The organism is Roseibaca sp. Y0-43, assembly GCF_020667835.1.
Classification (GTDB): Bacteria; Pseudomonadota; Alphaproteobacteria; order Rhodobacterales; family Rhodobacteraceae; genus Roseinatronobacter.
The window spans coordinates 113,749-156,109 of the sequence record NZ_JAFMPR010000007.1; the positions used below are offsets into that span (position 1 = coordinate 113,749).

41 protein-coding genes (1 of these 41 cut by a window edge) are annotated in these 42,361 nt (G+C 62.3%); 32 read left to right on the forward strand and 9 right to left on the reverse strand.

Features of this window, described 5'->3' with window-relative positions; all coding sequences use genetic code 11:
- The 5 genes in view from J1C52_RS10670 to J1C52_RS10690 are tightly spaced (at most 56 nt apart) and all read right to left on the reverse strand, a layout consistent with a single transcriptional unit that may run on beyond the window.
- Positions 1 to 929, reverse strand: partial view of a hypothetical protein gene (locus J1C52_RS10670; RefSeq protein ID WP_227427924.1) — the 5' portion only. 205 nt of this gene lie to the left of the window's left edge; only the first 929 of its 1,134 coding nucleotides appear in the window; the start codon lies at positions 927 to 929; the stop codon falls past the left edge of the window.
- 37 nt (positions 930 to 966) lie between these two features.
- Positions 967 to 2,766: a translation elongation factor 4 gene (lepA, locus tag J1C52_RS10675; protein ID WP_227427925.1), complete on the reverse strand. Its 1,800-nt coding sequence runs from the start codon at positions 2,764 to 2,766 to the stop codon at positions 967 to 969.
- 56 nt (positions 2,767 to 2,822) lie between these two features.
- Positions 2,823 to 3,671: an urea carboxylase-associated family protein gene (locus J1C52_RS10680; RefSeq protein WP_227427926.1), complete on the reverse strand. Its 849-nt coding sequence runs from the start codon at positions 3,669 to 3,671 to the stop codon at positions 2,823 to 2,825.
- Entirely contained in the window at positions 3,668 to 3,871 is a 204-nt protein-coding gene (locus J1C52_RS10685) for a hypothetical protein (protein WP_227427927.1), read from the reverse strand. The genes J1C52_RS10680 and J1C52_RS10685 overlap by 4 nt, the downstream gene beginning before the upstream one ends.
- A 52-nt stretch (positions 3,872 to 3,923) precedes the next feature.
- Positions 3,924 to 4,745, reverse strand: coding sequence for an ABC transporter permease (locus J1C52_RS10690; protein ID WP_227427928.1), 822 nt, complete (start codon positions 4,743 to 4,745; stop codon positions 3,924 to 3,926).
- Positions 4,746 to 4,847: 102 nt separating this feature from the next.
- Between J1C52_RS10690 and cysQ the strand changes: the two genes are divergently transcribed.
- The 6 genes from cysQ (at position 4,848) to J1C52_RS10720 (ending at position 12,058) form a co-directional block, all read left to right on the forward strand.
- Positions 4,848 to 5,651: a 3'(2'),5'-bisphosphate nucleotidase CysQ gene (gene cysQ / locus J1C52_RS10695; protein ID WP_227427929.1), complete on the forward strand. Its 804-nt coding sequence runs from the start codon at positions 4,848 to 4,850 to the stop codon at positions 5,649 to 5,651.
- Between the two features lie 122 nt (positions 5,652 to 5,773).
- Positions 5,774 to 6,667: a UTP--glucose-1-phosphate uridylyltransferase gene (locus J1C52_RS10700; RefSeq protein WP_227427930.1), complete on the forward strand. Its 894-nt coding sequence runs from the start codon at positions 5,774 to 5,776 to the stop codon at positions 6,665 to 6,667.
- 122 nt (positions 6,668 to 6,789) lie between these two features.
- Positions 6,790 to 7,818, forward strand: coding sequence for a glycosyltransferase family 2 protein (locus tag J1C52_RS10705; RefSeq protein WP_227427931.1), 1,029 nt, complete (start codon positions 6,790 to 6,792; stop codon positions 7,816 to 7,818).
- A 146-nt stretch (positions 7,819 to 7,964) separates the two neighbouring features.
- Complete coding sequence (locus tag J1C52_RS10710; RefSeq protein WP_227427968.1) at positions 7,965 to 8,951, forward strand: glycosyltransferase family 2 protein; 987 nt, start codon at positions 7,965 to 7,967, stop codon at positions 8,949 to 8,951.
- Complete coding sequence (locus tag J1C52_RS10715) at positions 8,948 to 10,627, forward strand: beta-1,6-N-acetylglucosaminyltransferase (protein ID WP_227427932.1); 1,680 nt, start codon at positions 8,948 to 8,950, stop codon at positions 10,625 to 10,627. The genes J1C52_RS10710 and J1C52_RS10715 overlap by 4 nt, the downstream gene beginning before the upstream one ends.
- A gap of 9 nt (positions 10,628 to 10,636) precedes the next feature.
- Positions 10,637 to 12,058 (forward strand): nodulation protein NodH, encoded by a 1,422-nt coding sequence (locus J1C52_RS10720; RefSeq protein ID WP_227427933.1) that lies wholly within the window; start codon positions 10,637 to 10,639, stop codon positions 12,056 to 12,058.
- A 100-nt stretch (positions 12,059 to 12,158) separates the two neighbouring features.
- On the opposite strand, the gene J1C52_RS10725 is transcribed toward J1C52_RS10720, so the two are convergent.
- Positions 12,159 to 13,106, reverse strand: a complete 948-nt coding sequence (locus J1C52_RS10725) for a nucleoside hydrolase (RefSeq protein ID WP_370633259.1) — start codon at positions 13,104 to 13,106, stop codon at positions 12,159 to 12,161.
- Between the two features lie 132 nt (positions 13,107 to 13,238).
- Between J1C52_RS10725 and J1C52_RS10730 the strand changes: the two genes are divergently transcribed.
- From J1C52_RS10730 to J1C52_RS10830, 21 genes are all read left to right on the forward strand, one after another.
- On the forward strand, positions 13,239 to 13,727 hold the full coding sequence (locus tag J1C52_RS10730; RefSeq protein ID WP_227427935.1) for a lysozyme inhibitor LprI family protein: 489 nt from the start codon (positions 13,239 to 13,241) through the stop codon (positions 13,725 to 13,727).
- A gap of 242 nt (positions 13,728 to 13,969) precedes the next feature.
- On the forward strand, positions 13,970 to 14,335 hold the full coding sequence (locus J1C52_RS10735; protein ID WP_227427936.1) for an NADH-quinone oxidoreductase subunit A: 366 nt from the start codon (positions 13,970 to 13,972) through the stop codon (positions 14,333 to 14,335).
- Positions 14,326 to 14,859 (forward strand): NuoB/complex I 20 kDa subunit family protein, encoded by a 534-nt coding sequence (locus J1C52_RS10740; RefSeq protein WP_176699388.1) that lies wholly within the window; start codon positions 14,326 to 14,328, stop codon positions 14,857 to 14,859. Before J1C52_RS10735 ends, J1C52_RS10740 begins: the two co-directional genes overlap by 10 nt.
- 9 nt (positions 14,860 to 14,868) lie before the next feature.
- On the forward strand, positions 14,869 to 15,477 hold the full coding sequence (locus J1C52_RS10745; RefSeq protein ID WP_227427937.1) for an NADH-quinone oxidoreductase subunit C: 609 nt from the start codon (positions 14,869 to 14,871) through the stop codon (positions 15,475 to 15,477).
- Positions 15,474 to 16,694 carry an NADH-quinone oxidoreductase subunit D gene (locus tag J1C52_RS10750; RefSeq protein WP_370633260.1) on the forward strand — a complete coding sequence of 407 codons (1,221 nt, stop codon included), beginning with the start codon at positions 15,474 to 15,476 and terminating at the stop codon, positions 16,692 to 16,694. The genes J1C52_RS10745 and J1C52_RS10750 overlap by 4 nt, the downstream gene beginning before the upstream one ends.
- The gene (locus J1C52_RS10755; protein WP_227427938.1) at positions 16,694 to 17,830 is read left to right on the forward strand and encodes an NADH-quinone oxidoreductase subunit E; all 1,137 of its coding nucleotides are present in this window, start codon (positions 16,694 to 16,696) and stop codon (positions 17,828 to 17,830) included. Before J1C52_RS10750 ends, J1C52_RS10755 begins: the two co-directional genes overlap by 1 nt.
- Positions 17,831 to 17,853: 23 nt before the next feature.
- Entirely contained in the window at positions 17,854 to 18,075 is a 222-nt protein-coding gene (locus J1C52_RS10760) for a DUF5337 domain-containing protein (protein WP_227427939.1), read from the forward strand.
- 22 nt (positions 18,076 to 18,097) lie between these two features.
- Complete coding sequence (gene nuoF / locus J1C52_RS10765; protein ID WP_227427940.1) at positions 18,098 to 19,387, forward strand: NADH-quinone oxidoreductase subunit NuoF; 1,290 nt, start codon at positions 18,098 to 18,100, stop codon at positions 19,385 to 19,387.
- A 4-nt stretch (positions 19,388 to 19,391) separates the two neighbouring features.
- Positions 19,392 to 19,829 (forward strand): DUF5333 family protein, encoded by a 438-nt coding sequence (locus tag J1C52_RS10770; RefSeq protein WP_227427941.1) that lies wholly within the window; start codon positions 19,392 to 19,394, stop codon positions 19,827 to 19,829.
- A 3-nt stretch (positions 19,830 to 19,832) separates the two neighbouring features.
- Positions 19,833 to 21,851, forward strand: coding sequence for an NADH-quinone oxidoreductase subunit NuoG (gene nuoG / locus J1C52_RS10775; RefSeq protein ID WP_227427942.1), 2,019 nt, complete (start codon positions 19,833 to 19,835; stop codon positions 21,849 to 21,851).
- A 3-nt stretch (positions 21,852 to 21,854) separates the two neighbouring features.
- Positions 21,855 to 22,277 carry a hypothetical protein gene (locus J1C52_RS10780; RefSeq protein ID WP_227427943.1) on the forward strand — a complete coding sequence of 141 codons (423 nt, stop codon included), beginning with the start codon at positions 21,855 to 21,857 and terminating at the stop codon, positions 22,275 to 22,277.
- Positions 22,278 to 22,292: 15 nt separating this feature from the next.
- Positions 22,293 to 23,330, forward strand: coding sequence for an NADH-quinone oxidoreductase subunit NuoH (nuoH, locus tag J1C52_RS10785; RefSeq protein ID WP_227427944.1), 1,038 nt, complete (start codon positions 22,293 to 22,295; stop codon positions 23,328 to 23,330).
- Between the two features lie 2 nt (positions 23,331 to 23,332).
- Complete coding sequence (gene nuoI, locus J1C52_RS10790; protein WP_227427945.1) at positions 23,333 to 23,824, forward strand: NADH-quinone oxidoreductase subunit NuoI; 492 nt, start codon at positions 23,333 to 23,335, stop codon at positions 23,822 to 23,824.
- A 31-nt stretch (positions 23,825 to 23,855) separates the two neighbouring features.
- On the forward strand, positions 23,856 to 24,473 hold the full coding sequence (locus J1C52_RS10795) for an NADH-quinone oxidoreductase subunit J (RefSeq protein ID WP_227427946.1): 618 nt from the start codon (positions 23,856 to 23,858) through the stop codon (positions 24,471 to 24,473).
- A 65-nt stretch (positions 24,474 to 24,538) separates the two neighbouring features.
- On the forward strand, positions 24,539 to 24,844 hold the full coding sequence (nuoK, locus tag J1C52_RS10800) for an NADH-quinone oxidoreductase subunit NuoK (RefSeq protein ID WP_071796935.1): 306 nt from the start codon (positions 24,539 to 24,541) through the stop codon (positions 24,842 to 24,844).
- Positions 24,845 to 24,848: 4 nt separating this feature from the next.
- Positions 24,849 to 26,813: an NADH-quinone oxidoreductase subunit L gene (gene nuoL / locus J1C52_RS10805; protein WP_227427947.1), complete on the forward strand. Its 1,965-nt coding sequence runs from the start codon at positions 24,849 to 24,851 to the stop codon at positions 26,811 to 26,813.
- Positions 26,813 to 28,354, forward strand: a complete 1,542-nt coding sequence (locus tag J1C52_RS10810; RefSeq protein WP_227427948.1) for an NADH-quinone oxidoreductase subunit M — start codon at positions 26,813 to 26,815, stop codon at positions 28,352 to 28,354. Before nuoL ends, J1C52_RS10810 begins: the two co-directional genes overlap by 1 nt.
- An 11-nt stretch (positions 28,355 to 28,365) precedes the next feature.
- On the forward strand, positions 28,366 to 29,805 hold the full coding sequence (gene nuoN / locus J1C52_RS10815; protein ID WP_227427949.1) for an NADH-quinone oxidoreductase subunit NuoN: 1,440 nt from the start codon (positions 28,366 to 28,368) through the stop codon (positions 29,803 to 29,805).
- Positions 29,795 to 30,523 (forward strand): biotin--[acetyl-CoA-carboxylase] ligase, encoded by a 729-nt coding sequence (locus J1C52_RS10820; RefSeq protein WP_227427950.1) that lies wholly within the window; start codon positions 29,795 to 29,797, stop codon positions 30,521 to 30,523. The genes nuoN and J1C52_RS10820 overlap by 11 nt, the downstream gene beginning before the upstream one ends.
- 15 nt (positions 30,524 to 30,538) lie before the next feature.
- The gene (locus J1C52_RS10825) at positions 30,539 to 31,327 is read left to right on the forward strand and encodes a type III pantothenate kinase (protein WP_227427951.1); all 789 of its coding nucleotides are present in this window, start codon (positions 30,539 to 30,541) and stop codon (positions 31,325 to 31,327) included.
- Positions 31,324 to 32,994, forward strand: coding sequence for a ribonuclease J (locus J1C52_RS10830; RefSeq protein WP_227427952.1), 1,671 nt, complete (start codon positions 31,324 to 31,326; stop codon positions 32,992 to 32,994). The genes J1C52_RS10825 and J1C52_RS10830 overlap by 4 nt, the downstream gene beginning before the upstream one ends.
- A 119-nt stretch (positions 32,995 to 33,113) precedes the next feature.
- Here J1C52_RS10830 and J1C52_RS10835 read toward each other — a convergent pair whose 3' ends face one another.
- From J1C52_RS10835 to J1C52_RS10845, 3 genes are all read right to left on the reverse strand, one after another.
- On the reverse strand, positions 33,114 to 35,078 hold the full coding sequence (locus J1C52_RS10835) for a capsular polysaccharide biosynthesis protein (RefSeq protein WP_227427953.1): 1,965 nt from the start codon (positions 35,076 to 35,078) through the stop codon (positions 33,114 to 33,116).
- 5 nt (positions 35,079 to 35,083) lie between these two features.
- Entirely contained in the window at positions 35,084 to 36,220 is a 1,137-nt protein-coding gene (locus tag J1C52_RS10840) for a polysaccharide biosynthesis/export family protein (RefSeq protein WP_227427954.1), read from the reverse strand.
- Between the two features lie 93 nt (positions 36,221 to 36,313).
- Positions 36,314 to 37,603 (reverse strand): capsule biosynthesis protein, encoded by a 1,290-nt coding sequence (locus J1C52_RS10845; RefSeq protein WP_227427955.1) that lies wholly within the window; start codon positions 37,601 to 37,603, stop codon positions 36,314 to 36,316.
- A gap of 173 nt (positions 37,604 to 37,776) precedes the next feature.
- On the opposite strand from J1C52_RS10845, the gene J1C52_RS10850 reads away from it, so the two are divergent.
- From J1C52_RS10850 to scpB, 5 genes are all read left to right on the forward strand, one after another.
- Complete coding sequence (locus J1C52_RS10850) at positions 37,777 to 38,373, forward strand: riboflavin synthase (RefSeq protein WP_227427956.1); 597 nt, start codon at positions 37,777 to 37,779, stop codon at positions 38,371 to 38,373.
- A 195-nt stretch (positions 38,374 to 38,568) separates the two neighbouring features.
- Positions 38,569 to 39,057, forward strand: coding sequence for a TadE/TadG family type IV pilus assembly protein (locus J1C52_RS10855; RefSeq protein WP_227427957.1), 489 nt, complete (start codon positions 38,569 to 38,571; stop codon positions 39,055 to 39,057).
- Entirely contained in the window at positions 39,054 to 40,733 is a 1,680-nt protein-coding gene (locus tag J1C52_RS10860) for a pilus assembly protein TadG-related protein (RefSeq protein WP_227427958.1), read from the forward strand. The genes J1C52_RS10855 and J1C52_RS10860 overlap by 4 nt, the downstream gene beginning before the upstream one ends.
- A 57-nt stretch (positions 40,734 to 40,790) precedes the next feature.
- Positions 40,791 to 41,564, forward strand: coding sequence for a segregation and condensation protein A (locus J1C52_RS10865; RefSeq protein ID WP_227427959.1), 774 nt, complete (start codon positions 40,791 to 40,793; stop codon positions 41,562 to 41,564).
- A complete protein-coding gene (scpB, locus tag J1C52_RS10870) occupies positions 41,561 to 42,205 on the forward strand; it encodes an SMC-Scp complex subunit ScpB (protein ID WP_227427960.1) in 645 nt (214 codons plus the stop codon). Before J1C52_RS10865 ends, scpB begins: the two co-directional genes overlap by 4 nt.
- The last annotated feature ends 156 nt before the right edge of the window (positions 42,206 to 42,361 follow it).

A 42,361-nucleotide genomic window follows, 5' to 3' on the forward strand; every position in this document is an offset into this window, starting at 1 on the left:
TCGATGAACACAGAAACTTCGGGATATTTAAGAGACAGGAATTGTGCGATGTCCAAAGAGCGCATTACGGTTTTATGTGAGGGTCGCTTTCCCTTTCCATCAAGCCAACCTTCTTGGATTTCTGAAATTCCTTTAATGCGCGCTTGAAGTTCTTGACCTTTTGGAGTGATAGTTGCGCTCGATAGCGCATTGTTTCTGATAGTCCTTCGGATCGTTGACGAGTTGTCAACTTCCGCAAAAATATCGAAATAAACTACTGATCCCATGTGATATTTTGGATCGCTTCTTAGTATTGCCCAGTCAATCTCATAATTGAAGGCGCCGAAAGAGCTTGTGATGCGCACGCTAGATGGGTTTTCAGAGATCCCAGAAACGAAGCCATGCCCACGTAAAGCCTTATTCTCTCTGCGAAGGGACGCATCAATTATTTTTTGAATACTCTTTTCTGAAATCCTAAAGGATTTTTCTCCACTAGCTGATGACTTTGGAAAAACATCGATATATTCACCAGGTTTTATGGTCCGTGAAATAGTTTTTAGACTCGCAAGTGAACTCTCAGGGAGTGGTGAGATATGAGTATTTTGGTTTGCAGCTACGAGTGCCGCTGAAAGTTTCTCTTGAGCTTCCGCAAAAACATAATCAAAGGAGGTATTACCAAAAAGATCGGGGTCTACCGGCTTCCGCGGTAACGAGACTACTTTACTCTTGGTAGTAATTACACCGCGTAGTCCAAGTTCAAAAAGCCTATTAAAGTTTTTTGGCAGATTCTGTTTATCGGGATTTTCTTCCTTCCATATTTCTTTAGCAATCTTCAAGAGAAGATCTTGGTATTTGTGGACAGCAGGAAGGGCATCGACTGGAATGAATTCCAAATCGAATCTTGCACCTTTAAAGCACATCTTAACAAAGTCTTGTGTATCTTCTCCCATTGCGTTTTCCACCGTAAATCATTCTTATCAAATTTGTTCACCCATCCATCTTCAACGCGCTTATAAACGCCTGCTGCGGAATCTCCACCTTCCCGAACTGGCGCATCTTCTTCTTACCCGCTTTCTGCTTCTCCAGCAGCTTTTTCTTGCGGGTCACGTCGCCGCCGTAGCATTTCGCCGTCACGTCCTTGCGCAGCGCCGCCAGCGTTTCGCGGGCAATCACCTTGCCGCCAATCGCCGCCTGGATCGGGATTTTGAACATGTGGCGGGGGATCAGCTCTTTCAGCTTTTCGCACATCGCGCGGCCGCGCATCTCTGCCCGGTCGCGGTGGACCATCATCGACAGCGCATCGACCGGTTCGTCATTCACAAGGATCTGCATCTTCACCAGCTTGTCCTCTCGGTAGCCGGTGATTTCATAATCGAAAGACGCATAGCCCTTGGTGATGGATTTCAGACGGTCGTAGAAATCGAACACCACCTCGTTCAGCGGCAGGTCATAGACGACCATCGCGCGGCTGCCCGCATAGGTCAGTTCCATCTGGATACCGCGGCGGTCCTGACACAGTTTCAGCACATCGCCCAAGTAATCATCGGGCACAAGGATCGTGGCCTTGATGCGCGGCTCTTCCACATGGTCGACATAGGTCAGGTCGGGCAGGTCGGCGGGGTTGTGCAGTTCGATCACCTCGCCATCCTTCATATGCACATGGTAGACGACCGAGGGCGCGGTGGTGATCAGGTCGATGCCGTATTCGCGCTCCAGCCGGTCGCGGACGACTTCGAGGTGCAAGAGTCCGAGGAACCCGCAGCGGAACCCGAAGCCAAGCGCGGCGGAGCTTTCCATCTCGTAGGTAAAGGACGCGTCGTTCAGCGCCAGTTTCTCGATCGCGCTGCGCAGGTCTTCGAATTCGGCGGAATCGACCGGGAACAGGCCACAGAACACCACGGGCACAGAGGGTTTGAACCCCGGCAGCGCCTTGGCGCAGGGTTTCTTGTCATGCGTGATGGTGTCGCCCACCTTGGTGTCGCGGACCTGCTTGATCGAGGCGGTGAAAACCCCGATCTCGCCCGGTCCAAGTTCGGCCACATCGACCATGGCGGGTTTCAGCACCGCCAGCTTGTCGATGCCGTATTTCGCGCCCGTCTGCATCATGCGGATGTTGTCGCCCTTGCGGATGACGCCGTCCATGACGCGGATCAGCACGACGACGCCCAGGTAAGCGTCATACCAGCTATCCACCAGCATCGCCTTCAGCGGCGCGTCGCGGTCGCCCTTGGGGGCGGGCAGGCGTTTGACGATGGCTTCCAGCACGTCGGGAATGCCAAGTCCGGATTTGGCGGAAATCAGGACCGAGTCGGAGGCGTCCAGCCCGATCACATCCTCGATCTGTTCCTTGACCCGGTCGGGTTCGGCGGCGGGCAGGTCGATCTTGTTCAGGACCGGCACGATTTCATGGTCGGCCTCTATCGCGGTATAGACATTGGCCAGCGTCTGCGCTTCCACCCCTTGGGACGCGTCCACCACCAGCAGCGACCCTTCGACCGCTTGCATGGAGCGCGAGACTTCATAGGCGAAGTCCACATGCCCCGGCGTGTCGATCAGGTTCAGGACGTAATGCTCCCCATCCTGCGCGACATAGTCGATGCGCACGGTATTGGCCTTGATCGTGATGCCGCGCTCGCGCTCGATATCCATCGCGTCGAGCATCTGCTCTTTCATGTCACGGTCGGCAACCGTGCCGGTGGACTGGATAAGCCGGTCCGCCAGGGTGGATTTTCCGTGGTCGATATGCGCCACGATCGAGAAGTTCCGGATATGGGAAAGCTGTGTCATGTTCGCTGATATGTCGCGCTTTGCGGCCCCGGTCAATATGGCTTCGCGGGGTTGGGTTACGTGGTGGCGTGGCGGCGGGAATAGCCATTGTAGCTTGGCGAATACCAGCCATCTAACGTGCCCGCGCGCGGGGCGAAGACCGTCACCTCCAGCGGGTGGCATGTCGCGGTGTCAGAGCTGTGTTCCGCCCCGCAATCGCCGCCGGGGCAGGCCGATAGCACGCCCATCAGGTCGATCTCGGCAAAGAACTCTATATGGTCGCCTGCCCGCGCTGGCGTCGCCTTCATGAAATACTGCCCGGTGTCGCGGGTAAAGCCCGTGCACATGAAGACATTCATCACGTCATGGACATGCGGCTCTGCCTCTGCCAGCGGCAGGCCGGTTTCCTCGGCCAAAGCGCGGGTCAGGTTGGAATGGCAGGTGTGGTGATATTCCGCCCCGTGCAGCAGGTGGTTCGTATAGGGGTCGCAGCGTGTGCCGATCACGTCATGCACCCGCCCGCCATATTCGTCCACGCCATACCATGCCAGCGTATCATGGGTGATCGTGGCCATGGGGCGCAGATAGGGCAGGCAGGACCATAGCCGGTCGCCCGTGCTGACATGGCTGCCATGCAGCGCGCGGGTTTTGCCGGAAAAGAACCGCTCTGACAGGTTGCGCGCGGCAAACAGGTTCAGATCGCCCACTTGCGGGCCATCGGGGCAACTGATGCGACAGAAACTGCCCGCGCCCACATGAAAGGCGCGCGCCTCGCGTGGGGGGATGGTCACACGGGCAACAGGCTGCGCGCTGTCCCGCGCCTTTGCATAGAGGGCGAGGTCAGGCCGGGGCAGGGTGTCGTTCGGGTAGCAAATAACCGGGGCCACCGCGCGGCGGGTGTCGGCGTCTTGGGGCGGTTTGGTCATTTCTGCGCTCCGGCAAGGCAGTGTTTCGGGCTGCGCCCACGCGGTAGGGCCAGTTCAGCCCCGCAGGCCGCACAAACATGCAGCACGCGCCCATCCGCCAAGGCGCGCCGATCCTCGCGCCAGCGGCACCCGCGCCGCTGCCATGGGCGCAGGATCAGGATCGCGGCAAAAACGATGACAAGGCCGAGGATCAGAAACATATGCTGAAACTGGCGCGACTGACGCGGAATTTCAAGCCAAGCGCGGGCGGCTTTACTGTCGCGCCGCCCAAGACAACGAGGCGCGGTTGCGGGTATAGAACTCGCCCAACATGCCGACCACGATCACGCACAGGCTGAAGATGACCGGGTAATAGGCCCATGTATGCATGGGGTTGTAGTTGATGAAGGCAAAGCCGCGCGCCTGGTCGATGGCGTGAAACAGCGGGTTCCACAGGAAATACGGCAGCACGCTGGAGGGCAGGGTGTTGGCAAGGAAAAACTTGCCCGACGCCACCATGTTCATGCGCGAAATCAGCGTTGTCATCAGCTTTGCGACCGACGGGAACCAGGGGCGAATGGCATACATCACGATCCCGATAGCCAGACCCGACAGCCAGACCGACAACAGCATGGCGAAAGCGCCGAAGGGGCGGTCGATGACAACGGGTGTCCAGATCGTGTGATACAGAAACAGGATCACCGCGACCGACAGGGTCTGGATGTAAAGCTCTGCAAGCGCCGCGCCGCCGATGGCGACGATGGGGTTCATGGGGCGGTGCTTCATCATGGCCGAATTCGGCCCGTCTGCCGTGGCCACCGCCGAAAGCGTCTTGATATGCGCCATGAACAGCACGACCCCGCTCATCAGGTAGATCAGCGTGTCGCCACGGATCGCAGCCCCGCGCGCACCGGCAAAGACGAAGATCAGCAGGAACACACCGACCAGCAGCATGGTCTGGGCAATGTTCAGCAACAGCCCGATAATCGCATTGCCGTGGCTTTTGCGGACGTTTCGGACAGCCTGCGTGAAAATCAGCTCCAGCGTGTGCCAAAGCCGCCATGCGAAGGATTGCGATGAGGTGGGGCTGAACATGAAGCCGCTTTCCGATTGTCGCCTGTAGTCGCGGTAACTATACACGCAATCTAGACGAAAACGGGGCAATCGACAATCTTGCCCATAATTTCAGGAGCTTTCATGCTGGATCCCATCGCCCGCGTCGCCCTTTTCCGCCGTCTGGCCCTGCAAGCCGGGGATGCGATTATGGGGGTCTATGACAGCGCCGATATGGGTGTGGAAAGCAAGGATGACGACAGCCCCGTCACCCGCGCCGACCGCTTGGCCGATGACATCATCAGCGCGGGCCTGCGGGCCGAATGCCCCGACATCACCCTTGTGACAGAGGAGCAGGCCGCAACCCATGCCGAGAGTGCGGCGACCTTCCTGATCGTGGACCCGCTGGATGGCACCAAGGAATTCATCAAGCGGCGCGGCGATTTCACCGTCAATATTGCGCTGGTGCAAGATGGCGTGCCGGTGGCGGGCATTGTCTATGCCCCCGCCAAGGGGCGCATGTTCTACACCGATGCCGATGGCGCCAGCTTGGAAGAGATCGGCCCCTTCGACCCCGCGCGTGCGGGCGAGACGCGCAAGCTGCATCTTAGCACCCCCGATGCGGAGAAGCTGATCGTGGTGGCGTCCAAATCCCACCGCGATGCCGCGACGGATGACTATATCAACCGCTATGGCGTGGGTGACATGCGCAGCGCGGGGTCTTCGCTGAAATTCTGCCTTGTCGCAGCGGGCGAGGCCGATTTCTACCCCCGGCTTGGCCGCACCATGGAATGGGACACGGCGGCGGGCGATGCGGTCTTGCGCGGCGCGGGTGGCGAGGTGCTGCGCTTCGACGATCACACCCCCTTGCGCTATGGCAAGCCGGGCTACGAGAATCCCTTCTTCATTGCCCGCAACCCTGCCGTGTCCTTGGTTCAACCGGAATAAGGCGGCGGGCGTTAACGAATTCGTTAACTTTTCCCTTTCTGCCCCGATTCTGACCGTAAAGCTGCCGCATTCCAACGGCTTTCTGGCGCCATGTTAACTTGGCATCCAGAATGGAGCATGGAATGAATCGCAAGGTCACGAAAGCCGTCTTTCCCGTCGCAGGCATGGGCACCCGCTTCCTGCCCGCAACCAAGTCGGTCCCGAAAGAGATCATGACGCTGGTCGACCGCCCGCTGATCCAATACGCGATCGACGAGGCACGCGCGGCGGGCATCACCGAGTTCATCTTCGTGACCTCGCGCGGCAAGGGCGCACTGGAGGATTATTTCGACCGCGCGCCGGAACTGGAAGCGTCGCTAAAAGCCAAGGGCAAGACCGCGCTTCTGGAAACGCTGGAAGCTACCAACATGGATAGCGGCGCGATTGCCTATGTCCGCCAGCATCAGGCGCTGGGCCTTGGCCACGCGGTGTGGTGCGCGCGTCACCTGATCGGGAATGAGCCCTTCGCGGTCCTGCTGCCCGATGACGTGATCGCGGCAGAAAAGCCCTGTCTGCAACAGATGGTTGAAGCCTATCAGGAAACCGGCGGCAACATGATCGCGGCGATGGAAGTCGCGCCGCATATGGCATCGAGCTATGGCATCATGGACGTGCCGCCCGCGATTGGCCGCACCCTGCCGATGCACGGCATGGTCGAAAAGCCCGCGCCGGGCACGCAGCCCTCGAACCTGGCCGCCATCGGTCGCTACATCCTGTCGCCCGACGTGATGAAGCACCTGGGCGAGATCAAGCCGGGCGCAGGTGGCGAAATCCAGCTCACCGACGCTATCGCCCGCGAGATTGCCGAGAAGCGCAATGTCTTCGGCTACCGCTTCGACGGTCAGCGCTTCGACTGCGGGTCCAAGGCCGGTTTCCTGCAAGCGACCGTGGCCTTCGGTCTGGCCCGCGAAGAGCTGCATGACGAGCTGGATGAATTCCTTGTTGACCTGATGGCGCAGCGTCAGGCGGCTGAATAAGCTCAAGATGCAACCCACAAGATGAAGGGCGCCAGCTAGGCGCCCTTTTTCGGTTTGGCGCTTACGGCTTGCGCTTTGGGTGGCTTCGCGCTTCTGTGGGTCAGGCTTGGCAAAGGGCGCGCATGTATTCCGAACTGCCCCCATCTCGGGACCGTTGGTATCGCTTCCGCATGGATTGGAAGCGCCGCCGCCTGCGAGCCCGCGCCATCGCAAAGGCGCGCGAGTTGCGCTGTCTGAAGCGCGGGCGCTGGGGCAGGGGGGCGGTGCTTTTGTTTTGCACCATCCGCAACGAGGCCGACCGCATCGACTGGTTCCTGAAGCATTACCGCGCTTTGGGGGTCGATCATTTCTGTTTTGTGGACAATGGCAGCGATGACGGCACATTAGACACGCTTTTAGCCCAGCCCGATGCCTCTGTCTGGGCGACCAAAGCCAGCTACCGCGCCTCGCGCTTCGGGCTGGACTGGCTGAACTGGCTGATGCTGGCCCATGCGCGCGGGCATTGGTGCGTGGTGGCCGATGCCGACGAGTTGCTGATCTATCCGCATTGGCAGACCCGCTCCTTGCGCGCCCTGACCGACTGGCTGGATGCCGAAGGCCAGCCCATCCTGCCCGCGATGATGCTGGAGCTTTACCCAAAGGGCCGGCTCGACCAAGCGCCGCTAGCGCGCGGGCAAGACCCGCTTTCGGTGCTGGAATGGTTCGACCCCGGCAATTACACGATCACACGCAAACCGCTGCTGGATTGCCTGCTGATCCAAGGCGGCCCGCGCGCCCGCGCGTTTTTCGCCGACCAGCCCAACCGCGCGCCCACGCTGACAAAGCTGCCCTTGGTGAAATGGAGCTTTCATAACGCATGGGTCAACTCGACCCATTCCATCCTGCCGCGTGACCTGAACGCGGTCTATGCGCGCGGCGCGGGCGAGCAGATTTCGGGCGCGCTTCTGCACACCAAGTTCATGCCCCAGATCGTCGAACGTGCGCCGGTCGAAAAAGCCCGCGCCCAGCATTTCGGCAATGCGCCCGTCTTCGATGCCTATTACGATGCCGTGGCCCAAGCGCCGGACCTGTGGTGCGCGCAGTCCGCGCGTTTCACCGGGTGGGAGCAACTGGAGGAGTTGGGCCTCATATCGCGCGGTGGCTGGGCCTGATTGCATTTGTTTACGCAACAATAACCCATCCGGGGCAAGATTGTTGCAATTGTCCCATCGGTCGGGCATGACTGGATCAAGGTCGCCACAGTCGGCCGGCCAAGGGTTGCGAGTGGGCGTTCATGGGGCTGAAAACACAGTTGAAATTGCGCGCCCGGCGGCAAGTGAAACTGATGCGTGCCCTGCGCAAAAGCCTGGAATTGCGCGCGCGCGTCAACCGCACTGACCGTATCCGCCCGGACGATATTCTGTGCTTTACAACGCTGCGTAATGAATATGTGCGCCTGCCCTATTTCCTCGATTACTACCGCAACATGGGCATCGGACATTTCCTGATGGTCGATAACGGCTCGGATGACGGGACGACCGAATATCTGGAAGCGCAGCGCGATGTCTCGCTCTGGACCACGCAAGGCAGCTACAAGGCCGCGTCCTTCGGGGTGGATTGGCTGAACCACCTGCAATGGCGCTATGGGCACGGGCATTGGATATTGGTCGCCGATGTGGATGAATTCCTGCTCTACCCCTATGCCGACACGCGCCCCATCCAGGCGCTGACCGACTGGCTGGAAAGCCAGGGGCGCAAATCCTTCTCGGCCATGCTTTTGGACATGTATCCGAAAGGGCCGATCGCCGCGCAGCCTTACCGCGAGGGGCAAAACCCCTTCGAGATCGCGCGCTGGTTCGATGCCGCGAATTACTCGATCAAGCGCAACCCGCTGATGGGCAATCTGTGGATACAGGGCGGCGTTCGGCAACGCCTGTTCATGGCCGACAGCCCCGAACAGGCGCCCGCGCTGAACAAGGTGCCGCTGGTGCATTGGTCGCGCAAATACGCCTATGTCAGTTCCAGCCACATGGCGTTGCCGCGCGGGTTGAACCGGGTCTATGACGACACCGGCGGCGAGCAGGCCTCTGGCGTGTTGCTGCACGCGAAATTCCTCGACACGATCATGGCCAAGGCGGGCGAGGAATTGACCCGTGGCGAGCATTACGCTGACAGCCGTGAATACCGCGCCTATGACCTGACGCTGCGCGAGGGTCAAAACCTGTGGTGCGAACACTCGACAGAGTTCATAAACTGGCGGCAGTTGGAAATTCTGGGCCTGATGTCGAAAGGGGATTGGGCATGAGCGCGGCCTCTCCCACGCTTGGTGTTGTCATGCTGGCGCATACCGCGCTGGACCGCGCGGGGCAGGTCGCGCGCTTTTGGCTGGATGCGGGCTGCGCGGTGGCGCTGCATATCGACAGCGCGGTGCCGCAGGCGAAACTGGCCGCCTTGCAGGCCCAGATTGGCGACCACCCGCTGTTGCGCATGGTGCCGCGCCATCGCTGCGACTGGGGGTCTTGGGACATTGTCGCGGCCAGCCAATCGGCGGCGGAACTGTTGCTGCGCGATTTTGGCAGTATCGGGCATGTCCTGCTGACTTCCGGGTCGTGCCTGCCGCTGCGCCCGGCCCATGCCTTGGTGGACTACCTGCGTGCCAATGAGGGCACCGATTTCATCGAATCCGTGGCCGTCGATCATGCCGACTGGATCACGGGCGGGCTGTCGCGCGAGCGTTTCACGCTCTATTTTCCGTTTTCATGGCGCAAGCGGCGCTGGCTGTTCGACCGAACCGTCGATCTGCAACGCCGCTTCGGGATAGAGCGCGAAATCCCCCGCCCGCTAGAGCCGCATATGGGGTCGCAATGGTGGTGCCTGTCGCGCGACACGCTGGATGCAATCCTGACGCACCCCAAGCGCAAACGCTACGAGCGGTATTTCAAGGGCTGCTGGATTCCCGATGAAAGCTATTTCCAGACCCTTGCGCGGCTGCATGGGCGGCGCATTGAAAGCCATTCGCTGACGCTGGTGAAATTCGACCGCAACGGGCGGCCCAACCTGTTCTACGACGACCATCTGCAACTCTTGCGCCGGTCTGACCGCTTTCTGGCGCGCAAGATCTGGCCGCAGGCCGACAAGCTTTACAGCTTTTTCCTGTCCGACCAGCAAGCCAGACTGGCCCCGGTCACGCCCGAACCCGCCAAAATCGACCGCTATTTCGAATTGGCCGAACACCAGCGCACCGAAGGGCGCGCGGGCCTTTACATGCAATCGCGTTTTCCCAGCGACGACAGCGGCCAAGCGCCCACGGCGGGGCCGTATTCGGTTTTCTCCGGGTTTGACCAATTGTTTCGGGGCTTCGACTATTGGTTGGGACAGGTCACGGGCACGCGCGCGCATGGCCATCTGTACGCGCCAGAGCGCGTGGGGTTCCATGGCGGCGCGCAGGTCTGGCATGGTGCGATTTCCGACAGCGCGCGCCTGCGCGACTACAACCCGCGCATGTTCCTGACGAACCTGCTTTGGGCCACGCGGGGCGAACGGCAATGCTTTTCGATCACCGCGCGCGACCATGTGCCGACGGACCTGTTGTGGTTCATGGCCAAGGACCGTAACGCGCAGATCTCGCTGATTAGTGGGTGTTTCCTGCTGCCGCTGTTTCGTGGCGATTACCGCCCCGATGACCTGCTGGCCCATGTCGCCTGGCTGCAAAAGCGCGAACAGCACATGCTCTCAGTGCTGCAATCGCGCTGGGTGCAGGCCGATATCCGTATCTGGAGCCTCGCGGAATTCCTCGACGCGCCAGAGCGCAACCTGTCCGAGGTCGTGTCGAAAATCGCCCCCGAATCCTCGATTGCCAATTACGGCCTGCCCGAGATGCAATCGCTCGACGGGCTGGAGGACTTCTTGCGCGAGCTGCGCAACAAAGGCTTGCCCCCGGTCCTGTTGCGTGATTTCGACGGGCGCGCAGGTGCGAGATAGAGGCGCGAGATGACGCAGACAGGTCCATTCGATTATTTCGTCGTGCTTGCGGAAATGCGCACCGGCTCGAACCTGATCGAAGCCAACCTGAACGAATTCGACGGCATCACCTGCGAGGGCGAGGTGTTCAACCCCGCCTTCATCTCGCACCAGGGCAAGGAAGAGCTTTACGGCGTCACGCTGGCCGAACGCGACCGCAACCCGATGGCGCTTCTCTGGGCCATTCGCGGCCAGCCCGGCCTGACCGGGTTTCGCTTTTTCCACGACCATGACGCGCGCGTGCTGCCCACCTTCATGCAAGACCCGCGCTGCGCCAAGATCATCCTGACGCGCAACCCGCTGGACAGCTATGTGTCGCTGAAGATCGCGCAGGCCACGCAGCAATGGAAGCTGGGCGATGTGAAAACCAGGCGCTCGGCGCAGGTGGCCTTTGACCCGGTCGAGTTCGAGGACCATGTCACCCGCCTGCAAAGCTTTCAGGCGCGAATCCTGAACATGCTGCAAACCAGCGGGCAAACGGCATTCTACATCGCCTATGAAGATGCCAATGACGTGGCTGTTCTGAACGGCATGGCCGCGTGGCTGGGCATTGACGCCCGGATAGAAGCCCCCTCGCGCAAGCTGAAGCGCCAGAACCCCGAACCGCTGGAGCAGAAGCTGACCAACCCGGACGCGGTGCGCGAGGGGCTGGCGCGGCTGGACCGCTTCAACCTGTGGCGCACGCCGAATTTCGAGCCAAGGCGCGGGCCGATGCTATGGGGCTTGCGCGCTTGCGCGACCCAGCCGCTTGCCTACCTGCCCATGCCCGGCGCGCCCGATTTGGGCGTGCTGGACTGGCTGGGGCAGGTGGATGGCGCGGGTGCCCAAGGCTTGCTGGGTGATTTCACCACGCAAGGCTGGCGCGACTGGCAGCGCGCGCATCCGCGCCGCGCGGTCTTTACCGCGCTGCACCATCCGCTTGCCCGCGCGCATGAGGTCTATCTGCGGCAGGTCGTGCACGGCCAACGCGCCAATGTGCGCGCCTTCCTTGCCCGCGTGCATGGGGTGCATCTGCCCGAGAAAGACGCGATGGAAAGCTATGACATGGCGTTGCACCGCGCGGGCTTTCTGGCGTTCCTGCGGTTTGCCGCCGCCAATCTGAACGGGCAGACGGCGATGACCGTCATGCCGGCCTGGGCCAGCCAGACCCGCCTGATCGAAGGGTTGGCGGGCCAAGCGCCCTTGCACCACCTGTTGCGCGCGGAACGGCTGGCGCAAGACCTGCCGGGGATTGGCCGCGCGCTGGGGCTGGATTTGCCGGAATTCAACCCGGTATCGGAACCGCGCCGCTTCACGCTGGGGGCGATCTACGACGCAGAGATCGAAGCCGCAGGGCGCGCGGCCTATGGGCTGGATTACGACGCGCTGGGCTTCGAGGATTGGCAGCCCTGACGCTTTTTTGCGCATGACAGCAGGGGGCTTTGCCCCCGCCCGGCCCCGTGCCGGGGCCGGACTCCCCCAGGATATTTTTGCAAGGATGAAGGGGCAGGGGTCAGAGGCGGGACAGCCGCTCTGTCAGAAGGGCGAAGAACCCGTCGGCATCGACATCGCCGATGAAGGTTGCATTGGGCGCGCGGCCAGAGACGCGCCACCAGTCGGCCACCGTCATGCCAAGGGTCAGCTCCGAGGTGGTTTCGATCTCGACATTGATATGGCGGCCTGAGAAGAGGTCCGGCGCGACCAGGTAGGCGATCGTGCAGGGGTCGTGCAGTGGCGCGCCGGCGGAGCCGTATTTTTCCTTGTCGAAACGCTCGAAGAAATCGGTCCAACTGGCGACGGCGGGGCCGACGCGGCCCGGAAGCGCGCGAAACGCCGCAACGCGCGGGGCCGTCACCAGCGCTTTATGGGTGACATCGAGCGGCATGACCACCAGATCGACCCCCGCGCCGAAGACGATCTTGGCGGCTTCGGGGTCGACATAGATGTTGAATTCGGCGGCGGGCGTGATGTTGCCCACCTCGAAATACGCCCCGCCCATGAGCACGATCTGCCCGATGCGCGGGATGATGTCGGGCGCGCGTTCCATTGCCGTGGCGATATTCGTCAGCGGCCCGATAGGCACCAGCGTGACCGTGCCCGCGGGTTCGCGGCGCAGCGTGTCGATCAGGAAATCGACCGCATGGCCCTTGGCCAAGGGCATGGCGGGGGCGGGCAGGTCGACACCGTCGAGGCCGGTCTTGCCGTGGACATGTTCGGCGGTGACGAGCTTGCGCTCCATCGGCGCGTCGCATCCGGCATAGACGGGCAGATCGGCCCGCCTCGCCAATTCGCAGACCTTGCGCGCGTTCACATGCGTGAGCGCCAGCGGCACGTTGCCCGCGACGCAGGTAATGCCCAGCACCTCCAGTTCGGGAGAGGCGAGCGCGAGCAGAATCGCCACCGCATCGTCCTGTCCGGGGTCGGTATCTATGATGATCTTGCGTGCCAAATCAGCCTCCATCCAGTTGCGCGTAGGGTGCGCCGCGCCCTGCCGGGGTGCAAGCCCCGTTTTTTCCCGCGCAGGGCCGGAAAACAGGTGTTCCGCGCCGGGCATCGTGGCAGATTGCCAAGGGTGTTGCCGATTGGAGTGGCCATGTTGCGTTTCCTTCTTCCCCTGTCCCTGTTTGTCACGCCTGTGCTGGCGCAAGACATGTCTTTTCAAATCGGGCCGACCGAGGATTGCTTGGCGCAAAGCGGGCATGGGGCTGACAAACACGTTTGTATCGGACGGGCAGCGGCTGCGTGCATGGAGCAGGCTAGCGGGGCCAGTGACGACGAAATGTCCTTCTGTCTTCTGCAAGAGTTTGGCTGGTGGGACCAACAAATCAACGACGTCACGATGGACTTGAGGCGGGCGATGGGACAGCCAAACGACGAGTTGCCCGCAGATTTGGCCAATCAGGCCAGCACCGCGCGCGACCTGTATGAGCTTTGGGTATTCTACCGCAAAGCACGATGCGATCATGAGGCATCCTTTGGGCAAGTGGGTGCGGGAGCAGGCCCGGATTATCTGCAATGCCTGCTGCAAGAGACGGCGGAACAGGCGCTTTACCTTGGTGCGCTCTACTCTGGCGAGGGGTGATGCCTGCCATGGTGTCGCTGCTGCTTGTGCAGCAAAAACCTTTTGCGCGCGCGGCAAGTCATTCAAATTGTTGAATGTTAGCTGTATGCAAAGGTATTCAATCCTGCGTTTTTCCGGCGGGATCGGGCCTAGTTCGGTTGACCAGCCCCGGTTTGCAGAGTAGATGACACAAAGCCAGTGACAGCCATTCCAAGGCTGCTAAAGTTCGGTGCAGCAAGTTCTGCCTGCGAAAGGAGCCAAAGGTGCAAGACCTCCTCGCGTCCTACCTGCCGATCGTGATCTTCTTGGCCATTGCCGTGGCGCTGGGGCTTGTGCTTCTGCTGTCGGCCATCGTGATCGCGGTGCGCAACCCAGACCCGGAAAAAGTGTCGGCCTATGAATGCGGCTTCAACGCCTTCGACGATGCGCGCATGAAATTCGACGTGCGGTTTTACCTTGTGTCGATCCTGTTCATCATTTTCGACCTTGAGATCGCGTTCCTGTTCCCATGGGCAGTAGCCTTTGGGGATATGTCGATGACGGCGTTCTGGTCGATGATGGTGTTCCTTGCGGTGCTGACCGTGGGCTTTGCCTATGAATGGAAGAAAGGGGCACTGGAATGGGAGTGATGACCGGGGCCAACACGGCAGGTGCCGACCGCGAGGTCGCCACGCAATCGCTGAACCGCGAATTGCAGGACAAGGGCTTCCTGCTGACCTCGACCGAGGACATCATCAACTGGGCGCGCAATGGCAGCTTGCACTGGATGACCTTCGGGCTTGCCTGCTGCGCGGTCGAGATGATGCACACGTCCATGCCGCGCTACGATCTGGAACGCTTCGGGACCGCGCCGCGCGCCAGCCCGCGCCAGTCGGACCTGATGATCGTGGCGGGCACGCTGACCAACAAGATGGCGCCCGCCTTGCGCAAGGTCTACGACCAGATGCCAGAGCCGCGCTACGTGATTTCGATGGGAAGCTGCGCCAATGGCGGCGGCTATTACCATTACAGCTATTCCGTGGTGCGGGGCTGCGACCGCGTGGTTCCGGTGGATATCTATGTCCCCGGCTGCCCGCCCACCGCAGAGGCGCTGCTCTATGGCATCCTGCAACTGCAACGCAAGATTCGCCGGACCGGCACGCTGGTTCGCTAAGGGGGTGCCATGACAGCCGCTTTGCAAGAAATCGCCGCCCTGATCGACGCGCGCATGTCCGATGCGGTGGTGGGTCACGACATCGCCTTCGGCGAGTTGACCGTCACCACCACACTGGCGCATCTGCCGGTTCTCGTGCGCTGGCTGCAAACGGATGAAGCGATGCGCTTCTCCACGCTGGTGGACATCACGGCGGTGGATTACCCCGGTCGCGCGGATCGGTTCGAGGTCGTTTATCATTTCCTGTCGATGTATCGGAACCACCGCATCCGGGTAAAGCTGATGGCGGGCGAGGATGACATCGTGCCGTCCATCACCGGCATTCACCCCTCGGCCAACTGGTTCGAGCGGGAAGTATTCGACATGTTCGGCATCCTGTTCTCGGGCCATCCGGATTTGCGCCGCATCCTGACCGATTACGGCTTCCGCGGGCACCCTTTGCGCAAGGATTTCCCGACCACCGGCTACACCGAAGTCCGCTATGACGAGACGTTGAAGCGCGTGGTTTATGAGCCGGTGTCGCTGGTGCAGGAATACCGCCAGTTTGATTTCATGTCGCCATGGGAAGGGGCGGAATACGTCCTGCCGGGTGACGAGAAGACGGAGGCTGCGAAATGATGGATGGCTCCTACACGCCGGACACGCTGACGCAAGAGCAGCGCATCCGCAATTTCAACATCAACTTCGGCCCGCAACACCCTGCCGCGCATGGTGTTTTGCGGCTGGTGCTAGAGTTGGACGGCGAGATCGTCGAACGTTGCGATCCGCATATCGGCCTGCTGCATCGTGGCACCGAGAAGCTGATGGAAAGCCGCACCTATCTGCAAAACCTGCCCTATTTCGACCGTCTCGATTACGTCGCGCCGATGAACCAGGAACATGCCTGGTGCTTGGCGATTGAAAAGCTGACGGGCGTGGAAGTGCCGCGTCGCGCGTCGCTTATCCGGGTGCTTTATTCCGAAATCGGGCGCGTGCTGAACCACCTGCTGAACGTGACCACGCAGGCCATGGATGTGGGTGCGCTGACGCCGCCGCTTTGGGGCTTCGAAGAGCGCGAGAAGCTGATGATCTTCTACGAGCGCGCTTGCGGTGCGCGCCTGCACGCGGCCTATTTCCGCCCCGGCGGTGTGCATCAAGACCTGCCGCCCGCGCTGATCGACGATATCGAGGAATGGGCGCACGCCTTTCCCAAGGTGCTGGACGACATCGACACGCTGCTGACGGAAAACCGCATCTTCAAGGTGCGCAACGCCGATATCGGCATCATCACGGAGCAGGAAATCCTCGACTGGGGCTATTCCGGCGTCATGGTGCGCGGCTCTGGGCTGGCATGGGATCTGCGCCGCGCGCAACCCTATGAATGCTATGACGAATTCGACTTCAAGATCCCGGTCGGCAAGAATGGCGATTGCTATGATCGCTACCTGTGCCGGATGCAGGAGATGCGCGAATCGACCTCGATCATCCTGCAAGCCATTGAAAAGCTTCGCGCGCCCGAAGGGCAGGGCGATGTGCTGGCACGCGGCAAGATCACCCCGCCGTCGCGGGCGGATATGAAAACCTCGATGGAAAGCCTTATCCACCATTTCAAGCTTTACACCGAGGGGTTCCACGTGCCCGCGGGCGAGGTCTATGCCGCCGTGGAAGCGCCGAAGGGCGAGTTTGGCGTCTATCTGGTGGCCGATGGCACCAACAAGCCCTACCGCGCGAAATTGCGCGCGCCTGGCTACCTGCACCTGCAAAGCATGGACCATGTGGCCAAGGGCCACCAACTGGCCGACGTGGCCGCCATTATCGGCACCATGGATGTCGTGTTCGGAGAGATTGACCGCTAATGCTACGCCGCCTTCACCCGGAACAGCCCGACAGCTTCGCCTTCACCCCCGCCAACCAGGCATGGGCGGAGGCGCAGATCGCCAAATACCCGGCAGGCCGTCAGGCCAGCGCCATCATCCCGCTTCTGTGGCGCGCGCAGGAACAGCATGGCTGGCTGACCCGCGCGGCGATCGAGCATGTCGCGGGCATGTTGGACATGGCCTATATCCGGGCGCTGGAAGTGGCGACATTCTACTTCATGTTCCAGCTGCAACCCGTTGGGTCTGTTGCACATTTCCAGATTTGCGGCACCACGCCCTGCATGCTGTGCGGGTCCGAGGAACTGGTGAAGGTCTGCAAGGAAAAAATCGCCAAGCAGCCGCATAAACTGTCCGCCGATGGCAAGTTTTCCTGGGAAGAGGTCGAATGCCTTGGCGCGTGCTCGAACGCGCCCATGGCCCAGATCGGCAAGGATTACTACGAGGATCTGGACGCCGAAAGCTTTGCCAAATTGATCGACGATATGGCGGCGGGCAAGGTGCCGACCCCCGGCTCGCAAAAAGGGCGGTTTGCATCCGAACCCTTGGGCGGGGCGACGACGCTCAAGGACTATACCGGGCAGACGCAGAACGGCTCTGTCGCCTTGGCCACCAGAATCGGCGACACGCTCAAGCGCATTGACGGCACCGAAGTGCCGCTGGTCGCCCCGTGGCGCGACCACCCGCGCGCCGATGGGCAGCCGATGGGCGGCGAAGTGGCCGAGATGACCAAGCCCGCCAACCCGAAAGCCGCGCCCAAGGCCAAGGGCGACAGCGCCAGCTTGCGCGCCAAGGAAGAGGTCGGCAACCCTGCGCCCAAGGCGAAGGTCGTGGAACCGGCCCCAGAGGTTGCCGAAGAAAAGCCCGAAATGCTGACGGAAGCGCGTGGCACGCCGGATGATCTGAAAAAGATCAAGGGTGTCGGGCCGAAACTGGAGGGCGTGCTGAACGAGTTGGGCGTCTGGCATTTCTGGCAGATCGCCAGCTGGACAGAGGCCGAGATCGCCTGGGTTGATACGCGGCTGAAGTTCAAGGGCCGGATCAAGCGCGACGACTGGATCGCGCAGGCCAAGATACTTGCCGAAGGCGGCGAGACCGAATTTTCGAAACGCTCCTGAGACCGGGGCAAGGGATGATGGGCATGACCAAACCCAGCGAACAGGACATGGCGCTCGCCCGGCAGGCTCGGCTTGCCGGTGCGGTGATGGCCGTGGCGATTGTTCTTTGGGTCGGGTTGCAATTCGTGGGCGGCCGGCTTGGCTGGCAGGCGCGCTACGCCTTTCTGGTCGATTTCGCCGCCCTTGCCGCCTTCGCCTGGGGCTTGATCGTGACTTTTCGCATCTGGCGGCTGAAGGGCCGCTGAGCGCGCAGACAGGGATACGCATATGCTGGACGACAAGGACCGCATTTTCACGAACCTCTACGGGATGCATGACCGCTCGCTGAAAGGTGCAATGGCACGCGGGCATTGGGACGGCACCAAGAAGATCCTTGAAAAAGGCCGCGACTGGATCATCGACGAGATGAAGCAATCGGGCCTGCGCGGGCGCGGGGGGGCCGGGTTCCCCACGGGTCTGAAATGGTCCTTCATGCCCAAGGAAAGCGACGGTCGCCCCGCCTATCTGGTGGTCAATGCCGACGAATCCGAGCCGGGCACCTGCAAGGACCGCGAGATCATGCGCCACGATCCGCATACGCTGATCGAAGGCTGCCTGATCGCGTCTTTCGCGATGAACGCCCATGCTTGCTACATCTATATTCGCGGCGAATATATCCGCGAGAAAGAGGCGCTGCAAAACGCCATTGATGAGGCCTATGAGGCGGGTCTCGTCGGCCCGAATGCTTGCAAATCGGGCTGGGATTTCGACATCTATCTGCATCATGGTGCGGGCGCCTATATCTGTGGTGAGGAAACGGCGCTTCTGGAAAGCCTTGAGGGCAAGAAGGGGATGCCGCGCATGAAGCCGCCATTCCCGGCGGGCGCGGGGCTTTACGGCTGCCCGACCACGGTGAACAATGTCGAATCCATCGCCGTGGTGCCCACCATCCTGCGCCGTGGCGGCGCGTGGTTCGCAGGCTTTGGCCGCCCCAACAACGCGGGCACCAAGATTTTCGCCATCTCGGGCCATGTGAACAAGCCTTGCGTGGTAGAAGAGGCGATGTCGATCAGCTTTGAAGAACTGATCGAGACCCATTGCGGCGGCATTCGCGGCGGTTGGGACAATCTGCTTGCGGTCATCCCCGGCGGGTCGTCCGTGCCTTGTGTGCGTGGCGAGAACATGCGCGACGCGATCATGGATTTCGACTATCTGCAAAAAGACCTTCGCTCGGGCCTTGGCACGGCGGCGGTGATCGTGATGGACAAATCCACCGACATCGTGGCCGCGATCTGGCGTCTGGCCAAGTTCTACAAGCATGAAAGCTGCGGCCAGTGCACGCCCTGCCGCGAGGGCACGGGCTGGATGATGCGCGTGATGGAGCGCCTTGTGCGCGGAGAGGCGGACCCTGCCGAAATCGACATGCTTTGGGACGTGTCCAAGCAGGTCGAAGGGCACACGATTTGTGCGTTGGGCGATGCGGCGGCATGGCCGATCCAGGGTTTGATCCGCAATTTCCGCGACGAGATCGAGGACCGCATCCGCGCCAACAAGGCCGGACGGGTCGCGGCGGAGTAAGCGCATGGCACGCAAAACGGTCTTGGCAGGGATTGCGCTCGCCGCCTCGGTTGCAACGGGGGGGGCTGCGCAATCCATGACGCAGGCAGAGGTGAACGCCCTGCTGCGCGGCACGCCAGAGATCTATAACGGGTTGTTCACGGCGGCGCTTATCAAGCACATCGCCGATAGCTGCGAGGACAGCATCGAGCCGCCGGGCCGCGTGGCGCGCGTGACCTATTTCCTTGGCCTTTACAACAAGGCCCGCGCGCTTGGCCCCAGCCGCCAGCAGATCGAAGCCTTTGTCGAGGACAAGGCCGAACAGGAACGGATGCGCCAGCTTGTCTATACCTATCTGCGCGACGCCGATGTGGACCCGATGAACGAACAGGCCGTCTGCGCCTATGCAAGCAACGAAATCGCCCAAGGCACCGCCCTTGGCAGCCGGTTGCGGGAGAAGTGAGTTATGTCTGACCTTCGCAAGATCATCATCGACGGGCGGGAAGTCGAAGTTCCCGGCAGCATGACGCTGATCCAGGCCTGCGAGATGGTGGGGATCGAGATTCCGCGATTCTGCTATCACGAACGCCTGTCGATTGCCGGCAATTGCCGCATGTGCCTGGTCGAAGTGCAGCCCGGACCGCCCAAGCCTGCCGCAAGCTGCGCCATGCAGGTGAAGGACATGCGCCCCTTCCCCGATGGTAGCCCGCCGCAGGTCAAGACGAACACGCCCATGGTCAAGAAGGCCCGCGAGGGGGTGATGGAGTTCTTGCTCATCAACCACCCGTTGGATTGCCCGATCTGCGATCAGGGCGGCGAGTGCGACCTGCAAGATCAGGCCATGGCCTATGGCGTCGATTTCTCGCGCTTCCGCGAACCCAAGCGCGCGACAGAGGATTTGCAGCTTGGCCCGCTGGTCGAGACGCATATGACGCGCTGCATTTCCTGCACCCGCTGCGTTCGCTTCACGACCGAAGTTGCGGGCGTTCAGGTCATGGGCCAGACGGGCCGGGGCGAGGATGCAGAGATCACGACTTACTTGGGCGCTTTGATCGAATCCGAGATGGTCGGCAATATCGTGGACCTGTGCCCGGTGGGCGCGCTGGTCTCGAAACCCTATGCGTTTACCGCCCGTCCGTGGGAGCTGACCAAGACCGAAACCATCGACGTGATGGATGCTTTGGGGTCCAACATCCGCGTGGATACCAAGGGCCGAGAGGTCATGCGCATCCTGCCGCGCAACCATGATGGCATCAACGAAGAATGGCTGGCCGACCGCTCGCGCTATGTCTGGGACGGGCTGAAGCGCCAGCGTCTGGACCGCCCCTATATCCGCGAAAACGGCAAGCTGCGCCCGGCCACATGGCCCGAAGCGCTCGCAGCCGCTGCGACCGCGATGAAGGGCAAGAAAGTCACCGGTCTGGTGGGCGATCTGGCCCCGGTCGAGGCGGCGTTTGCGCTGAAGCAGCTGGTCGAGGGTTTGGGCGGCACCACCGAATGCCGGGTCGATGGCGCGAAACTGCCAGCAGGCAATCGCTCTGCCTATGTTGGCACCGCGACCATTGAAGATATTGACCATGCTCAGAAAATCCTGCTGATCGGCACCAACCCACGAGTTGAGGCACCGGTGCTGAACTCGCGCATCCGCAAGGCGTGGCTGCACGGGGCCGATGTGGTGCAGGTGGGCGAGGCGGCGGACCTGACCTATGACTATGAGCATATGGGCAGCGACCGCGCGGCGCTGGCACATGTGCTAAGCCTCGATATGTCCGATCTGGCCGACAAGGACTGTGTCGTCATCGTCGGCCAAGGCGCTTTGCGCGACGGCGACGGGGCGGCGGTTCTGGCCACCGCGCAGGCGATTGCCGAGAAGTCGGGCGCGAAATTCATGGTGCTGCACACCGCCGCCGCCCGCGTAGGCGCGATGGATGTCGGTTGCGTCACCGAGGGCGGCTTGCCCGCCGCGACCGAAGGGGCAGAGGTGATCTATAACCTTGGTGCCGATGAGGTCGACATCGCGCCCGGTGCTTTCGTGATCTACCAAGGCAGCCACGGCGACCGGGGCGCGCACCGCGCCGACATCATCCTGCCGGGCGCGGCCTATACCGAAGAAAACGGCCTGTTCGTGAACACCGAAGGCCGCCCGCAACTGGCGCTGCGCGCGGGTTTTGCACCGGGTGAGGCGAAAGAGAACTGGGCGATCCTGCGGGCGCTCTCGGCCGAGTTGGGCGCACCGCTTCCCTTCGACAGCCTGGGCGCGCTGCGCAACCAGTTGACCGAAGCCGTGCCGCATTTGGCTGAAATCGACGAGGTGCCGGAAAACGACTGGCAAGCCCTGCCGCAAGGCCAGTTGGCACAAGCGCCGTTCAAACCCGCGATTGCCGATCACTACCTGACCAACCCGATCACGCGCGCCTCCAGCCTGATGGCGGAATTGTCGGCCATGGCGAAAGCGCGCGCCAACACTGCCATGGCGGCGGAGTAAGCGATGAGTGCAAGCCGCCTGCCAGCCAAAGCCCTGACCCTCGCCGCGCTTTGTGGTGGGCTGATGGGTTGTGTGGCAGGGGCAGGGGCACCGCGCGCCACGCTGGAGCCGCCCGCGCGCACGCAATATCTGGGGGTCGACACGCGCCTGCTGGAGGGCGATCTGGTCAGCTTTGTTGTGCAGGTCGCGGGCGAGGGCAGACAGATGGCGGCAATCGCTTATACCCGCTGCGCGGCCGCGCAATATGCGCTGATCCGGGGCTACAGCTTCGCGCGCCATGTGCGCACCAGCTCGGGCCAGAAGGGCGGCATCTGGGAAGCGGACGGGGTCTACACCATCTCGCCCGATCTGCCACGGGGCACACGAACGATAGATGCGGAAGTGGTCGTGGATGACTGCAAAGCGCAAGACATCCCAACCGTTTGAGGAATAGAGGGACGCATGGCTGAATTTCTGGAAACCGGATTGGGCATAACCGTGCTGATCGCCGCGCAATCGCTGCTGGTGGTGGGCTTCGTCATGATAAGCCTGATCTTTCTGGTCTATGCCGACCGCAAGGTCTGGGCCGCCGTGCAGATGCGGCGCGGCCCGAACGTGGTGGGACCGTGGGGCTTGCTGCAAACCTTTGCCGACGCGATCAAGTTCGTCGTCAAGGAAGTGGTCATCCCGGCAGGCGTGGACCGGCCCGTGTATTTCCTTGCACCCTTGGCCAGCTTCGTTCTGGCGGTGCTCGCGTGGGCGGTGATCCCGTTCAACGATGGCTGGGTGCTGGCCGACATCAACGTGGCGATCCTGTTCGTGATGGCGATCGCCTCGCTGGAAGTTTACGGCGTCATCATGGGCGGCTGGGCGTCGAACTCGAAATACGCGTTCCTTGGCTCTCTCCGCTCCGCTGCGCAGATGATTTCTTACGAGGTCTCGCTTGGCCTGATCGTGATCGGCGTCATCATCTCGACGGGGTCGATGAGCTTTGGGGCCATCGTCGGCGCGCAAGACACGGGCTATGGCGCGCTTGGCTGGTATTGGCTGCCGCATTTGCCGATGGTGGTTTTGTTCTTCGTCAGCGCCTTGGCCGAAACCAACCGCCCGCCCTTTGACCTGCCCGAAGCGGAATCCGAACTGGTCGCGGGCTTCATGGTTGAATACGGTTCCACGCCATACCTGCTGTTCATGGCGGGCGAATATATCGCCATCTTCCTGATGTGCGCGCTGATGAGCCTGCTGTTCTTCGGCGGCTGGCTGTCGCCCATTCCGGGGCTGGCGGATGGCTTCCACTGGATGTTCATCAAGATGGCGTTCTTCTTCTTCATGTTCGCCATGGTGAAGGCCATCGTGCCGCGCTACCGCTACGACCAGCTTATGCGCATTGGCTGGAAAGTGTTCCTGCCGGTATCGCTGGCCTGGGTCGTGCTGATTTCCTTCCTTGCAAAATTCGAAGTGGCCGGCGGCTTCTGGGCCCGCTGGGCGATTGGGGGTTAACCATGGGGTTCGATTGGGGACGCGCGGTCAAATACGCGCTGATGACCGACTTCATCAAAGGGTTTGGCTTGGGGATGCGCTATTTCGTGGCGCCCAAGCCCACCATAAACTACCCGCATGAAAAAGGCCCGCTCAGCCCCCGGTTCCGGGGCGAGCACGCGCTGCGCCGCTACCCGAACGGGGAAGAGCGCTGCATCGCCTGCAAATTGTGCGAGGCGGTTTGCCCCGCGCAGGCCATCACGATTGACGCCGAACCGCGCGAGGACGGCAGCCGCCGCACCACGCGCTACGACATCGACATGACCAAGTGCATTTATTGCGGCTTCTGCCAAGAGGCCTGCCCGGTCGACGCGATTGTCGAAGGCCCGAATTTCGAATTCGCGACCGAAACCCGCGAAGAGCTGTTCTACGACAAGGCCAAGCTGCTGGAAAACGGCGAACGCTGGGAAGCGCAGATCGCGCGCAATCTGGAAATCGACGCCCCTTACCGCTAAGCCGCGACACCGATACGAAGGACCAGACACAATGGGCATAGCCGATATCACATTCTACGCATTCGCGGTCACGCTGCTGGGCGCGGGCTTTCTGGTCACGATCTCGCGCAACATGGTGCATTCGGTGCTGTGGCTGATCCTTGCCTTCATCTCTGCGGCGGGTCTGTTCGTTCTGCTTGGGGCAGAGTTCATGGCGATGCTCTTGATCATCGTCTATGTCGGCGCGGTCGCGGTGTTGTTCCTGTTCGTGGTGATGATGCTCGACATCGACTTCGCGTCACTCAGGGGCGAGATGGCGCGCTATTTCCCCATCGCGGCCATCATCGGCGTGGTGCTGATGTTGCAGATGGGGATGCTCTATAGCGCGTGGTCCACATCCGACATGGCCGAGGGGCTGCGCCAGGCGCCCACGCCCGACGTGGCAGAGGTGCACAACACCAAGGCGCTGGGGATGATTATCTACGACCAGTATTTCCTGCTGTTCCAGGTCTCTGGCCTGATCCTGCTGGTGGCGATGGTCGGTGCCATCGTGCTGACGCTGCGCCACCGCAAGGATGTGAAGCGCCAGAACGTGGTCGCGCAGATGCATCGCGATCCGGCCAAGGCAATGGAATTGAAAGACGTCAAACCGGGGCAGGGCTTGGGCTGACGCCCGCCCACCGCGCATAGCGAGAGCCGCAAAGGCCCGCACCAAGGACAACACGAGGGACGATAATGGTAGGACTTGAACATTACCTGACGGTGGCGGCGGCGCTGTTCGTCATCGGCATTTTCGGGATATTCCTGAACCGCAAGAACATCATCGTCATCCTGATGTCGATCGAGCTGATGCTTCTGTCGGTGAATATCAACCTTGTCGCGTTTTCCAGCTTCCTCAATGACCTTGTGGGGCAGGTGTTTACCATGTTCGTGCTGACGGTCGCGGCGGCCGAAGCGGCCATCGGCCTTGCGATCCTTGTGTGTTTCTTCCGCAACCGTGGCACGATCGACGTCGAAGATGTCAACGTGATGAAAGGCTGATCCGATGGCGACGATTGTTCTTCTGGCGCCGCTTCTGGGCGCGATCCTGTCCGGGTTGTTCTGGCGTGTGACGGGCGAGAAAGCCGCGCAGGTCATCGCCACGGGCTTGCTGTTCCTGTCGGCGGCGCTGTCCTGGGTCATCTTCCTGACGCATGACGGCGCGGTCGAGCAGATCACCCTCATGCGCTGGATCGACAGCGGCACGTTGGTGGGCGACTGGGCGATCCGGTTGGACCGGCTGACGGCGGTCATGCTGATCGTCATCACCACGGTCTCGGCGTTGGTGCACCTCTACAGCTTCGGCTACATGGCGCATGACAGCCATTTCGCGGATGACGAAAGCTACCGTCCGCGCTTCTTCGCCTACCTGTCGCTTTTCACCTTCGCCATGCTGATGCTGGTGACGGCAGACAACCTTGTGCAGTTGTTCTTCGGCTGGGAAGGGGTTGGTCTGGCATCCTACCTGCTGATCGGGTTCTACATCCGCAAGCAAAGCGCGGGCGCGGCGGCGATGAAAGCGTTCATCGTCAACCGCGTGGGCGATATGGGTCTGATTATCGCGCTGATGGTGACATTCTACCTGGTCGACTCCATCGCTTATGACGACGTGTTTGCCGCGGCCCCCATGCTGGCGGAAACCACCGTCAGCTTCCTGTGGACGGAATGGAACGCCGCGAACCTGATCGCGTTCCTGCTCTTCGTCGGCGCGATGGGCAAATCGGCGCAGCTTTTGCTGCACACATGGCTGCCCGACGCAATGGAAGGCCCGACGCCCGTGTCGGCGCTGATCCACGCCGCGACCATGGTGACGGCGGGTGTGTTCCTTGTCGCCCGTTTCTCGCCGCTGATGGAATACACGCCCGACGTGACCGCTTTTATCGTGCTGGTCGGCGCGTTGACCGCGTTCTTTGCCGCGACCGTGGGTCTGGTGCAGAACGACATCAAGCGCGTGATCGCCTATTCGACCTGTTCGCAGCTGGGCTATATGTTCGTGGCCGCAGGCATCGGCGTCTATTCGGTGGCCATGTTCCACTTGCTGACGCACGCCTTTTTCAAGGCGATGCTGTTCCTTGGGGCGGGGTCCGTCATTCACGGTATGCACCATGAACAGGACATGCGGAACTATGGCGGCTTGCGCAAGAAGCTGCCGCTGACCTATTGGGCCATGCTGATCGGCACGCTTGCCATTACCGGCGTGGGTATTCCGCTGACGACCATCGGCTTTGCCGGGTTCGTATCGAAAGACGCGATCATCGAAAGCGCCTTTGCGGCGGGCACGACCTACGCGTTCTGGATCTTGGTGCTTGCGGCGCTGATGACCAGTTTCTACAGCTGGCGGCTGATGTTCATGACCTTTTTCGGCACCCCGCGCGGCGACAAGCACACCCATGAGCACGCGCATGAAAGCCCGCTGGTCATGCTTGCACCGCTTGCGGTGCTGGCGGTGGGCGCAGTGCTGTCGGGCATGGTGTTCTACGGCCCCTTCTTCGGCTCGACCGAAGCGGTGCGCGAGTATTTCGGCGCGTCGATCTTCCTGGCAGAGGAAAACGACCTGATCCACGATGCGCATTACGTCGCCAAATGGGTCAAGGCCGCGCCCTTCGTGGCCATGCTGATCGGTCTGGGGCTGGCGTGGCTGTTCTACATCCGCGCGACCGACCTGCCCAAGCGCCTGGCCGAAACCTTCCCCGGTGCCTATAACTTCCTGCTGAACAAGTGGTATTTCGACGAGATTTACGACGCGGTCTTCGTGCGCCCCGCCAAGGCCATCGGCACCTTCCTGTGGAAGAAGGGCGACGGCGGCACGATTGACGGCGGGATCAACGGGCTGGCCATGGGGATCATCCCGATGCTGACGCGGCTTGCCGGTCGCGCGCAATCGGGCTTCGTCTATCACTACGCCTTTGCCATGGTGCTGGGCATTGTCGCCATCGTGAGCTTCGTCACGCTGGGCGGAGGGGCCAACTGATGCTGAACCTTATCTCCATCATCACCTTCACCCCGGCGGTGGCGGCGCTGATCCTTGCGGTCTTCTTGCGTGGCGAGGATGAGGCGGCGCAGACCAACGCCAAATGGGTGGCCTTTGTCGCCACGCTTGCGACCTTCGCGGCCTCGCTGATCCTGCTTGTTGGCTTTGACCCGCAGGACACCGGGTTCCAGTTCGTCGAAGAACACGAATGGATCTTGGGCTTGACCTACAAGATGGGTGTCGATGGCATTTCGATCCTGTTCGTCATGCTGACCACCTTCCTGATGCCCATCACCATCGCGGCCTGCTGGAATGTGACGCACCGGGTGAAGGAATACATGATCGCCTTCCTGCTGCTGGAAACGCTGATGATCGGCGTGTTCACGGCGCTTGACCTGGTGCTGTTCTACCTGTTCTTCGAGGCGGGCCTGATCCCGATGTTCCTGATTATCGGCATCTGGGGCGGCAAGGAACGCATCTACGCGGCGTTCAAGTTCTTCCTCTATACCTTCCTCGGGTCGGTGCTGATGTTGGTCGCCATGATCGCCATGTATGTGGACGCGGGCACGACCGATATTCCGACGCTTCTAAACCACCAGTTCAGCACCGAGACCTTCAGCGTCATGGGCTGGCAGGTCATCGGAGGTATGCAGACGCTGCTGTGGCTCGCGTTCTTCGCGTCTTTCGCGGTGAAAATGCCGATGTGGCCGGTGCATACATGGCTGCCCGACGCACACGTTCAGGCCCCGACCGCAGGCTCGGTCGTGCTGGCGGCGGTGCTGCTGAAAATGGGCGGCTACGGGTTCCTGCGCTTCAGCCTGCCGATGTTCCCGGTGGCAAGCGACATCTTCGCGCCGCTGGTTTTGTGGCTGTCGGCGATTGCGATTGTCTACACCAGCCTTGTGGCGCTGATGCAGACAGACATGAAAAAGCTGATAGCCTATTCGTCGGTGGCGCATATGGGCTTTGTGACCATGGGCATTTTCGCCGCCAACCAGCAGGGCATTGACGGCGCGATCTTCCAGATGCTGTCGCACGGCTTCATTTCCGGCGCGCTGTTCTTGGCCGTGGGCGTGATCTACGACCGGATGCACACCCGAGAGATCGAGGCCTATGGCGGTCTGGTCAACCGGATGCCGGTCTATGCCGCCGTGTTCCTGCTGTTCACCATGGCCAATGTCGGCCTGCCGGGGACCAGCGGCTTCGTTGGCGAATTCCTGACCTTCATGGCGGTGTTCCAAGTCAACACCTGGGTGGCAACGGTTGCCGCGACCGGGGTGATCCTGTCGGCGGCCTATGCGCTGTGGCTCTATCGCCGGGTGGTGATGGGCGAGCTTATCAAGGCCAGCCTGAAAGGCATTGCCGATATGGACACACGCGAAAAGGCGATGATGGCCCCCTTGGTTGCCGCCACGCTTATTCTGGGTGTCTACCCGGCCTTCATCACCGATATTATCGGCCCCTCGGTCAGCGCGCTGGTTGACGGGCACACCTTGGCATTGCAGGCCTATGACGCCGCAAGCCAAATGGCACAGAACTGAAAGGGTCCGAGATGATCGGAGCAGATCTGACAACCGCACTTCCGGAAATCGTTCTGGCGCTGTTTGCGATGGCCATGCTGATGGTGGGCGTCTATGGCGGCAAGGACAAGCTGGCAGAGCCGATCCTCTATGCCACCTCGGCACTGATGGTGATGCTGGCACTTTACGCGGGCGCGCAATCGCTGGACGCGGAAACCGCGTTCAACGGCACCTACCTGAAAGACGGCTTCGCGCAATTCGCCAAGATGCTGATCTTGGTATCCGCCGCCGTGGTGCTGGTGATGGGCAAGTCGGTGATGGCCGAAACCGGCCTTCTGAAGTTCGAATACCCGATCCTGATCGCGCTGTCGGTCGTGGGCATGATGCTGATGGTGTCGGCTGGCGACCTGATCGTGCTTTACATGGGGTTGGAACTGCAATCGCTTGCGCTTTATGTCGTCGCCACCATGAACCGCGACAGCACGCGCTCGACCGAGGCGGGGTTGAAGTATTTCATCCTTGGCGCACTGGCGTCCGGCCTGCTTCTGTATGGGGCATCGCTGACCTATGGCTATGCAGGCACGACCGTTTTCGCGGGTATCCTGAGCACAATCTCCGAAGATGGCATGTCGGTTGGCCTGTTGATGGGGCTGGCCTTCATGCTGGCGGGGCTGGCCTTCAAGGTGTCGGCGGTGCCCTTCCACATGTGGACGCCCGATGTTTATGAGGGCGCGCCCACCCCCGTGACCGCGTTCTTCGCCACCGCGCCCAAGGTCGCGGCCATGGCGCTGATCGCGCGGCTGGTGCATGACGCTTTCGGCACCGTGCCGGGCGACTGGTCGCAGATCGTGGCGCTGCTGGCGGCGGCGTCGATGTTCGTGGGCGCGATCGCTGCTATCGGGCAGCGCGATATCAAGCGGCTGATGGCCTATTCCTCGATCAGCCATATGGGCTTTGCTTTGGTCGGTCTGGCCGCGGGCACCGCGCAGGGCGTGCAGGGGATGCTGGTCTACATGGCGATCTATGTCACCATGAATATCGGCGTCTTCGCCTTCATCCTGACCATGCGGCGCGATGGCAAACCCGTGACCGATATTGCCGAGATGAACCAACTGTCGAAATCCGAACCGCTGCGCGCGCTGGCGCTGCTGGTGCTGATGTTCAGCCTTGCGGGCGTGCCGCCTCTGGTGGGTTTTTTCGGCAAATTCTACGTGCTTTGGGCGGCGGTGAACGCGGGCATGACATGGCTGGCGATTGCCGGTGTGATCGCGTCCGTCATCGGTGCGTTCTACTACCTGCGCATCGTCTATTACATGTATTTCGGGGCCGAAAGCGAACCCCTGGACACCGTGCGCGCGCCGGTTCAGGGCACGCTTCTGGTGGCGTCTGCCATGATTATGGTGCTGGGCGTCATCAACCTGTTCGGGATCGACGCGATGGCCGCGCTGGCGGCGGAAGCCCTTGTCCGGTAACTGGCCGGGCGGGGTCGGGCGCAGCATCCTGCCAGAAATCGACAGCACCAACGCAGAGGCCGCGCGCCGCGCGGCCCGCTTTGCCGGGCCGGAATGGATATTGACCCTGCGCCAGACCCAAGGGCGCGGGCGCAGGGGCCGCGCGTGGCAAGACCCGGCGGGAAATTTCGCCGCAAGCCACCTGTTCCGCCCCGACATGCCGCCCGCGCAGGCGGCGCTTTATTCCTTCGTGGCCGCGCTTGCGCTGCAAGATGCGCTAGTGGCGGCGACCGGGCGCCCCGACAGTTTCGCGCTGAAATGGCCCAATGACGTGCTGCTGCATGGCGCGAAACTGGCCGGTATCCTGCTGGAAGCGACCGGGCCATACCTGACCATCGGCATTGGCGTGAACCTTGTCGCCCATCCCGACGCGGAAACCGGCGCACTCAGGCCCGTCAGCCTGATGGGGGAAACCGGGCTGCGCGTGACGCCGGAAGAACTGCTGGACCTGCTCGCCCCCGCCTTTGCCCATTGGCAGGCGCAATTCACGACCTACGGGTTCGACCCGATCCGCACCGCGTGGCTGGCGCGCGCCGCGCGCCTGGGCGAGCGGATCGTGGCGCGCACCACGCATGATACGCATGAAGGTACGTTTGAGGGGATCGACACCTCTGGCGCGCTTCTGCTGCGCGACGGCCACGGCACGCGGGCCATTCCCGCCGCCGATGTTTTCTTCTGAGACTGGACCAAGCCCATGCTTCTGACCATCGACTGTGGCAACACCAATACCGTCTTCTCGCTTTGGGATGGTGACACTATTGTGCAGACATGGCGCACCTCAACCGACCATAGGCGCACGGCGGATCAATATTACGTTTGGCTGTCCACGCTCATGCAGGTCCGCGGCATCAAGGCCGATGTCAGCGATGTCGTCATCTCGTCTACCGTGCCGCGCGTGGTGTTCAACCTGCGGGTTCTGTGTGACCGCTATTTCGACTGCCGCCCGCTGGTGGTGGGCAAGCCCGAATGCCGCTTGCCCGTGCCCCCGCGCGTGGAAGAGGGCGTGCGCCCCGGCCCCGACCGTCTGGCCAATGCCGCCGGAGCGTTTCAGCGCCATGGCGGTCATGTCGTGGTCGTCGATTTCGGCACCGCCACCAATTTCGACGTGGTGGCCGAGGATGGCGCCTATATCGGCGGTGTCATCGCGCCCGGTGTGAACCTAAGCTTGGAAGCGTTGCACCAAGGCGCAGCTGCCCTGCCGCATGTCGATATTTCGCGCCCCGACCGGGTGATCGGCACCAATACGGTCGCTTGTATTCAATCCGGCGTGTTCTGGGGCTATACAGGGCTGATCGAAGGGATTACCCAGCGCATCAAGGCCGAGTATGGCCGCCCCATGAAAGTTGTTGGAACCGGCGGGCTTGCGGCGCTGTTCGCGCAAGCCGAAGACCTGTTCGACGTGATAGAGGATGACCTGACAATGTATGGCCTGCGGGTGATCCACGACTATAACAAGGCCATGGCCCGACAGGAGCAGGCATGAGCAAGGACAGATTGATCTACATCCCCCTTGGGGGCGCGGGCGAAGTGGGCATGAATGCCTATGTCTATGGCTACGGCCCCAAGGGGCGCGAGCGCTTCATCCTTGTGGATCTGGGGGTCAGCTTTCCCGATATGGGCGGACAGCCCGGCGTGGACCTGATCCTGCCCGACATGACCTGGCTGGAAGAGCGCCGCGACCGGCTGGAGGCGATTTTCATCACCCATGCGCATGAGGACCATGTCGGCGCGCTTGGCCAGTTGTGGGACAAGCTGCAAGCGCCGGTCTATGCGCGCGATTTCACCGCGCGGATCGCGCGGTTGAAAATGCAGGATCAGGGCCAGGACCCTGCGCATGTGAAAACCGTGGGCAAGATGGAGCCGGTCGAGGCTGGCCCGTTCCGCGTGCAATTCTTCCCGGTGGCGCATTCGCTGCCCGAAGCGTCGGGCATGATCATCGACACGCCGGCGGGCCGCTTGGTGCATTCGGGCGACTTCAAGGCCGACACCACGCCGGGCGTGGGCGAGCCGCATGACCCGGCCATGCTGGCCGAGATCGGGCGCTCTGGCGTCAAGGCCATGACCTGCGACAGCACGAATGTGATGAACCTGAACCCCGGCCGCTCGGAAGCGACGCTGGCCACGCCGATTGCAGAGCTGATGCGCAATGCACGCGGGCTGGTGGTGGCGACGACCTTCGCGTCGAACGTGGCGCGGCTGAAAACGCTGGCGGTGGCCGCGCATGAGGCCGGGCGCTCTGTCTGCCTGATGGGCCGCGCGATGCTGCGCATGACGCAAGTGGCGACCGAGGCGGGCATCCTGAAGGATTTCCCGCCCACGATCAGCCCCGAACAGGCCAAGGACATCCCGCGTGAAAACCTGCTTCTGATCGTGACCGGCAGCCAGGGCGAGCGGCGCGCCGCCAGCGCCCAGCTTGCACGCGGCAGCTACATGGGGCTGAGCATGAAGGAGGGGGACACGTTCCTCTTCTCGAGCATGACCATCCCCGGCAACGAGCGCGAAGTGGGCCGCATCGTCAACGGCCTGTCGGAAATGGGCGTCGATGTGATCGACAATGCCGAGCGGCTCTACCACGTCTCTGGCCACGCGAACCGGCCCGATCTGGAAGCGATGCATGACCTGATCCAGCCCGCGATTCTTGTGCCCATGCATGGCGAACACCGCATGATGCGCGAACACGCGAAACTGGCGATCTCTCGGGGGATGCGGTCGGTCGTGGTGCCGAACGGATCGGTGCTGGACCTGACGGATGATGTGCCCGCGCTGGTCGATGAGGTGCCCGTGGGCCGCACCTATCTGGACGGCAGCCGCCTGATCGGCGCGATGGACGGGATCGTTCGCGACCGTATCCGCATGGCGATTGGCGGGCATGTGTTCGTCACCGTCATCATGGACGAGGTGGACGAAGTTCTGGGCGATCCATGGGCCGAAATCGCGGGCCTGCGCCCGGTTGCCAAGGGCGGGCAACCGCTGAACGAGGTGATCGAGGACGAACTGTCCGACTATCTTGACCGCGCGGGCCGCAAGGTTCTGTCGAATGACGACAAGCTGAATGACGGGATGCGCCGCGTGGTGCGTCAGGTGGTGATGGAAGAACTGGGCAAGAAGCCCGAGGTCACGGTCGTCATTAGCCGTCTGAGCGCCGAATAGGCTGACCTGGTTTGATCTTGCGGAGGGCTTGCGCCCACGCCTTTACTTGAGGGGGGCTGCCGCCCCCATGCGGGCCTGATGGCCCGCATTCCCCCGCGCGTGGTATGGGAAGCTTCACGTCAGCGCCAAAAGGTCGTGCGACTTGCGAGCATCCCTTGCAGCTTGGCAAGCAGGCGCAGGGCCGGCGGCTGGGGCGATGACTTGGGGTCGGCCAGACGGTCGAGCGCCAGTTCCGGCGAACACGGCAAGCGCGTGACCGGGTCCAGGTAGCGCGGATAGACGATCAGAACGGCATGGGCGAGGGCGTTGAGGTCCGGCTTTGCCTGCCTGCGCTCTGGGACCGGTCCCAGATCGCGCGTCAGCCCCCAGCCCGCATAGAAGGGCGCGCCGAGACAGGTCACAGGCAGCCCGCGCAACAGCGCTTCGAACCCAAGGGTCGAGGTGATGGTCCAGACTTCATGCACCTGGGTCAGCAGCCAGCCGGTATCGGTCTGCGGCAGCACCCTGTCGGCGGCGCTGGCGTCGGATACCGCGCCGGGGCGCAGGCCCGCTTCGACATCGGGATGGGGTTTGTAGAGGATGACCGCATCGGGGTTTTGCGCGCGCACTTGCGCCAGAAGCTGCGCATTTGTGCGCAGCGCGCCCGCACCAAGCCGGATAGAGGCGTCGTCCTCGACCTGACCCGGCACAAGAATGCGGTGCCCTTCCGGCAGATCGGGGCGGCTGCCTGCAAGGTTGTATTTCGTGGCCCCGCTTGCGCAAAGCCGCGCGATCAGCCGTTCGGCGCGCTCGGCCCCGCCGGGGGGCAGGGGGCTTGCAATCAGGGTTTCCAGCCGCGAAGGGCGGGTCGGGTCGTAGTATATCCCCAGATCGTCGCGCACCAGCGACAAGGGCGGGGTCAGCGCCGCGCCAAGCCCGCGCGAGCGCAGGATGCCGTCTTCGATCCGAACATCGCCGTCGCGCGCGCCCCAGACCATGCTGCGGCGCTCTGCACGTTTGCGAAAGCGCAAAGGTTGCCAGCGGCCGAAAAAGGCTTGCAGATGCGGGCGTTTCCACAACCGCATGTCCAGCGCGTCATAGCCCGAATGATCTTCGCGCCAGGCGCGGGTCAGTGCCTCTAGCTGGTCGATCAGCTCGGGCAGGGCGCATAGCCGGTCGCGGCACGGGTCATACCATTTGGGATAGAGCAGCATCGCGCCCGCGAAAAGCTGGGTGCGGGTCAGGCTGCGGCGGCGGCGCGGGTGGGGGGCGCGGTCCTCGGTCAGCCCCCATCCGGCGTAAAAGGGCAAACCCCAGACCTGTGGGCGGTGGCCGGCCAAGATCGCCTCGAACCCCAGTTGCGAGCTGACGGTATAGACCGCGATCGCGCCCTCCAGCAGATCCCAAGGCGAACAGGGCGCGTCGCAGAAACTGATGCGGTCCGATGCTGCGTCGGCCTTGGTGAAATGCCCCGCGCGCAGGCCTTGCGCCGTTTCCGGGTGGGTGCGGATGACGATGCGGGCGGTCGGGTGGTCAAGCTGCGCCTGCACCAGCATGTCGTGGAAGATATGCGGCGACAGCGGCCCGTGCAGCCCGCCATGGGTCAGGGACGCATCGCCGCGCACCTGGTCCACGACCAGCACATAGCCGGGGGGCGGGGCAGGGGTGGCCGGATCAAAGCCCGAATACTTGCTGAGATGAAGCGCGCGCAGCCGCGCCATGCAAAGCCGCGCGGTTTCCAGAAGCGCGTGGTCATCCAGCGGGTGCGTGGCCAGAAGCGTTTCCAGATCGGACGGCTGTGACGGGTCGTAATAGATGCCCTGCTCGTCAATCAGCAGGCCGAGCGTCGGTTCCCCTGCACGACCGGGAAAGAGCGAACGCAGAAAGGCATCTTCCACCCGCAGGATGCGCGCGCCCCGGCGTTTGGCCAAGGCTTCGGCGCGGGCGGCACGTGGCGCGTGGCCCCATGCGGCGATCAGGTCATCCGGGCCGGGCAGGCCCAAACGCGGCGGGTAGCCCGCGAGCGCCATGATGCGGCGGATGCGGCGTGCCTGCGCCGATGGCCCGAGGAACCCGCCAGAGACGGCATGGACCCTCGGGCGCATGGGCGTTAGTCATCGCTACGGGTCAGCGCGCGGATAGACCCTGCGGCGGTGATAGAGCCGGTGATCGACGAGATCTGGCGCGCCCAGAGCACCGAGGACGCTTCGGTCACGAAGATCGTATCGCCATCGCGGATCTTGAAATCGCGCGCGTCGAACATGCCGGTGGGTTTGGTCAGGTCCAGCACATAGACGAAGCGCACATCGGTCACAAATTGGCCGATGCCCAGGATTTCGGTTGCGATTTCAGGGCGTTCGTCGCGGAAGATGAACACGCCCTTGGGGTCGGCGCGCAGCGGGTCCAGACCGCCAACAGAGGCAAGCGCCTCTATCGCGGAGATTTGCTGCGTGTCGAACACGACGCGGCTGGTGGTGCCCGTGGCCCCCAGAACCGAGAAGCTGCGCTGGTCCTGCTTGACCAGAATACGGTCGCCGCCGCGCACGGCAATATCCAGCGACGGGTCAGAGAAGATGTCTTCCAGCCACGCGCTGTCCTGACGGTTGCCGCGGGTGACAAACACTTGCGCGGTTTCCAGCGGGATGGCGATGCCGCCCGCGCTGGCGATGACCGAAGACAGGCGGTTCGACGCGCGCGTGATCGGGTAGACGCCTTGAGCATTCACGCCGCCCGTGACGGACACGGTAGAGCCGTCGCCTTGGGTGCGCGCGACCATGACTTGCGGGTCGGGGGTTTGTTCGTCCAGCGCGCGGGTCAGCACGCGGCGCAGCGCGTCGGGGGTCTGGCCCGCCGCGCGGATACGGCCCGCATAGGGCACGAAGATGAAGCCCGCGTCATCCACTTGCAGCGTTTCGATGATCGCGTTGTTCGTCGTCTCTGGCGCAAGCAGCCCCTCGGGCACGTTTTCGAACACGTTCAGGCTGATCGTGTCGCCAGGGCGGATGGTGTCGCCGCCAAGGATTGCGCCCGCGCGCAGCGCGTGGCTGAAGCCCAGCGTTTCGGGACGATTGGCGATCTGGCTGACACGTTTGGTGACGGCGATGATATGCGCATCGCCCTCGCGCATGACCGAGCCCGCGAAGATCTGGTTCGAGGTCGGGCCATCGCTGGGAACCCCGCAAGAGGCGATGGCGACACATGCCAACATGGCCGCGGTGCGGCCAAGGGTTTTAGAAATAGCAAACACTGCTCGGGCTCCTGTAAAAGGACTGGCCTCTGATTATTGCAACAAGCTTACAGTCGGCGGGGCTTTTCGCCAAGGTCTGAAATGGGTTAGCGGTCATTTCACCATACGCAACTGTTGCCGAGGGGCCGCGTCCCCGGTGATGAGCGCGGTGTAAGGGTCTTGTGGCGCGAGCATCATGTCTACCACATGTCGCAGCAACTGCCGCCGTCCCCGCAAGGAATAGTAGCCGCCCGGAATCTGAGAGGTTTCCAGCAGGAAATGCCGATAGCGCCGGTAGGCGCGGGCGTCGGGGCGGGTCGGGGTGGCGAAAAACTGCTCTATCGGCTGGGTAGAGACGAATTCCGGCTTGTCGAACACCGCGCGGCCAAAGGCCTTGAGTGGCATCCCCCGCCACAGCACCTGTTGCGCGGCGGTCGAGTTGACCGTCACGGCAGAGCGCGCGTGATTGAGCAGCAGCGCCAGTTTTCCGCCGCGCACGAAATGCACGCGCCCGCGCAGCCCGTGGCTGTCGGTCAGCCGTTTGATGACCGCGCGCAAGGGCTGGCGGCCATCTTCCAGAGGGTGCGCCTTGATGACCAGGTGGTGATGGCGCGGCGCACCGGTGGCAAAACCGGCAAAGACGGTTTCCAGAAATTCCGCCTGCGTGTCGAACGGCCCATGCGCGCGAAAGCTGCTGTCATGGGCCAGTTGCAACAACACCAGATGATAGGGAAAGCCACCGTTGCGGATGCGCCAGGATTCGATCCGCCGCTCCAGCGAGGTCAGCGGCATGGCCCATAGCCGTTTCAGATACAGCCGAAATTCCTGCGCCACGCTCAGGTCGCGATGGGGGCGGAAATTGCGGTATTGTCCGTTCAGCGCCATGACGCAGAAATGGTACAGCGCGCCGTAGAAGATGTGGTGGCGCATGTCGCCCCAATGCGCGGGCGGGTCGGGCAGTTCCAGATCGCATTTCTCGAGCGCGCGGCGCATGTCGTCCACGCTCATATCCATCAGCACCGAATTGCCGTTGCTGCCATCGCGCTCATACGTCACCCAATAGGGGCGCAGATAGCCTTCCTCGAACACATGCACGGTGATGCCACGCGCCTTGGCCAGCTCTATCGCTTGCGCATGGATGGCGCGCACATCGCCATAAAGCGCTATGTCGGTAATGCCGTGGCGTTCCAGTAACCCATCGCAAAAGGCGGGCCAATCCTCTGGGGTGTCGGTGAACGGGATGTAACTGGCCCGGTCGCGCCAGAACACGGCATCGCCCTTGTTGAACCCCACGCGCCACACCTCTGCGCCGGCTGCGCGCAACATGCGGCCCAGCCGGTCGAAAAACGGTCCATGCGGCCCCTGCAAGAACAGGAAGCGCCGCGATGCGGTCTGTGGTGCCATGGCGTTTCGCCTGATTATTATGCCTTACCCGACAGGATAGGCCCGCTCTTTTTCCATACGGTAAACGAAAATCACGCGCCCGTCATCAAAAACGATTCGGGTCAGGTGACGCTGTTGCTTGCAAAGCCACAGGCGCTAGGGTTAGCTGCACTGAAACGAGCGAGGGGGCAGGCATGTTCACAGGGATCATCACCGATATTGGCCGCGTGCGGTCGGTCGTTCAGGAGGGCGATCTGCGCGCCCGGATAGAGACCGGCTACGACACCTCCAGCATCGAGATCGGCGCCTCTATCGCGTCGGACGGGGTGTGCCTTACGGTCGTGGCGCTGGGGCCGGACTGGTATGACGTGCAGGTCTCTGCCGAAACCGTGGCCAAGACGAACCTGGGCGGCTGGACGCCCGGCAAACGCGTGAACCTGGAACGCGCGCTGAAAGTTGGTGACGAATTGGGCGGGCATATCGTGTCGGGCCATGTGGACGGGCTGGCCGAAGTGGTGGGTCTGCGCGCCGAGGGCGACAGCACCCGCCTGCGCTTTCGCGCGCCCGACCATCTGGCGGGGTTCATCGCGCCCAAAGGGTCGGTGGCGCTGAACGGCACCTCGCTGACGGTGAACGAAGTGATTGGTGCCGAATTCGGCATCAACCTGATCCCGCATACCAAGCAGGCGACGACATGGGGCGACACCAAGCTGGGCGACATGGTCAACCTAGAGATCGACACCTTGGCCCGCTATGTGGCCCGCTTGAACGATTGGGCTGGTCGTCATTAGAACTATCCGATTGTATAAACCTTGAGTATAGTATCGTCAGCATATACTACCTTTGATTGTAAGTAATAAAAGAACGAATTGTTCTCAATTTTTGAAACAAAAAAAGTTGCCAAGAATTCTGAACTTGGCAAAAATATTCGGTGCGTGTGATCATTCGGTGCTGGTGACATAACCACTCCTCGCAGAGGTGACGCCATGAAATGCATATTTTCCGAACGGCAGTTTTCTGCCGGTAGTGTCTTTTTGCCTGATGCTGCTGTCGCCAAACGCAGCTTTCTTCGGTCGCAAGGTGGGGCCGTCACTGTCGAGTTCGTGATCCTCTTGCCGATTTTGCTGGCGGTTCTGTCGTTGATCGTCTCGGCATCGCTTCTGTTCGCGGCGGCGTCAGATGTGCAGCAACTGTCACATGAACTGGCCCGTGCCGGGATCTGGTATTACGCGGGCTATGCCGGGCCCGTGGGCGACCCTTGCGCAGCCATGCAGGCGCACAGCTTGCCCACGATCATTTCGACCTTGCCCAACCTGTCGGAAACCCAAATTCGTCAAGTTCTGTGTGCCGCCGATGACGATGTGCTGCGGGTCCAGGTGGCCTATGACCTCAGCCAGAATTTCGGCCAGATACTTGGTCGCATCATCGGCTTGGAAGTGACGGAATTCGTTCGGCAATCAGCGGTGAAGCTGTGAGGAAGGGGCTGGCTGCGTTCCGGCGCGCGCAAGACGGGGCTATCACCACGATTGCGGTTGTGTTGCTGCCGATGATCCTGTTCGCGGGCGGTGTGGCGGTCGACCTTAGCCGCCTGAATGCCCAGAAACGTCATGTTCAAAGTCAGGCAGAACTGGCGGCGCTTTCAGCGGCGCTGAACCACGGTGCCAAAACCGACAAGGTTCGGGCGGCATGGCGAACCGTGTCCAGCACCGCGCAGCATGATCTGTTCGATTTTGGCGATGCCAACGTCATCCTTGGCACATTGGGTGCAGACGGGTTTCGCCCGATTCCCGACCAATCCGACCTTTACAGCGCAAACGCGGTGCGTGTGGACGTGGGCACGCGCGCCCGCTTGCTGGCGCTGAGAATGTTCATAAACGATGATGACATGGCCATCCAGCGCAGCGCCATCGCCACGCTGGAGCCGCCGCGCGTCAGTTTCGCCCTGTCGAATTGCCTGCTGAACCTGCGCCTGCTGGACCCGATCTTGCGGCCTGTCCTTGGGGTGCAGACCGATGTCCTGTGTTCCGGGCGCGGGGTAGATACGCGCGTCGACGTGCTGCCCTATCTGGACGCGCTCGCGCTGGAGGCGAACTTGCTGACACCCTCGGCCGATCCGTTGACCTACGGCCAGTTGCTGGACATGTCGATTCCCGCCAGCGCCGTGTTTTCCGCGTTGACGGGCAATCCAGTGATGAATGCGCCCGGAGAAATCCGTATGGGTGACATTCTTTATCTTCCGCCCGATCTGCGGGCGTTGTCGGTCGGCGCGCCTCTCCGGGGCCTTAGCGTGGACCTGTCTGATATTGCCTTTGCCAGTGCCGAAATTCTGGCCAGCCGCGTGGCCGATCTGGAAGTGGGGCTGGATCTTGGCGGATTCGGCACAGTCGCGGCCGCCTTGCGCATCGGAGATCCGCGCAAGATCGTGATCGGTGCCGTGCCGGGCGACCCGAATGCCGTTGCCCGGACCTCGCAGATTGAACTCGACCTTGCCGAATTGTCCATCGCCGGGCTGTTCACGCTGGACCTTGGGGTGCGGGTTGCGAATGCCTCGGCTACGCTTTCGACCGAAGGCAACGCCTGTGCCCTTGTGCCATCCGCCGAAGTGGCGGTGTTCGACCCGGTCGATGCCAGCCTGATTGATGTCACTCTGAGCCTGCGTGTCCTTGGCTTGCCCGGTGGTCAAGCCGCGCTCGGCGTTGCGGTCGATACAGTCGAGTCGCGCGAAACCCGCCGTGTCAGTTTTACCCGCTCCGACTATTCCGAAGCTCCCATTCGTATCATTGCTCCAACCGGCGCGGACCCGGACCAGACGGCGGTCGATGCGTTGCGCGCTGGTGTCGCCAGCCTGCTGGACACGCGCGCCGATGCGCTCGGCGCCGAAACCCCGTCTTGCACCGGGCTGCTGGGCTGTCTGCTGGGCGGCGTCTCTGATCTGCTGTCGGGCATTCTGGGCAGCTTGACAGGCGCTGTCGTGAACGTGGCCAATGCGGTCGGCGCCGAAGGAAGCCTGACAAACGCGCTGTTGGAGGATGTGGTGGGCCTCGGAATCGCGCGCGCCGAACTGGAACTGCTGGACGTGCGGTGTTCTGGCTTCCCGAAGATTGCCGCGTCGGGCGATGCCCGGATTTTGCGCCAAGCCGCACCCCTCTAGACGTCACGGGCCGGAGTGCAGATTTACACCGCTCTGGTCGCGGCCTAGACTGCGCCCATGACTGACGAGTGGGACAGCGTAGCAGAGCGTCGCGCCGCCGAGGCGCTGATCGTCGATGTCGACGGGTTCGAAGGCCCGCTCGACCTGCTTTTGACCCTGTCGCGCAGCCAGAAGGTCGATCTGCGCCGCATTTCCGTTCTGCAACTGGCCGAGCAATATCTGGGCTTCATCGCGCAGGCCCGCGCGCTGCGCATCGAACTGGCCGCCGATTACCTGGTGATGGCCGCGTGGCTGGCCTATCTCAAATCACGCCTGTTGCTGCCGCCCGACCCGTCCGAGGAGGGGCCAAGCGGCGAAGACCTCGCCGCCCATCTGGCTTGGCAGCTGGAACGCCTGCAAGCCATGCGCGACGCCGCCGCCCGCCTGATGGGGCGCGACCAGAAGGGCCGCGATTTCTTTGCCCGCGGCCAGCCCGAAGCCATCGCCATCACTCGCAAGACGGAGATGCAGGCGACACTTCTGGACCTGATGCGCGCCTATGCCCGGCTGCGCACCCGCGACGAATTCCGCCCCTACGCCTTCGATCGAAGCGATATCTACGCGCTCGACGCTGCACTTGACCGCCTGTCGCGGCTGGTGCCGGTCACGTTGGATTGGACGGGCTTGCAGCATTTCCTGCCCGAAGGCTGGGGCAGGGGGGGCGCGCGGGGGCGGTCGGCCATGGCCTCGACCTTCGCGGCCTCGCTGGAACTGGCCAAGCAGGGCCGCGTGGAATTGCGCCAGTCAGAGGCCTTTGCGCCACTGCAACTGCGGGGCAGGGGGCCAGCATGACCGACGGCAAAGAGCCCTCGCTGTTTCCCGTGCCGCCCATGGCCGAGCAGGAACGTATGATCGAGGCGATTCTCTTCGCCTGCGACCGTCCCCTGTCGGCCACTGAAATCGGCGCGCGCCTGCCGCAGGGCTGTGACGTGGCCGAGGCGCTCGCGCATCTGCGCAGCCGCTATGCCGGGCGCGGCGTGGCGCTGGTGCGGGTGGGCGATGGCTATGCGCTGCGCACCGCCCCCGATCTCGGCTGGCTCATGCAGACCGAGCGGGTCGAGCAACGCAAACTCTCGCGCGCAGGCATCGAAACGCTGGCGATCATCGCCTATCACCAGCCCGTCACCCGCGCCGAGATCGAGGAAATCCGGGGCGTCGCCGTCTCTCGCGGCACGATCGACCTGCTTCTGGAACTGGGCTGGGTGCGGCTGGGACGGCGGCGCATGACGCCGGGGCGGCCCGTGACCTTTGTTGTGACGGACGAATTCCTCGACCATTTCGGGCTGGAATCGGCGCGCGACCTGCCGGGGCTGCAAGAGCTGCGCGCAGCGGGCCTTTTGGACAACCGTCCGATGCCCGGTGCAGAGGTCACCGAAGATGAAGATGCCCTTGACGCACCAACGCGCGGGCAATCCGAACTTTTCGAAGACTAACAAAACAAGGGCGGGAACGCCCTTGACCCTGCGTCATGCAAGATTTTTGTCATTATCCTGGCATTTCTTTCTTGCGCTGGAAATTTAGATTCCCTAGATAGCGCTTCACCGGCGGCGGGGACGCGGTTGGTTAGCTGGCTGAGCTGAGGTTTGGTT

Bases quoted from the DNA above. Each gene is read 5' to 3' on its own strand.
- lepA (WP_227427925.1), bottom strand. From the start codon at position 2,766: ATGACACAGCTTTCCCATATCCGGAACTTCTCGATCGTGGCGCATATC.
- J1C52_RS10680 (WP_227427926.1), bottom strand. From the start codon at position 3,671: ATGACCAAACCGCCCCAAGACGCCGACACCCGCCGCGCGGTGGCCCCG.
- J1C52_RS10685 (WP_227427927.1), bottom strand. From the start codon at position 3,871: ATGTTTCTGATCCTCGGCCTTGTCATCGTTTTTGCCGCGATCCTGATC.
- J1C52_RS10690 (WP_227427928.1), bottom strand. From the start codon at position 4,745: ATGTTCAGCCCCACCTCATCGCAATCCTTCGCATGGCGGCTTTGGCAC.
- cysQ (WP_227427929.1), top strand. From the start codon at position 4,848: ATGCTGGATCCCATCGCCCGCGTCGCCCTTTTCCGCCGTCTGGCCCTG.
- J1C52_RS10700 (WP_227427930.1), top strand. From the start codon at position 5,774: ATGAATCGCAAGGTCACGAAAGCCGTCTTTCCCGTCGCAGGCATGGGC.
- J1C52_RS10705 (WP_227427931.1), top strand. From the start codon at position 6,790: ATGTATTCCGAACTGCCCCCATCTCGGGACCGTTGGTATCGCTTCCGC.
- J1C52_RS10715 (WP_227427932.1), top strand. From the start codon at position 8,948: ATGAGCGCGGCCTCTCCCACGCTTGGTGTTGTCATGCTGGCGCATACC.
- J1C52_RS10720 (WP_227427933.1), top strand. From the start codon at position 10,637: ATGACGCAGACAGGTCCATTCGATTATTTCGTCGTGCTTGCGGAAATG.
- J1C52_RS10725 (WP_370633259.1), bottom strand. From the start codon at position 13,106: ATGGAGGCTGATTTGGCACGCAAGATCATCATAGATACCGACCCCGGA.
- J1C52_RS10730 (WP_227427935.1), top strand. From the start codon at position 13,239: ATGTTGCGTTTCCTTCTTCCCCTGTCCCTGTTTGTCACGCCTGTGCTG.
- J1C52_RS10740 (WP_176699388.1), top strand. From the start codon at position 14,326: ATGGGAGTGATGACCGGGGCCAACACGGCAGGTGCCGACCGCGAGGTC.
- J1C52_RS10745 (WP_227427937.1), top strand. From the start codon at position 14,869: ATGACAGCCGCTTTGCAAGAAATCGCCGCCCTGATCGACGCGCGCATG.
- J1C52_RS10750 (WP_370633260.1), top strand. From the start codon at position 15,474: ATGATGGATGGCTCCTACACGCCGGACACGCTGACGCAAGAGCAGCGC.
- J1C52_RS10755 (WP_227427938.1), top strand. From the start codon at position 16,694: ATGCTACGCCGCCTTCACCCGGAACAGCCCGACAGCTTCGCCTTCACC.
- J1C52_RS10760 (WP_227427939.1), top strand. From the start codon at position 17,854: ATGACCAAACCCAGCGAACAGGACATGGCGCTCGCCCGGCAGGCTCGG.
- nuoF (WP_227427940.1), top strand. From the start codon at position 18,098: ATGCTGGACGACAAGGACCGCATTTTCACGAACCTCTACGGGATGCAT.
- J1C52_RS10770 (WP_227427941.1), top strand. From the start codon at position 19,392: ATGGCACGCAAAACGGTCTTGGCAGGGATTGCGCTCGCCGCCTCGGTT.
- nuoG (WP_227427942.1), top strand. From the start codon at position 19,833: ATGTCTGACCTTCGCAAGATCATCATCGACGGGCGGGAAGTCGAAGTT.
- J1C52_RS10780 (WP_227427943.1), top strand. From the start codon at position 21,855: ATGAGTGCAAGCCGCCTGCCAGCCAAAGCCCTGACCCTCGCCGCGCTT.
- nuoH (WP_227427944.1), top strand. From the start codon at position 22,293: ATGGCTGAATTTCTGGAAACCGGATTGGGCATAACCGTGCTGATCGCC.
- nuoI (WP_227427945.1), top strand. From the start codon at position 23,333: ATGGGGTTCGATTGGGGACGCGCGGTCAAATACGCGCTGATGACCGAC.
- J1C52_RS10795 (WP_227427946.1), top strand. From the start codon at position 23,856: ATGGGCATAGCCGATATCACATTCTACGCATTCGCGGTCACGCTGCTG.
- nuoK (WP_071796935.1), top strand. From the start codon at position 24,539: ATGGTAGGACTTGAACATTACCTGACGGTGGCGGCGGCGCTGTTCGTC.
- nuoL (WP_227427947.1), top strand. From the start codon at position 24,849: ATGGCGACGATTGTTCTTCTGGCGCCGCTTCTGGGCGCGATCCTGTCC.
- J1C52_RS10810 (WP_227427948.1), top strand. From the start codon at position 26,813: ATGCTGAACCTTATCTCCATCATCACCTTCACCCCGGCGGTGGCGGCG.
- nuoN (WP_227427949.1), top strand. From the start codon at position 28,366: ATGATCGGAGCAGATCTGACAACCGCACTTCCGGAAATCGTTCTGGCG.
- J1C52_RS10825 (WP_227427951.1), top strand. From the start codon at position 30,539: ATGCTTCTGACCATCGACTGTGGCAACACCAATACCGTCTTCTCGCTT.
- J1C52_RS10830 (WP_227427952.1), top strand. From the start codon at position 31,324: ATGAGCAAGGACAGATTGATCTACATCCCCCTTGGGGGCGCGGGCGAA.
- J1C52_RS10835 (WP_227427953.1), bottom strand. From the start codon at position 35,078: ATGCGCCCGAGGGTCCATGCCGTCTCTGGCGGGTTCCTCGGGCCATCG.
- J1C52_RS10845 (WP_227427955.1), bottom strand. From the start codon at position 37,603: ATGGCACCACAGACCGCATCGCGGCGCTTCCTGTTCTTGCAGGGGCCG.
- J1C52_RS10850 (WP_227427956.1), top strand. From the start codon at position 37,777: ATGTTCACAGGGATCATCACCGATATTGGCCGCGTGCGGTCGGTCGTT.
- J1C52_RS10855 (WP_227427957.1), top strand. From the start codon at position 38,569: ATGAAATGCATATTTTCCGAACGGCAGTTTTCTGCCGGTAGTGTCTTT.
- J1C52_RS10865 (WP_227427959.1), top strand. From the start codon at position 40,791: ATGACTGACGAGTGGGACAGCGTAGCAGAGCGTCGCGCCGCCGAGGCG.
- scpB (WP_227427960.1), top strand. From the start codon at position 41,561: ATGACCGACGGCAAAGAGCCCTCGCTGTTTCCCGTGCCGCCCATGGCC.